This window comes from Amycolatopsis ponsaeliensis, assembly GCF_030182635.1.
GTDB classification, from domain to species: domain Bacteria; phylum Actinomycetota; class Actinomycetes; order Mycobacteriales; family Pseudonocardiaceae; genus Amycolatopsis; species Amycolatopsis ponsaeliensis.
Window position 1 is genome coordinate 1 of the sequence record NZ_JAPZLD010000060.1, and the last position, 56,098, is coordinate 56,098.

Below are 56,098 nucleotides of genomic sequence, written 5' to 3' on the forward strand. Positions count from 1 at the left end.
TCGACATCAAGCGGTTCCACATGCAGGCGCTGCGGCTGGGCGGGATGGGGCTGGACACGCTGCGGGAGCAGCTGGCCCAGCTGGACTGAGATCCGCCGTGGGGGGGGGGGGGCGCCCCCGGGCGCCGGCCCGCGGGGGGGCGGGCGGGCCCCCCCCCCCCCCGGTCCGGGTACTGCTCAGTTCTTGCTGTCGCCGTCCTCGGTGTCGTCGCCGGCGGACTCCGTGCGCTGCTCGCGCTCCGAACGTTCCGTGCGCTCCAGCTCCGCGATCGGGTCCAGGTCGTCCAGCGAACCCGTCTCGCCGACGCGGTCCGCGAAGTCGATCGGCTCGTCCAGGTCCTCCGCCGTCGGCATCAGGTCCGGGTGGGACCACAGGCCGTCGCGCTTCTCGAGGCCGTGGCGCTCGCCCACCAGGCTCCACAGGTTCGACGCGTCCCTCATGCGGCGGGGGCGCAGCTCCAGGCCGACCAGGGTGGCGAACGTCTGCTCCGCCGGGCCGCCCGTCGCGCGGCGGCGGCGCAGGGTCTCGCGCAGGGCGTCCGCTCCCGGCAGCCGGTCGCCGACCGCGTCGGCCACCACCACGTCCACCCAGCCCTCCACCAGGGCGAGCAGTGTCTCGAGACGCCTCAGCGCGCCCTTCTGCTCCTCCGTCGTCTGGGGCTCCAGCAGCCCGGACGACATCGCTTCCTCGATGCTCGCCGGGTTGGCCGGGTCGATCCGGCCGGCCAGCGACTCGAGGGCCGACGTGTCCACCGAGATGCCGTGCGCGAACTCCTCGACCGTCGCCAGCAAGCGCTGGCGCAGCCACGGCACGTGCGTGAACAGCCGCTGGTGCGCGGCCTCGCGCGCGGCCAGGAACACCAGGATCTCGCTGTTCGGCAGCTCCAGGCCCTCGGCGAACTTCTCGATGTTCGCTGGCAGCAGCGCGGACGTCCCGGCGGGCGCGAGCGGCAGGCCGATCTCGGACGCCGTCAGCATCTCCGACGCCAGCTGCGCGAGCGCCTGGCCGAGCTGGGACCCGAAGGCCATCCCGCCCATCTGCCCCATCATCTGCAGCAGCGGGCCGGCGGCTTCCTTGGCCTCCGCGGGCAGCGCCTCCATCCAGGCACCCGACACCTGGCGGGCGACCGGGTCGCACAGCCGCTGCCACGTCGGCAGCGTCTTCTCGACCCAGGTGCGCGGCGACCAGGCGACCGCCGACGTCGCGCCGGCCGGGAACTGGGTGGCCGCGTCCAGCCACAGCTCGGCGAGGTGGGCGGCGTCGCGGACCGCGGCGTTGGAGTCGTCGCCACCGGAGAAGCCGAGGCGGCTTTCACCGGTGTTGCCGGCGCTGCCCAGGGTCTGCAGGGCGATCTGCTTGGCGAGGTCGTAGTTCACCGGCCCGCTGGAAGTTCCGGCCTGGCTGAGCATCTGGCCCAGCTGGCTCAGCATCTGCCCGAGCTGGTTGAAGGCCTCGGCGCCGGACTGCTGTCCGCCTTCCGAGGGGTCGTTCTCACCTCGTTTGTCGGGATCGGAAGGTCCGAAGCCGAACGGGGGTTTGCTCATGCGTCCACCGTACGCGGGTCGGGAAGCCTCAAGCGCGCCATGTGCGTGGCCTTCACCGAGAAGCGAACACGGTCACCGTACGCTGTCGGGCGTGACCAAGTCCTCCGAGCAGACCGCGCCCGCGAAGAGCAGCCCGGACCCCGGTGCCGAGGCCGGCGGTGACGCCCGGCGGATGACCCGCCGCGGCTGGACGCTCGTGGTCAGCGGCTCGCTGTTCCTCGTCTTCGTGGTGCTCGGTCTGGTCGTGCCGGTGCCGTTCGTGGCGATCAGCCCCGGCCCGACCTACGACACGCTGGGTCGCGACGCCGCGGGCAACCCGGTCATCCAGGTCAGCGGGCACGAGACCCACCCGACGACCGGCGAGCTGCGGATGACGACCGTCTCGCTGCACGACGGCGTCACGCTCTTCCAGGGCCTCGGCTTCTGGGCCAGCGGCCGCTACGCGCTCGCGCCGCGCGAGGAGTACTTCAAGCCGGGCGAGACGAACGAACAGGTCAAGCAGGAGAACATCCAGCAGCTGCAGGACTCGCAGTCGAACGCCCAGGTGGCCGCCCTGCGCAAGCTCGGCTACCCGATCAAGGTGCTGGCGAAGCAGATCGTCTCCGGCAGCCCGGCCGACCACGTGCTCGCCCCCGGCGACAAGCTGATCACGGTGAACGGCAAGAAGATCGTCGAAGCCGCCGACGTCCGGGCCGCGCTGGCCGGCACCCTGCCCGGCCAGACCGTGCAGATCACCTTCCAGTCGGATGGGCAGCCGGAGCGCACGGTGCCGCTCACGCTCGCCTCACGCCCCGACCGCAAGGAGGGCTTCATCGGCCTCACCGCGGCCGACCGCGCCGAGGTGCCCTTCAACGTCAACATCTCGCTGCAGGACGTCGGCGGGCCGTCGGCCGGGCTGATGTTCACCCTCGCCATCATCGACCGGCTCAAGGGCGACGACATCGCGGGCGGCCGGCACATCGCCGGCACCGGCGAGATCACCGAGACCGGCGAGGTCGACCCGATCGGCGGGATCTCGTTCAAGGTCGTCGGCGCGCGCGAGGCCGGCGCCACCGACTTCCTGGTGCCCGAGCACAACTGCGCCGAGGCCAAGACCACCGCGCCCGACGGGCTCAACCTCATCAAGGTGTCCACACTGGACGACGCGCTCGCGCAGCTGGCCAACCTGAAGGCGGGGCGCCCGACGGCGTCCTGCTAGGGGAGGAGCGTCGCCTTGAGGGCCTCGAGGAGGTTCGGGGCGAGGTCGGGGCTCTCGACGATCTCGTCGACCGGCTCCTCGCCGCCGATCCCGCGCAGCCGCATGACGCACGCGCCTTCGCCTTCGCGCAGGACCGCGGCCACCAGGCGGGCCTCGGTCCGCCGCGGGTGGTCGGCGGCCGCGCGGCGCAGGCTGTCCGCGTCGGCCTCCGCGACGTCCGGCAGTTCCGACTCCGAACCCGGCGGCAGCACGATGATCTCCTGGGCGAGCGCGCACCCGATCACCAGATCGGGCCACGCGATCCGGGCCAGCGCGTCGGCGAGGTCGCCGTCGGGCAGCGCTTCCTGCGCCACCGGCGTCAGCGGGTTCGCCCGGTCGAGCTGGCCGGCCAGCTCCGGCTGCTCGTCCAGCAGCGCCGCCGTCGGCACCAGCGCGAACAGCTGCGGCGGCTGGTCCCAGCCGCCCGCGGCCATGAACTCCTCGATCTCGCGGGCGAGAGCGGCCACTCCGGCCTGCTGCGGTTCCATGCGCACATGGTTGCAGAGCCTTGTCCTGGTCAGCCCGCCACACCCCGGACGCCGGCCGCGGGTCCGCGCCGGAGCCTGGTGGCGGGCGACGGCCGGACAGGCCGGTTCGCGCGACCACGCCGCGAGTCCGGTTTGGGCGGGTCCCGGGAACTTCCCCGGGCATCCGTAGAGTTAGGGAATCAGGGGGCGCGTGCGCCCCTGCTCAAGTGCTGACGAATGACAGGAGCGTGCACCGTGGCGACTCGGCCCCCGGTGAGCCTGCCGAAGCTGTCCCGGCGGAGCCGGATCCTCCTCATCATCGCCGCGGTGATCGTGCTGGCGCTCCTGCTCGGAGCCCGCTTGCTCGACACGTACGTCGACTGGCTCTGGTTCGGAGAGGTCGGCGCGCGTTCGGTGTTCACGACCCAGGTGGTCACCCGCGTCATCCTGTTCTTCGCGGTCGGGCTGCTCGTCGGCGGCGCGCTCGCGATCAGCCTGATGATCGCCTACCGGACCCGCCCGGTGTTCGTGCCGATCTCCGGCGCCGACGACCCGCTGGCCCGCTACCGGTCCGCGATCGTCGCGCGCATCCGCCTCTTCGGCATCGGGATCCCGGTGCTCACCGGCCTCATCGCCGGGCTGTCCGCCCAGGGCGACTGGCAGGTCGTGCAGCTGTTCCTCAACGGCACTTCGTTCGGCCAGACCGATCCCGAGTTCGGCAACGACGTCGGCTTCTACGCCTTCGACCTGCCCTTCTACAACTGGCTGCTGGGCTGGCTGTTCATCACCGTCGTCATCTCCTTCTTCGGCGCGCTCATCTCGCACTACGTCTTCGGCGGCATCCGGCTGGCCGGCAAGGGCGGCCAGCTAGCCGGCCCGACCCGCGCGCAGCTCGCCATCACCGTCGGCCTCTTCGTGCTGCTGAAGGCTGCCGAGTACTTCTTCGACCGGTACAACCTGCTGTTGTCCGACCGGGGCATGCCGCTGTTCGTCGGCGCGACCTACACCGACCTGAACGCGGTGCTGCCGGCCAAGCTGATCCTGCTGTGCATCTCGGTGATCTGCGCGGTCGCGTTCTTCGCCGGTGCCTTCCTGCGCAACCTGCAGCTGCCGGCGATCGCCCTCGTGCTGCTGATCCTGTCGAGCATCCTCGTCGGCGTCGCGTGGCCGGCGATCCTCGACCAGTTCTCGGTGAAGCCCAACGCGAACGAGAAGGAAGCGACTTCGATCCAGCGGAACATGGACGCGACCCGCCGCGCCTTCGGCCTCACCGACGTCCAGTACCAGCCCTACACGGGCAACTCGTCGGCCACGCCGGACCAGCTCAAGGCCGACTCCGGGACGATGTCGAACATCCGGCTGCTGGACCCGAACATCCTCTCCGACACCTTCACCCAGCGCGTCGGGCGCGAGAACTTCTACGGGTTCCCGGCCAAGCTCGATATCGATCGCTACACGGTCAACGGCGTGACGCAGGACTACATCGTCGCGGCCAAGGAGATCAAGACCGAGGGCCTCACCGGCAACCAGACCAGCTGGATCAACAAGCACCTCGTCTACACCCACGGCAACGGCTTCGTGGCCGCGCCCGCCAACACGATCGACCGCGCGGTCAAGGACGCCAACTCCGACGGCGGCTACCCGATCGCCACCACCAGCGACACGCAGAACCCCGGCGGCGCCGGGTCGCCCGCTCCCGGCCAGCCGGGCATCGAGGTCAAGGAACCCCGGATCTACTACGGAGAACTGTCCGCCGCGGACTCCGACTACGCCATCGTCGGCGGCACGTCCGGCAACGCGCCCGGCGAGTACGACACCGCCACCGACCGCTACACCTACAAGGGCACCGGCGGCGTCTCGATCGACAACTGGTTCAACCGCCTCGCCTTCGCGGCCGAGTACGGCGAACGGAACATCCTGTTCTCCGACGCCATCGCGGACAACTCCAAGATCATGTACAACCGCGACCCGCGCGACCGCGTCAGCAAGGTCGCCCCGTGGCTGACCCTGGACGGCGACCCGTACCCCGCGGTCGTCGACGGCAAGATCCAGTGGATCATCGACGGCTACACCACGATCAACAACTTCCCGTACTCGCAGCAGACGCAGCTCGGCGCGGCCACCAACGACTCGCTCAACGGCGTCGCCCGCCAGGCCAACAGCTCGATCAACTACATCCGCAACTCGGTCAAGGCCACCGTCGACGCCTTCAACGGCACGGTCAACCTGTACTCGATCGACGACAAGGAACCGGTCCTCAACGCGTGGGAGAAGGTCTTCCCCGGGCTGGTGAAGCCGAGCTCCGAGATCTCCCCGGACCTGCGAGCCCACTTCCGCTACCCCGAGGACCTCTTCAAGATCCAGCGTGAGCTGCTGTCGCGTTACCACGTCAGCAACCCGCAGGAGTTCTACTCGCAGCAGGCGTTCTGGAGCGTCCCGCAGGACCCGACGGCCGAAGGCGGCTCCAACCCGGCCGCGGCCGGCGCCGCCAACCAGCCCGGCTACTACGTCCTCGCCGACACGCCGGGCCAGAGCAAACCGACGTTCCAGCTGACCAGTTCGCTCACCGGTCTGCAGCGGCAGTACCTCGCGTCCTGGATGTCGGTCTCCTCCGATGCCAACGACTACGGGAAGATCCGCGTCCTCCAGCTACCCAGCGCGGCCACCGGAGCCACCCAGGTCGACGGTCCGGTCCAAGTGCAGAACCGGTTCCAGAGCGATCCACGGGTGGCGCAGGACCGGACGCTCTTCAACAACCCCAACGTCATCCCGATCTACGGCAACCTGATCACGCTGCCGGTCGCACAGGGCTTCCTCTACGTGGAGCCCGTGTACATCCGGCAGCGCAACCAGAACAGCTATCCACAGCTGGCGCGGGTGCTCGTCTCGTACGGACCGAAGGTCGGCTACGGCGCGACGCTCCAGGAAGCCCTCGACCAGATCTTCGGCGCCGGCACCGGCGAGGCGACGACCACGCCACCCCAGGCGGGCCAGCCCACGACGACACCGCCGACCACGACGCCGAACCAGCCGACCACGACGCCACCCAACACCGGTGGCGGCAACGCGGCGCTGGACAAGGCGGTGACGGACATCCAGTCCGCCCTCGCCAAGCTGCGGGCCGCTCAGCAGTCGGGCAACTTCACGGACCAGGGTGCGGCTCTGGCGGCGCTGGATGCCGCGGCGAAGGAGTACGAAGCGGCCAAGACCGCGGCGCCCGGGACCAGCACTCCGCCGCCGAGTTCGCAGCCTGGAGGGTGACGTCGGTTACCTACGGGGTACCTGCTTTGCACCCCTCGGAAACGAGGGCGTAAGGTAGGTACTACGACGCGGGGTGGAGCAGCTCGGTAGCTCGCTGGGCTCATAACCCAGAGGTCGCAGGTTCAAATCCTGTCCCCGCTACGGAAGAAGAAGCGCGGTTGGCGAAGTTGGCCAGCCGCGCTTCTTCGTACGTCAAGCGAGCCAGCCGGTCACGGAACCCGTCGCCGAGGCCACGTAACCGTCCGGGCGGACCAGGACCTGCGTCAGGTCGGGCCAGGGGAGTTCCGGTACCTCGGCTACGACTACCTCCGGGTGCGGGGCCGTTGCCGGGGTTTTCGTCAGCAGGACGAACTTTCCACTGTGGAACAAGCTGCTCGCGAATCCTTCCCCCAGCCTGAAGTCCGGGAGGCGGGCGCCTGCCGCGGGGTGGGTTTCCGTTGCTCCGTAGTGGATGTCCAGACCGGAGACCATTCCCGACAGCTTGTGCTGGACCTCCGGGAGCGCCGTCAGGTCGCGGAACAGGGCTCGCAGCGCCAGCTGGTCCGGCGTCAGCGGGATCAGGGCGTTCTGGGCGGCCACGTTCTGCAGAACCCCGTTCGCCACCGCGCGACGCTCCGCTTCGTACGTGTCCAGGAGACCGGCCGGGGCGCGGCCGCGTAGTTCCGCTGCCAGCTTCCAGCCCAGGTTCATCGCGTCCTGGACACCCAGGTTCAGGCCCTGGCCGCCGGCCGGGAAGTGGATGTGGGCCGCGTCGCCTGCCAGGAGCACCCGGCCCACCCGGTACTTCGCCGCCAGGCGGCTGTCGTCGGAGAACCGGGAGATCCAGCGGATCTCTTCGATCTCCGCCTCCTCGCCGAAACGTTCGCGGACCGCCGCGCGGACTTCGTCCTCCGGTACCTCGGCGCGGAGGTCGGCCGGGCGGTTCAGGCGGTCGCCGTAGCTCAGGCGGTACAGGTTCGGCTCGCCCAGCGGGATCAGGCCGACGAACTTGCCCGGGCTGAGCGACGTCACCATGTTGCCCATCGACCGCCACTCCGTCGGCGCGCCCGGCGGCGTCGTCCGGAACAACACGTCCGCCGAGACGCCGTGGCCGCGGCCTTCGATTCCCTCGAACGGCAGGTTCAGGGCCTTGCGCACCGCGCTGCGGCCGCCGTCGCAGCCCACCAGGTACGCCGCGCGCACCCGGAGACCGCCCGCCGTGACCGTCACGCCGGCGGCGTCCTGCTCGAAGCCGGTCAGCTCGTGGCCGCGCAGCACCTTCACGCCCTGCTCGGCCAGCCGCTCCTCCAGCGCCGCTTCGACCTGCGCCTGCGGGATGCCCACCTGGTACGGGTGCCGCGTGTCCCAGCCGGTGTAGCTCACCGGGATCACCGCGAAGTGTCCGTCCGCGACAGTCGCGAACGACCGCTGCTCCGCCCGGCCCAGCAGGCCGCGCAGATCCAGCACCTCCGCCGTCCGCGGCTGCAGGTTCAGCGCCTTCGACAGTCCCGTGCGGACGGGCAGGCGCTCGAGAACCACGACGTCGACCCCGGCCAGCGCCAGCTCGTTCGCCAGCATCAGCCCGGTCGGGCCCGCCCCCGCGACGACCACCTCGGCGTTCAGCTCGTTCATCCCCAGCTCCTTAACAACGTTAAATTGACCTGACCCGAGGATGCCCTTAACATCGTTAAATTGTCAAGCCGGTACCGCGAGGAGAACCGAAAACATGGCCCTGACCAGGCAGGACATCGCGCGTTCGGGGTTGAAGCTGCTCAACGAGGCCGGCCTCAACGGGCTCACGCTGCGGCTGATCGCCGCCGACCTCGGGGTCAAGGCGCCGGCGCTCTACTGGCACATGAAGAACAAGCAGGAGCTGCTCGACGAGATGGCGACGCAGATGTACGCCGATTCGGTCGAGGACCGGCGGCCGCCGGACTCGCTCGGGGAGTGGGAGGCCGCCGCGTACGCCGCGCGGGCGCTGCGGCGGATGATGCTGTCCTATCGCGACGGCGGGAAGGTCTTCGCCGGGACCTACCTCGGCGACATGAGCCTGGTCGGCGAGCACCCGCTGCGCCGGAGCATCGAGGCCGGGCTGGACGAGGCGCGGGCCAGTCGCGGGGTCTTCACCATCTACTGCTTCGTCGTCGGCTTCGTGATCGAGGAGCAGGCCGTCCGGCCGATGCCGGGCGAGTTCGACGAGCGGTACGCCCAGTCGGCCGGTCAGGCGGTGCTGGGCGACGCCGACGCCCGGTTCGAGGACGGCCTGCAGATGGTCCTCAGTGGAGCACGCCAGTGGCTGGGCGTGGCGTAACCGCAGGTCAGCCACTTCGGGTACCCCGGTGAAAGCCTGATGGCCACCCCGTGTAATCTATTCAAGTACCACAACGGCGCGGGGTGGAGCAGCTCGGTAGCTCGCTGGGCTCATAACCCAGAGGTCGCAGGTTCAAATCCTGTCCCCGCTACCACGAAGAGGCACGTTCTCGGAAATTCGGGAACGTGCCTCTTTTGTCATGTTCGCACGAGTTTCACTGCCGACTTTTCCGCGAAACTGTCGAATCACTGCGGATCCCACGATGTGAACGCTGTTTCCCTGCGGTAGCGGTGCGTGTCCGGAGTCCGCCAAGCGAGGAGAATAGCCCGCCGGGCTCACCTGCCTGGCCGTGTCGGGGCGGCTCGCGTGCGGCTGGTTGGACCAAAGTGCCGCCCCGGTGGTTGCACAGCGTGTCCGGGGTCCACAGTGGACCTGGTCGCATTGGGCCGAACGAGGGGATCTCACTAGCCACAATGGACAGATCTGCTGACCACTGTGGACACAGCGGCCGATAAGTGGGAATCTAGGGAACGTGTCCGAATTGAATGCAACAGCCGCCGCCCTGCTCGGTCTGCTCCACGACGGTCCCGCCACCGGCGGGCAGCTCGTCGCGGGAGCGGGTGAGCGATTCGGCGCCTTCTTCAGCGTCACCCGCAGCCAGGTGTACCGGGAGCTCCCGGCGCTGTCCAAAGAAGGTCTCGTCCGGCTCGGCAAGCAGGGCCCGCGCTCCAGCCAGCAGTACCTGATCACCGCCGCCGGCAAGAAGGCCTTCAAGGCCTGGCTGACGTCCGAGGCCGGTCCCGACCACCTGCGCAGCCCGCTCATCCTGCGGCTCGTGCACGCGGCGTCGCTGACCGCGAAGCAGCGCCAGGTGCTGCTCGACTCGGCCCGGACGAGCTACGGCCAGCAGCTCGACGACGCGAAGGCGGCCACCAAGGCGGCCGACGGGCCGTACGAAAAGGCCGTCGCCGAGTTCGCCCAGGCTCAGGCCAAGGCCGCGCTGAAGCTGCTCGACGCCATCCCCGCGGCCTGAGGTTCGCGCGCCCACGACCGGTCCTCGCAACCGGTCGTGGGTTTTGCCGTAACCTTGACAAACGTGAGTGATGAGTTCGACGCGGCACTGAGGGACCTGACCGGCAAGCTGACGCAAATCGAGTCGGTGATGGACCTCGACGCGCTGCGCGCCCAGGTTGCCGACCTGGAACAGCAGGCATCGAGCCCCAACCTCTGGGACGACCCGGAGGCGGCGCAGAAGGTGACGAGCCAGCTGTCCCACCGGCAGGGCGAGCTGCGCCGGGTCAGCGAGCTGCGCCAGCGGCTCGACGACCTGGCCGTGCTGTACGAGCTCTCCGAGGCCGAGGGTGACTCCGGCAGCATGGCCGAGGCCGAGACCGAGCTCGCCGACCTCGGAAAGGCCATCGACGGCCTCGAGGTCCGCACCCTGCTCTCCGGCGAGTACGACGACCGCAACGCCGTCGTCACCATCCGCTCCGAGGCCGGCGGCGTCGACGCGGCCGACTTCGCCGAGATGCTGCTCCGCATGTACCTGCGCTGGGCCGAGCGCCACGGCTACCCGACCGACGTCTACGACATCTCCTACGCCGAAGAGGCGGGCATCAAGTCGGCGACGTTCAAGGTGAGCGCCCCCTACGTCTACGGCACCCTCTCGGTCGAGCAGGGCACCCACCGGCTCGTCCGGATCTCGCCGTTCGACAACCAGAGCCGCCGCCAGACGTCGTTCGCGCACGTCGAGGTGCTGCCCGAGGTCGAAGAGGTCGACCACGTCGACATCGCGGAGAAGGACATCCGCGTCGACGTCTACCGGTCGTCCGGCCCGGGTGGACAGAGCGTCAACACGACCGACTCCGCGGTGCGCATCACGCACCTGCCGACCGGCATCGTCGTCTCCTGCCAGAACGAGAAGTCGCAGTTGCAGAACAAGGCCGCCGCGCTGAAGGTCCTCCAGGCCCGGCTGATGCTGCGGAAGAAGGAAGAAGAGCGCGCCGAGATGGACGCGCTCAAGGACGGCGGCTCCAGCTGGGGCAACCAGATGCGCTCCTACGTGCTGCACCCGTACCAGATGGTCAAGGACCTGCGGACCGAGTTCGAGGTCGGCAACCCGACCGCGGTCCTCGACGGCGAGATCGACGGTTTCCTCGACGCCGGCATCCGCTGGCGGAAGCAGACGGGCGCCTGATCGGCGCAGCGGGTGTCCGCGCGACCGCTCACCGTGCGCAAACACCCGCTGCTCCACCCGGGTGGACCGGGCAACCGGGGCTTCACGAGACCGGTGGGTAGTATGCCGAATCGTGATCCGGCTCGAAGAGGTTTCCAAGGTCTACAAGACCTCGACGCGGCCCGCGCTCGAGCGGGTGTCCGTCAACATCGAAAAGGGTGAGTTCGTCTTCCTCATCGGTCCCTCGGGATCGGGGAAGTCGACCTTCCTCCGGCTGCTGCTGCGCGAAGAGACGCCGAGCAAGGGCCGCGTGATGGTGTCCAACTTCGACGTCGCCAAGCTGGCCCGCCGCCGCGTCCCCCGGCTGCGGCAGACCATCGGCTGCGTCTTCCAGGACTTCCGCCTGCTGGCCAACAAGACCGTCGCGGAGAACGTCGCGTTCGCCCTCGAGGTCATCGGCAAGCCCGCCCCGACCATCAAGAAGGTCGTGCCCGAGGTGCTGGAGCTCGTCGGCCTCGACGGCAAGGCGGACCGGCTGCCCAACGAGCTCTCCGGTGGTGAGCAGCAGCGCGTCGCGATCGCGCGCGCGTTCGTGAACCGGCCGCTGGTGCTGCTCGCCGACGAGCCGACCGGGAACCTGGACCCCGACACCAGCCAGGACATCATGCTGCTGCTGGAGCGGATCAACCGCACCGGCACGACCGTCCTGATGGCGACGCACGACCACGGCATCGTGGACTCCATGCGGCGCCGCGTCGTCGAGCTGCAGCTCGGCCGGGTGATCCGTGACGACGCCCGCGGTGTCTACGGCATCGGCCGCTGACTCCGGCATTCCCCGCCCCGCCAACGCCCCCGACCACAAGGACCAGACCCCGACATGCGTGCCAGTTTCGTCTTCAGTGAGGTAATCACCGGCCTGCGCCGGAACATCACGATGACCATCGCGATGATGCTGACCACGGCCGTGTCGCTCGCCATGCTCGGCGGCGGCCTCCTGGCCGTGCGCACGATCGACAAGATGAAGTCCAACTTCCTCGCCGACGTCGAGGTGTCGGTCTACCTCACCGACGACATCAGCGCGACCGACAAGAACTGCACGCAGTCGCTGTGCCAGTCGCTGCGGTCTTCCTTGCAGAGCAACGACGGTGTCGAGTCGGTCGTGTTCGAGAACCGCGACCAGGCCTTCGACCGGTTCAAGAAGATCTTCGAGAGCCAGCCGGAGCTCGTCCAGCTGACCGGACCGGAGTCGCTGCCCGCGTCGCTGCACGTGAAGCTGAAGGACCCGGACCGCAGCGAGTCGATCGTGCAGGAGTACGGCACCAAGCCGGGCGTGCGGAAGGTCGACGACCAGAAGAAGTTCCTCGACCGCGTCTTCAACGCCTTCAACGGTGTCCGCAACATGGCCTTCGGCGCCGCGCTCATCATGGCCATCGCGGCCCTGCTGCTGATCGCCAACACGATCCAGGTGTCCGCGTTCACCCGGCGCACCGAGGTCGGCATCATGCGGCTCGTCGGCGCGACGCGCTGGTACACGCAGCTGCCGTTCCTCCTGGAGGCGGTGGTCGCCGGCGTGGTCGGTGCGGTCCTCGGGATCATCATGCTGATCATCACCAAGGCCGGCTTCCTCGACTCGGTGTTCACCGGGGACGTGTTCCCGAAGATCACCACGCTGGAGCTGCTGTTCCCGGTGGCCCCGATCCTGCTGGCGGTGTCCGTGGTGATCTCCGCCATCACCGGTTACGTCACGCTGCGGTTGTACGTCCGGCACTAGTTTAACCAGCTGCTTGTCGTTTCGAGAATCACGTAGAGTGGTCGTATGCCCAAGGAACGTGGCCAGAAGGTGATCGTGTCGAACCGCAAGGCGCGGCACGATTACTCCATCCTCGACACCTACGAGTGCGGTCTCGTGCTGGTCGGCACCGAGGTGAAGAGCCTGCGCGAGGGCAAGGCGTCCCTGGCGGACGCGTTCGCGACGGTCGACGACGGCGAAGTGTGGCTGCGCAACGTGCACATCCCGGAGTACACGCAGGGCACGTGGACCAACCACATGCCCCGGCGGACCCGGAAGCTGCTGCTGCACCGGCGTGAGATCGAGAAGCTCATCGGCAAGACCAAGGAGAGCGGGCTCTCCCTGGTGCCGCTGTCGATGTACTTCAAGGACGGCAAGGTCAAGGTCGAGATCGCGCTGGCCCAGGGCAAGAAGGCCTACGACAAGCGGCAGACGCTCGCCAAGCGCGACGCGGACCGGGACATCAGGAAGGCCATGGGCCGTGCGCTGAAGGGCCGGTTCACGGAGTGACGGCCGGCCCGGCTTCCGATGCCGACGTCGCGAGCTGGGCGGCGTCGCTGGGCCTGCCGGGCCTGGTCGACCTGCACGTCCACTTTCTGCCGAAACCGGTGATGGACAAGGTCTGGGCGTACTTCGACCGGGCCTCGACGCACTACGGCACGGACTGGCCGGTGCACTACCGGACGTCCGAAGCGGACCGGCTGGACACCTTGCGCTCGCTGGGCGTCCGCCGCTTCGCGCCGCTCGTCTACCCGCACAAGCCGGGGATGGCGCAGTGGCTGACCGAGTGGGCGCTCGAGTTCGCCGCGCGGGTTCCGGACGCGGTGCCGACCGGGACGTTCTACCCCGAACCCGGCGCCGGGTCCGCTGTGGACGGTGCGCTGCGCGCCGGCGCCCGGGTGTTCAAGGCGCACGTGCAGGTGGGCGCGTACGACCCGCGTGACGACCTGCTGAAGCCGGTGTGGGGCGCGCTGGCCGACGCCGGCGTTCCCGTCGTCGTCCACTGTGGACACGGTCCGTTGCGGGGCGACTTCACCGGGTTGTCGGTCTTCGAAGAGGTCCTGGCGCGGCACCCCGACCTGACGGCGGTGCTCGCGCACGCGGCGATGCCCGAGTTCGGGACGGCGTTCGACCTGCTGGCGAAGTACCCGCGGGTGCACTTGGACACCACGATGGTCGGGGTCCCGTTCGCGGAGAAGATGTCGCCGCTGCCACCGGACTGGACCACGCGGCTGGCGGACGTCGCCGACCGCGTCGTGCTCGGCACGGACTTCCCGAACATCCCGTACTCCTATGCGACACAGCTGCAGGCGATCGCCGGCTGGGCGGCCGACGATCGCCTGGGCGAGCCGTTCCTGCGGGCCGTCCTGCACGACACCCCGCTGAAGCTGCTCACCGCCTGACGGCGGCCCGTTCCGTGACGGCCACGGCGCGGCCCAGCAGGTCGACCACCGGAACCTGCTTGCCCGCCAGGAGGAACCCGGCCGCCGCGAGGACGATCCACGGCACCGGGCCGTGCGCGATGCCATCCGAAAGCGGCGCGAACCCGTGGGCGGCCAGGCCGAGCAGGCCACCGGAGATCATCAGCCCGGCGACGACCAGCTGCGGCACCCTCGCGGTGACTTCGGCGGTGTCGCGCTGCATCTCGAAGTGCGCGAACAGCCGCAGCAGGCCCAGCAGCACCAGCCCGCACACCGCGAACCACGCGGGTGCCATGACGAGCCAGAGCAGCGTGCCCGGTGCGGGCGTCTCGTAGCCGAGGCCGTAGACCGTCACGCCCGCCACCACGATCAGTGCCGGCATGTGCCAGAGGTAGACGGTCATGAACCGCGCGCCGAGCCAGCTCAGCGCGTTCCCGATGCCGGGACGTTCCGCGAGCGCGTTGAGCTGCGGCCGGAAGGCGAGCAGCAGGCCGATCTGGCCGACGGCGAGGAAGGCGAGCAGCACGGTCGGCGGGCTCATGTTCGACACGGGCGCGCCCGGCATGCCGATCATGCTGGCCGGGTACGGGCCGAAGGTGACCATCAGCGCGGTGATCCCGAAGCCGGCGGCCGACAAGCTGAGTGCGGCGCGGCGGGTGAGCGAGCCGAGGCGGCCTTCGACGTAGTGGAAGCCGAGCTGGTGGACGGCGACCCAGACGAAGATCGCGTTGGCGTAGCCGACATAGCCGAGATCGTTGAAGCGCGCGACGTCGACAAGGACACCGGCGACCCCCATGACCAGGGGCACCTTCAGGCCCCAGCGCCGGTGCGCGGCGACCATCAGCGGCGTGAGGAGCACGACCAGGACGTAGACCGCGAGGAACCACAGCAGCTGCGCGGCGATCGCACTGGCGACCTGCAGTGGCTGCGGCGGGATGCCGAGACCGCGCAGGAAGTCGGGCATGACGAGCCAGACGGCCATCAGCGGCAGCACCGGCAGCATCAGCCGCTTGAGCCGCGCGCCGAGCCAGGTCCGCGTCGACTTCGCGCGGTTCAGCGAAATGAGGTTCGCGGCACCGCCGGCGAAGAACACCAGGGGCATGACCTGCGACAGCCAGGTGACGACCCACCAGCCGGGCGTCGCGAGCGCGTTGCCGGTGGCGAGGGTGCCGCCGGAGTAGGAGAGCACCGGCATGACCCAGTGCTGGGCGATGACGGCGAGGATGGCCCCCGCCCGGACGACGTCGAGAAACCTGTCCCGGCCGCCTCGTGCGACCCCCTGGCTTGTCTGCATGCGCTAAGACTGGCCGGTTCGACCTGCGGGAACAGCGGTGCTGACCGGCCTCTTCGGGGTCCTGTTCACCCCCGGTCGATGCGGGGGTTCTCCCTACCTCAGGCCGTCGGGCTCGGGTTCGTGCTGCGTCGCCGTGACGCGGTACTCCCAGCCGTGCTCGGTGAGGCCGAGCTCGTAGCGGGTCTCGATCTTCGGGCCGCCGTGCAGGTGGATGTGCCGGATGACGGTGCCGGGCACGGGCTCGGCGTCCCCGAGCTCCTGGACGCGGCCATCGAGCGGGCCGCCGAAGAAGCGGACGCAGCGGGACTCGTCGGACATCTGCGTGCTCCTCTCCGGTGGGTCCGCTCATGGTAGGTGAGCGAGGTGGAGGGTGCCGCCCGCGGAACGGGTGACCCTATGTCCACTTTACGGAACTTTTGGTCACCGTCCGTCCGCTCAGCGACCGAGGTAGGTCAGCACCGCTCGAACCCGGCGGTGTTCCTCCGCGCTCGCTTCCAGCCCGAGCTTCGAGAAGATGTTGCCGATGTGCTTCTCCACCGCGCCGTGCGAGACCACCAGGGAGTTCGCGATCGCTGTGTTCGACAGGCCCTGGGCCATCAGTCCCAGCACCTCGGACTCGCGGGCCGTCAGCGCGTCCAGGGGGTTGCGGCGGCCGCGGGCCATCAGCTGGGCGATCACGTCCGGGTCGATCGCCGTGCCGCCGTTGGCCACCCGGCGGACCGCGTCCAGGAACTCGTCGACGTCCGCCACCCGCTCCTTCAGCAGGTAGCCCACTCCGCCCGCGCCGCCGGAGAGCAGCTCCACCGCGTACGACTCCTCGACGTACTGCGAGAGCACCAGCACCGGCAGGCCCGGGATCTCCTTGCGCGCCGCCAGGGCCGCGCGCAGGCCCTCGTCGGTGAACGTCGGGGGCATGCGGACGTCGACGATCGCCAGGTCAGGGCGATGTTCCTTGAGCGCGCCGAGCAGGTCGTCCCCGTTGTCGACGGCCGCGACCGTCTCGATGCCCTCGTCGGCGAGCAGGCGGGTCACCCCGGCCCGCAACAGCACGGCGTCTTCGGCGATGACTACCCGCATCCGGCCCCCAAGCTCGTGGATGAACGGGGTCCAGCCTATTCACCACTGGCAAGGGAGGTCAGCCCGGATTACGGTCGGCCCGCCGACCGGGCTGACGACCGTGATCACGCCGTCGATCGTCGCGGCGCGGTCGGCCAGGCCGGCCAGCCCGCCGCCGGGACGCACCTCGGCGCCGCCGTGGCCGTTGTCGGTGATCTCGACGACGACGTGGTCGTCGGTCCGCCACACCTTCACTTCCGCTTCGGACGCTCCGGAGTGCTTCGCGATGTTCGTGAGCGTCTCGCCGACGATGAAGTAGGCCGTCGTCTCCACCGCGGCCGGCGGGCGCGGGTCCACGGTCACCGTCACGTCCACCGGGATCGGCGACTTCGCCGCCTGCGCCGACAACGCCGCGTCCAGCCCGCGGTCGCCGAGCACCGCCGGGTAGATGCCGCGCGCCAGGTCCCGCAGCTCCGAGACGGCGAGCTTCGCGTCCGAGTGCGCCTCGTCGATCAGGTCCCGCACCAGGTCCGGGTCCTGGTCGAACTTCGACTTCGCCCGCCCGAGGCTCATCGCGACCGCGACCAGCCGCTGCTGCGCACCGTCGTGCAGGTCACGCTCGATGCGGCGCCGCTCGGCTTCGGCCGCGTCGACACCTCGAGCCCGCGAAGCCTGCAGGTGCTCGGCCTTCTGCTCCAGCCGTTCCGCGCGGTTCGGGCCGAGCAGCGCCAGGCCCAGCTCACCGTGCAGCCAGCCCAGCCACGGCGTCACCCAAATCGCCATCGGCAGCAGCACGATCGACGCGATGGCGATCCCGAGCTCCGCGCACGCCAGCGGGAACGCCGCCATCAGGTACGCCAGGTCACGCCACGTCGTCGGGTCGCTCAGCCGCACCATCCAGCGCCGCAGCAGCGGCAGGCCCTCCTGCGAGCGCCGCTCCACCGGCGGCAGCGGAACCTGCAGCATCTTCCCCATCCACGCCCGCTCGCGGTCCGCCGACCAGCGGATGAAGCTCGTCGTCGCCAGCAGGATCGGGAACCCGACCCACACCACCGCCGTGCCGACCCCCACCGCGATGCCCGTCACGATCAGCACGAACTGCAGGATCCGGAAGAAGAAGCCCGTGATCATGTAGACGATCGTGCGAGCCGGGTTCGGCCGCGGGTGCTCCCGCTGCTGCGCCTCGGTCATCCCGCCACCAGGTTCTTCTCTTCCGCGTCTTCCCACCAGCGCTCCATCCGACGACGCTGGGCCACGGTCGTCCCCAGCAGCGCGTTCGCCAACCGGGCGTGCATCCCCGCCAGCGCCTTGGTCAGCGCCACCGACAACGCGATGAACAACACCCCCAGCGCTGCCCACGGTAGCGCTTCCACCGTCGAATCCACGGCCAGCCACCGCACGTCGTACGACGGGAAGTAGTACGCGCCGTCCGGCAGCCACCGGAAGTAGATCGGCAGCCCCGCCAGCGCCAGGCTCGTCGACCAGAACGTCGTCACCAGCACGAACTCGATGATGCCCAGCGGGAAGAGCACGAAGAAGTAGGTCAGGTCCCGCCACGTCGACGGGTCCTTCAGCCGCCCCTTCCACCTGTTCTTCTGCCCATCGGCCGGCAACGGCAGATAAGGAAGATCGATGTACCGGTCCAGCAGCGCGTAGACCCGCGCACGCTCCATCCGGGCGGCCCCCCGCACCCCCAGCACGAGCAGCGCGAGCAGACCCACGCCCACCCACACGACCGCGGTCCCCAGCCCGGCCGCCGCGAACGACGTCAGCACGACGAACGCCGCGACCCCCAGCGGCAGGTTCATCAGCAGGAACACCACCGACCCACCGAACGGCGGATCCCGCCTCTCGCTACCCATGACCAGGCTCCCTTCATCCCACGATGCAACCAAGCCTCGCGGTTCGAGGGCCCTTCCGACATGGTGCGCGCGGGCATCCCCTCGGTAGGGCTGGCCCTACCCACCTGGAGTAAAGAGATGGCGGGACGCGTTATGATGTACAGGTTGTGTTCCCACCAAGGGGGGTGAACGGTTTCGACTTTGGACGTTGATCCAGGAGAAGCGTGCCGGTGCAGGCGAGAGACCACCGTTAAGCGTCATCGCAACCAAATAAGCGCCGACTCCAGTCAGCGCGAGTACGCCCTCGCCGCCTGAGCGAGTGCGTCTCTGTCGGCCCGGGTTCGCCTCCGGCCCGGGTACCGGCATCAGCTAGGAGGCTCAGCGGCAGTCCCGGCCACGGGGAACTGTCGTGAAGCAAACAGTGGCTGGGCTCGTCACCTCGGCTTGTTCGCGTGACCGAGGGGGCCAAGCAGAGACGTAGCGGACTGCGCACGGAGAAGCCCTGTTGATACGCCAGAGGACCCGGGTTCAATTCCCGGCACCTCCACCTTCGAGAAGGCCGTCGCCCCTTCGGGGCTTCGGCCTTCTCTTCGGTTTCGTCCGTGTCTTCTGGGGGTCGAACCCCCAGACCCCCGCCAGGCGGGCTTCGCCCCCTGGACCCCCTCCCCGGGGGCTTCGCCCCGGGACCCTGCCTTGGTGCGGCTTCGCCTCTTCCTCCGGGGGCTTCGCCCCCTGGACCCCGCTTTCTCTGGGGCTTCGCCCCTCTCTCCGGGGCTTCGCCCCCGGACCCCCGCCTTTGGGGCTTCGCCCCTCGCCCCCTTTCCCGGCTCCGGCTGGCGCCGCCGCCTGCGCCGCTACCCTCACCGCCGCGCTTGGCGCGCCGCTCCGCAGGCGAGCCAACGCGCGTACCCGCACCGACGAGGACCCAGACCCTCCCGCACCCCGATCCGAAGCCAGAACACGGCCGGCAGTGCCGGGTCAAGGCACGCTTTCCCGCCTTGACGCGGTGCTGTCGGCCGTAGTCACAATCAGGGCTTCGGGGTGCCGGAAGGGCTAAGGAACCCACTAGGTGCGTGAGCCAACGGTCCGGATGCGTGATCCGACGGTCCGGATGCGTGAGCCGACAGTTCGGGTACGCGAGCCGACCGTCCAGATGCGTGAGCCGACGGTCCGAGTATGCGAGTCGACTGTCCGGGCACGCGAGTCGACCCGTCCACCCCGCCGCGCCCGCCGCCCCAGCCCACATCGCTGCACGCCTCCCCAGCGCCGCACCTCCCTCCCTCAACCCCCGTCCGGACAGCCGATCAACTGTGTGTCTACCTGCGACTCCTGCCGCCTAGCCCACTTGGGCGGATAGTTCGTCAAAGGCCTCCACTCCTCGTGTTCGAGGGCTTGTGATGGGGCCCACTTGTGGGTGAAATTTTTGTGAGTGTCATGCTGGGGGCCCGACCATGGCTCTGCACCCGCGGAGTCGGAAGTAGGTGGCCAGATGACCTGGGCCCGTTCCAACGGCAGCTCGACCGCCAACGATGAAGACAGCCGGATGGGCGTTATTCGGGCCGAGGAGGCCGTACGGCTCGCTGAGCAGAATGATCGGGCCGTCATCACCGTTGCCGGGCACTCCTCCGATGTGCGGGAATGTGCCGAGCTTCTGGCGATGCTGGGCCTCGATGCCGGGCGGCGGCACAAGATCGCCTGATCAGACCAGGTCCGCTACGTGGACCACCTTGTTTCGGCCGGTTGCTTTTGCGTGGTAGAGCGCTGTGTCCGCGGCGTCCAGCAGGCGCTGTAGGGACGTTCCCGCCTTCGGGTAGACCGACATGCCGATCGAGGTCGACAGGCCCGTGATCGACAGCTGGCCGGCCGGGACCTTCAGGGTCGCGATGGCTCGGCGGATGCGCTCTGCCACCGCGCCGATGTCCGGGTGGGCGATGCCCGGCAAGAGCACCACGAACTCTTCGCCGCCGAAACGCCCTACCGCGTCGCCGCGGCCGCGGACCGCCGCGATGATCGCCTCGGCCACCGCTCGCAGCACCGCGTCGCCCGCCAGGTGGCCGTACGTGTCGTTGACCTGCTTGAAGTGGTCCAGGTCCAGCATCAGCAAGCCGAACGTCGTGTGCTGGCGCGCGGATGCCGCCAGGGTTCGCTCCGCCAGCGCGTGCCAGCCGCTCGTGTTGTACAGGCCCGTCTTCTCGTCGCGGTGGGCCGCCACCTCCAGCTGCTTCACCAGCACCGTGCGGTGCAACAGCAGCAACGGTGGAAGCACCAGCACCACCAGGCCCGGCAGGATCGCCAAGGCCACCGCGTTCAGCGCGCCCAGGCAGAGCGTCGCCGCCTCCAGGCCGTTGTCCGACCACGTGCCGAACAACGCCTCCGGTGTCCGGCCGATCTCGCGGCGGGCCGGGAGCACCAGCAGCGCGTTGACCGCGAAGAACGTCGCTCCCGACGCCGCGATCGCGAACGTTCCGGCCCAGCCTCGGGAGAACGCCGAGCGGACGTCTTCCGATCCCGAGACGCGCAGGACCGCCTGGGCCGCGTAGCACGAGAGCAGGATGATGGCCGCGTTGCTGACCGTCCTCGACACCGGCACCCGCTGCAGGCGGTACCAGCTGCGGACCGCCAGGTGCGCGTACAACCCGCAGACCAGCACCGCCAGCAGCACCGGCGGCAGCAGCAGGACGCCGGCGAACGTCCACACCGACGTCATGTTGATGTGCGGCGTCCCCGACACCCGGCGGCGGATGCGCTCCACGCGGCGGCCCGTCTCCGACTGGACGACGCCGAGGATCAGCAGCGCCACCAGGATCAACAGCGTCCGGCGGTCGACGGCGACCGGGAACGGGCGCAGGGTCAGGGCGATCGCCGCCGCTTCGCTCAGCAGGCAGTAGACGACCACCCGCGGCCCCTGGCGCCACAGGGCCCAGCGGCGTGCCACGAGGACGTCACGAAAGCGGATTCCGCCGCGCGGGGCTCCGGTGCCGGTCTGCATACTCATGGTGTCCGGCCGGTGACGGAACCGGCCCGGCCCTCGTTGCCGAAGGGAGGCGCGCCATGCGCGGACGCGACAACTGAGGTCATGGTTCCGCCAGTCCCACCCGGCGCCACGCCCTCGCGATCGGCACGGCCACCGCGGCGCCCGCCGCCCCGGCCGCGGCGATGGTGTGCGCCGGGCCCAGCACGTCGGCCAGCGCGCCCGCCGCGGCCGCGCCGACGCCCTGCACGGTGATCAGCCCCGCCGAGTTCACGCCGGCGCACTGCGCGCGGTGCTCGTCCGGCACCCGGCGCATGAAGGACACCGTGCCCTGGATGTTGTAGCCCGTGGCCAGCAGCCCGGACGCGGCCAGCAGCACCACCGACGGCACCAGCCCCGGGCGGAAGACGAACAGGACCAGCGGTAGCCCCGCGGCGATCCCCAGCCAGCCCAGTACGCGGACCTGCGCGTGCTCCGGGACCCACTTGCCGAACACGACGCCGCCGAGCACGCTGCCCGCCGGGTCCGCCCCCATGAGCAGCCCCACCAGCGCCGCGCCCGCGCCGATCCCGGCCGCGTACGGCGCGGCCAGCGCCTCCGGGACGACGTAGAACCCGGCCAGCCAGTTCAGCGCCACGAGCGTCCGCAACGCCGGATCGCGCCAGATCAGCCGGATCCCCGCCGAGGTCGTCGACAGCCAGGCCGGCCGGACCGCCTGCGCGACCGCCGCGCGTCGTCGCACGCCCGCGACCAGGAACATCGCCGAGAGCGCGAACGTCACGGCGTCCAGCGCCAAGGCCGCGGACGGCGCGAGTGCGGCGATCAGCAGCCCGCCGCCGGCGAACCCGGCCAGCTGCGCACCCTGGATCGTCACGTTCCGCAGGGCCATCCCGACCAGGTAGCGCTCGCCCTCGAGCACCGAGGGCAGCAGTGCCTGCTGCGCCGCCTTGAACGGCCCGCCGAGGGCCGTCATCACCGCGACCAGCACGCAGAGCACCCACAGCGGAACGCCGGGGATCGCGATGACGCCGACCAGCGCGGCGCGGGCGAGGTCGGCCACGACCATGACGTCCCGGCGCGGCCACCGGTCGCCGGCCCCGGCGAGCAGGATCCCGCCGAGCAGCGAGGGCACGTACGTCAGGGCGTAGGTGAGGCCGGTCAGGGCGGCCGAGCTGGTGCGCTGGTAGACGAGGACGGCGAGCGCGACGCGGGCGAGCTGGTCACCGCAGACGGACAGCAGCTCGGCGGCCCACATCGCCCGGAACTCGGCGACGGCGAGGACCGCGCCGAACCCCACCTTCGTCGACCGTGCGTCATCCATCGCCGGCGCCCCTCAAGACCGCTGTTCAGCCACGGTAATAACCCAGCGGAGTGGAATCGAGCCGTTCGGTGACAGTTGCCCCGATCGCACCAGCCGCAGGGGGCCGGGTGGTGGGGGTCGCCCGGCCCCCTGCGGCATCAGGTTTGACGTGCGAGAGATGAGCGTTCAGAATGAGAGCATGTTCAGTTCAAATGAACATGCTCTCCCGTTGAACGAGGAGACCTTGGCGAACGCGGCACTCGAGCGGTTGAGCGAGCTCGGGCTGCACGGTGAGGTGCTCGCCGCGGATCAGGTCGAGCCCGCGGAGACGCATCGGCTCGACGCCGTTTTCCGTCTCACGGCGGGATCCGGAGCTGCCCGGACCTATGGCGTCGAGATCAGGGCCCGGCTGACCCCTGAGTCGGCCACCAGCATCACCCTGCCCGCGCGGCTCCCCCCGTTGCTGGTCACGACCCATGTCACCGAGCCGGTCGCCGAGCGGCTGCGGGCCCAGGGGATCGACTACGTCGATACCGCGGGCAATGCCCGCCTCGCCTGGGGAGATGTCCTCATCGACGTCCGCGGGCGGCGCAATCCGGTGGTCCCGCGTTCGAGAACCTCGCCGAGCGGCGCCGGCGCTTTCGGGCGGGCAGGTCTGCGTGTCGTGTTCGTCCTGCTCAGCTGGCCCGAAATGGCAGCCCAGCCCTATCGGGTCCTTGCCGGTGCAAGCGGAGTTTCGCTGGGGACCGTCAAGGCGGTGATCGACGAGCTCGGCAGGGCCGGCTACCTCTACTCGGGGGCGAAGGGGCGTCGGATGGCGCGCGGCGGCGAACTTCTCGACCGCTGGGCGGAGGCGTACTCCATCACCCTGCACACAACGCTCGCCCTCGGCGAATTCTCGGTGGACGACCTTTCGTGGTGGCCGGCCTCGGAAGCCGAGATGCGCTCGCAGGGAATCCAGGTGGGAGGAGAGGCCGGAGCCGGCCTCATCGACCCGCACCTGCGGCCGGCCACGCTCACGCTCTACGCCGAACAGCTTCCGGCCCGTTTCATCGCGGGGCATCGCATGGCCCGAGCCGAGGACAGGGGAAATGTCCACATCCGGAAGCGGTTCTGGCGCGTGGCCGAGCCCGATTCGTGGATCGTGCCGTCCCCGCTGATCTATGCCGACCTGCTGGCCTCGGGCGACCCCCGCCAGCGTGAACACGGAGACCGGATCCGGACCAGTGATGATCGACTTATCCGCCTCGGAAAATCCTGAAATCCTCCTCGCCACCCGGGCGCTGACCCAGGTGGAGGTCGCGGCTCGCGCGGCCGGAGTGGACTACTTGGTGGTCGGCGCGACGGCGCGGACGATCCTGTCGCTCGGACTGGTCGGACGGCCGCCCGAGCGGGCCACACGAGACGTCGACATCGCCGTCGAGGTGTGTACCTGGGACGACTTCGAACGGCTAGTCGGCAGGCTTGAAAGACGTGGCCGTAGCGTGCACTCGTTCCTCGTCGAGGGAGTCGAAGTCGACGTGCTGCCCTACGGCGGCATCGAGCGGGAAGACCGCACCATCCTTTGGCCCGACGACCATCGGATGAACGTCCGAGGCCTGAGCGAGGCGGTGGCGTCGGCCGAGACCGTTCTGCTGCCCGGTGGGCTCACCGTCCGAGTCCCCGCAGTGCCCGCGCTGGCCTTGCTCAAGCTGCTGACCTGGTGGGAACGTCACGCGTCCAACTCCCGCGACGCGATCGACCTCGCCACGATGATCTCCTGGTACTCGTCGGGGTCGTACCTCGAACTTCTGTACGAAGAGCACCCGGACCTGCTCGGCCGATTCGATTTCGATCCGGCACTCGCCGGCGCCTGGCTCCTGGGATCGGAACTGCCCGGATTGCTCGACCAGGCGGGAGTGCGGGTGCTGCTTCGGATGGCCGAGGACGACGACGTGCTGGGCCGGCTGGCCAACGACGCCCAGGCAGTGCGAGCCCCGGAACTGATGCGGGCGATGGGTGCCGGCATCCGGGACGCGGCAGGATCTTGAGGGTCAGCCCGGGTGGCCGCCGATCCGGCTGGTCAGCTCGGCCGCCGTCGCCGCCACCTCAGCCGCCAGGTCCGGCCACGTCTCCCGGCACGGTTCCGCCGTGCAGTGGTGGCGCACCGTCACGCTGATCGCCGCCAACGGGCGGGCGCCGTGGTCGAAGACCGGGGCCGCCACCGAGGCGAACCCCTCCGTCACGTGGCCGTCCTCGATCGACCAGCCGAGCCTGCGCTCCGCCGTCAACGTGCGGCGCAGCTCGGCGAGCGTGCGGGGGCCGCGGCCGGTGCGGAGGACGAACGCCGACGCCGACGGGAACAGCGCCCGGACGTGCGGGGCCGGCAGGTGCCGCAGGATCGCGCGGCCGGACGCCGTCAGCTGGGCCGGCAGCCGGACGCCGACCTCGGTCACCAGCGTCTCCGGCCGGGCCGGGCGCTCCTTGATCAGGTACAGCGACTCGTTGCCGTGCAGCACGCCCAGGTGCCCGGTGTGGCCGGCGCGGTCGACGAGCTTGCGCAGCAACGGCCCGGCCAAGCGCTCGAGGGGGTCGTGGCGGAGGTAGGCCGAGCCGAGTTCGAACGCCGCGATGCCCAGGCCGTACCGGCGTTCCGCGGGCAGGTGCACGACGAAGCCGGCCGCTTCCAGCTCGCTGAGCAGGTGGTAGGTCGTCGAGCGGGGGAGACCCGCTTCGCGCGCGATCGCCGACGCGGTCACCGGGCCGGGGCGCGTCGCCAGCAGGCGCAGCACCGCCAGGCCGCGGCGCAACGCCGGCACCTCGCTGCTGTCGCCCATACCGGAAGCCTAGTCTGGGATACCAGACAGAACCACCCGTTGAGGCATCCCACCAGCGGTAAGGACGATGTCCAATGAGCCCATGCCGGAAAAAGTGCTCCTGGGCCCGGAACCGCTGACCGCCGCCCAGGTCGTCGACGTCGTCCGCGGCCATGCGCCGGTCGGGCTCACGGATGCCGCCGAGAAGAACCTCGCCGCCACCCGCCAGCACATCGAAGACCTCGCCCACGCCGTCACGCCCACCTACGGCGTCTCGACCGGCTTCGGTGCCCTCGCCACCCGTCACATCCCCGTCGAGAGCCGGACGGCGCTGCAGCGCAGCCTGATCCGCTCGCACGCCGCCGGGGCCGGGCCCGCCGTCGAGACCGAGGTCGTCCGCGGCCTGATGCTGCTGCGCCTGCGGACCCTCGCCAGCGGCTACACCGGCGTCCGCCCGGGCACCGCGCAAACGCTTGCGGCCCTGCTCAACGCCGGCATCACCCCGATCGTCCACGAGTACGGCTCACTCGGCTGCTCCGGCGACCTAGCGCCCCTGGCCGCCGTCGCGCTCGCGCTCATGGGGGAGGGCGACGTCGAGTACCGCGGGGAAGTCACAAGCGCAGGAGAAGCGCTGAAGCACGCCGGAATCGAGCCGGTTGTCCTCGCCGAGAAGGAGGGCCTCGCCCTCACCAACGGCACCGACGGCATGCTCGGCATGCTCCTGCTCGCCGCCGCCGATCTGCACCGGCTCTTCGACATCGCGGACCTCACCGCGGCGATGAGCGTCGAGGCGCTGCTCGGTACCGACCGCGCCTTCGCCGCCGACCTGCAGGCCCTGCGCCCGCACCCCGGCCAGGCGACGTCCGCAGCGAGGATGTGGCAGGCACTGCAGGGCTCGAAGATCGTCGAAAGCCACCGCGGCCCGGATTGCAACCGCGTCCAGGACGCCTATTCGCTGCGCTGCGCCCCGCAGGTCCACGGCGCCGCGCGCGACAGCCTCGCGCACGCCGAACTCGTCGGCGACCGCGAACTCATGTCCGCTGTGGACAATCCGGTCGTCCTCGCCGACGGCCGCGTCGAGTCCAACGGCAACTTCCACGGCGCGCCCGTCGCGTACGTGCTGGACTTCCTGGCCATCCCGGTCGCCGACGTCGCCAGCATCGCCGAGCGCCGCACCGACCGGATGCTCGACAAGGCCCGCTCGCACGGCCTGCCGCCGTTCCTCGCCGACGACCCCGGCGTCGACTCCGGGCACATGATCGCCCAGTACACGCAGGCCGCGATCGTCAGCGAGCTCAAGCGGCTCGCCGTGCCCGCGTCCGTCGACTCCATCCCGAGCAGCGCCATGCAGGAGGACCACGTCTCCATGGGCTGGTCGGCCGCGCGGAAGCTGCGCAAGGCCGTCGACGGCCTGACCACCGTCCTGGCCATCGAGCTGCTGACGGCGGCCCGCGCGCTCGACTTCCGGGCGCCGCTCGAGCCGTCGCCGGTCACCGGCCGCGTCCGGGACCTGCTCCGCACGAAGGTCGCGGGCCCCGGCCCCGACCGGCACCTGGCGCCCGAGATCGCGGCCGCCGAAGAACTCGTCCGCTCCGGCGCCGTCCTCGACGCCGCCCGTCTGGAGGTCTGATGTCCCGCGTAGTCCGTGCCGCCCGCGGCACCCAGCTCACCGCCAAGTCGTGGCAGACCGAAGCCGCGCTGCGGATGTTCCACAACAACCTCGACCCCGACGTCGCCGAGCGGCCCGAGGACCTGGTCGTCTACGGCGGCACCGGCAAGGCCGCCCGCAACTGGGCCAGCTTCGACGCGATCACCCGCGAACTGACCACTTTGGACATCGACGAGACGCTGCTCGTCCAGTCCGGCAAGCCGGTCGGCGTGTTCCGCACGCACGAGTGGGCGCCGCGCGTGCTCATCGCGAACTCGAACCTGGTCGGCGACTGGGCGACCTGGCCGGAGTTCCGCCGCCTGGAACAGCAGGGCCTCACGATGTACGGCCAGATGACCGCGGGCTCGTGGATCTACATCGGCACCCAGGGCATCCTCCAGGGCACGTACGAGACGTTCGCCGCCGTCGCGAAGAAGAAGTTCGGCGGATCCCTGCGCGGGACGCTCACCGTGACCGCCGGTCTCGGCGGCATGGGCGGCGCGCAGCCGCTCGCCGTCACCATGAACGACGGCGTCGCGCTGGTCATCGAGTGCGACCCGCAGCGCGCGCACCGCCGCGTCGAGACGCGCTACCTCGACGAGGTCGCCGACAACCTGGACGACGCGATCGCCCGTGTCACCAAGGCGAAGCAGGAGAAGCGGCCGCTGTCGGTCGCCGTCGTCGGCAACGCCGCCGAGGTGCTGCCGGAGCTGCTGCGCCGCGACGTCGAGGTCGACATCGTCACCGACCAGACGTCCGCGCACGACCCGCTTTCGTACCTGCCGAAGGGCGTCAGCGTCGAGGACTGGCACGACTACGCGGCCAAGAAGCCCGACGAGTTCACCGACCGCTCGCGCGAGTCGATGGCCGATCACGTCGATGCCATGCTCGGCTTCCTCGACAAGGGCGCCGAGGTGTTCGACTACGGCAACTCCCTGCGCGGCGAGGCGAAGCTCGGCGGCTGCGAGCGCGCGTTCGACTTCCCGGGCTTCGTGCCCGCCTACATCCGCCCGCTGTTCTGCGAAGGCAACGGTCCGTTCCGCTGGGCCGCGCTTTCCGGTGATCCCGAAGACATCGCGGCGACCGACCGCGCGATGCTGGAACTGTTCCCGGAGAACGAATCCCTCGCCCGCTGGATCAAGCTGGCCGGCGAGCGCGTGGCGTTCCAGGGACTGCCGGCGCGGATCTGCTGGCTCGGCTACGGCGAGCGGCACCTGGCCGGCCTGCGGTTCAACGAGATGGTGGCCAGCGGCGAGCTGAAGGCGCCGGTTGTCATCGGCCGCGACCACCTCGACTCCGGCAGCGTCGCCTCGCCGTACCGCGAGACCGAGGGCATGGCCGACGGCTCCGACGCGATCGCCGACTGGCCGCTGCTCAACGCGCTGGTCAACACGTCGTCCGGGGCGAGCTGGGTGTCGATCCACCACGGCGGCGGCGTCGGTATGGGCCGGTCGATCCACGCCGGCCAGGTGAGTGTCGCCGACGGGACGCCGCTGGCCGCGCAGAAGCTGGAGCGCGTCCTCACCAACGACCCGGGCATGGGCGTCATCCGGCACGTCGACGCCGGCTACGACCGCGCGAACGACGTCGCCGCCGAGCGCGGCGTGCGCGTTCCCATGCGGGAGGACGGGTGACGGCCTCCGGGCTGCTCGCCGAGATCGGCGACGTCGGGCGCGACCCGAAGCGCGGCGGCTATTCGCGGCACGCCTTCGACGGGCCCGAACAGGACCTGCGCGCGTGGTTCGTCGAGCGCGCGCTGGGCCTCGAACTCGACGTCGAGACCGACCGCAACGGCAACATCTGGGCCTGGTGGGGGCCGCCGGGGCGCAACGCCGTCGTCACCGGCAGCCACCTCGATTCGGTGCCCGGTGGTGGTGCGTTCGACGGCCCGCTCGGCGTCACGAGCGCGTTGGCTGCCGTGGAGGCCTTGCGAGCCAAGGGTTTCCGGCCGCGCAAGCCGCTCGCCATCGTGGTGTTCGCCGAGGAGGAAGGCGGCCGGTTCGGCGTCCCGTGCCTCGGCTCGCGGCTGCTCACCGGCACCATCGACGCCGACAAGGCGCGCGGCCTGCGGGACGCCAACGGTGTCACGTTCGCGGAGGCGGCCGCGAAAGCCGGCTTCGACCCGGCTCGGATCGGGCCCGACGCGGAGCGGCTCGACCGGATCGGCCGGTTCGTCGAACTGCACGTCGAGCAGGGGCGCGGCCTCATCGACCTCGGTGCGCCGGTGGCCGTCGGGAACACGGTGATCGCGCACGGCCGGTGGCGGTTCTCCTTCGAGGGGCAGGGGAACCACGCCGGAGCGACGCTGCTGGCCGACCGGGCCGACCCGATGCTGCCCGCCGCCGCGACCGTCACCGCCGTCCGGCGGCTCGCTTCGGGCGTGCCGGACGCGCGGGCGACCGTCGGCCGGCTCGTGCCGACTCCCGGCGGTACCAACGTCATCGCGTCCACTGTGGACCTGTGGCTGGACGCGCGGGTGCCGGGCTCGGGCACGCCCGGGCTGGTCGGCGAGATCAGCCGGGCCGCGGCCGCCGCCGCCGCGGAGGAGGGCTGCCGGGTCAAGGTGACCCGGGAGTCCTATTCGGACGACGTCGTGTTCGACGACGCCCTGCGCCGCGACCTGGGCGGCTGGCTCGGCGGGCCACCGGAGCTGCCGACCGGTGCCGGGCACGACGCGGCGATCCTCGCCGGGTTCGTCCCGGCGGGGATGCTCTACGTGCGCAACCCGACCGGGATCAGCCACTCGCCGGAGGAGTTCGCCGAGGCGGACGACGTCGAAGCCGGCGCTCGGGCGTTGGCCACGGTGCTCGAAGAGCTGACGCGATGACTTTCTGGTGCGAACAGGCGTGGTTGCCCGGCGGGATCGCCGCCGGGGTGCGGATCGACGTCGCGGACGGCCGGATCACTTCGGTGACGGCGGGCGCGCCGCGGGCCGGCGAAGTCTTGAGTGGACTGACCCTGCCCGGGTTCGCGAACGGGCATTCGCACGCCTTCCACCGGGCCCTGCGCGGCCGGACGCACCACGAGCGCGGCACGTTCTGGACGTGGCGCGAGCGGATGTACTCGCTGGCGGCGCGGCTCGACCCCGACACGTACTACCGGCTGGCGCGCGGGGTCTACGCCGAGATGGTCCTCGGCGGGTACACGAGCGTCGGCGAGTTCCACTACCTGCACCACGCGCCCGGCGGGAAGCCGTACGCCGACCCGAACGCGATGGGGGAGGCGTTGCGCCAGGCCGCGGCGGACGCCGGGATCCGGCTGACCCTCCTCGACACGTGTTACCTCGCGGGCGGCATCGGCGTCGAGCCGGACGAGATCCAGCGGCGGTTCTCGGACGGTACGGCATCGGCTTGGGCTGAGCGCGTCGGCGACCTGAAGGAAGCCGACTTGTTCCGGGTCGGCGGCGCGATCCACTCCGTGCGCGCGGTTCCCGAAGATCAACTGTCCGAAGTGGACAACGCGGTGCCGGAGACCCGGCCGCTGCACATCCACCTGTCCGAGCAGCGAGCCGAGAACGAGCAGTGCGAAGCGGCCACCGGGTTCACCCCGACCGGCCTGTTGTGGGACCACGGCGTCCTCGGCGAACGGCTCACCGTCGTGCACGCGACCCACCTCACCGACCGGGACGTGCGGTGGCTCGGCGAGTTCCGGGTCGGGGCGTGCTTCTGCCCGACCACCGAACGCGACCTCGGCGACGGTATCGGCCCGGCCCGCACGCTGCGGGACGCCGGTGTCCGGCTGGGCATCGGCAGTGATTCCAACGCCGTCGTCGACGCCTTCGAGGAGACGCGCGCGCTGGAGCTGGACGACCGGCTGGCCAGCGAGGAACGCGGCCGGTTCACCGCCGAAGAACTCCTCGCGGCGGGCACCGACCACGCCGCCGTCGGTTGGTCCGAGGTCGGTGCGCTGGCCGTGGGGCAGGGCGCGGACTTCGTCACGGTCGGCCTGGACTCGGTCCGGACGGCCGGGATCGAGCCGTCCGGGGTCCTGTTCGCGGCGTCCGGAGCCGACGTCCGGCACGTCGTCGTCGCGGGCCGCGAGGTCGTGCGGGACGGTGCGCACCTGCTCATCGAACGACCGGAAACCCTGCTGGCGAAGGAGATCGAGGCACTGTGGCAGTCCTGATCACGGGCATCGGCGAGCTCACCACGAACGACCCCGAGCTGGGCCGGCTGACCGACGCGGCCCTGGTGTTCGACGGCGCTCAGGTCGTGTGGGCCGGGCCGGCGGCTAACGCGCCGGACGCCGACGAGCGCGTCGACGTCGGCGGCCGCGCGGTGCTGCCCGGCTGGGTCGACAGCCACACGCACCTCGTCTTCGCGGGCGACCGCACCGCCGAGTTCGAGGCGCGGATGGCCGGAAAGCCTTACACGGCAGGTGGAATCGCGATCACGGTCGGCGCGACGCGGGAGGCGTCCGACGAGCAGTTGGCCGCGAACCTGCGTCGCCATGTCGACGAAGCGGCCCAGCAGGGGACGACCTGCCTGGAGACCAAGACGGGCTACGGCCTCACGGTCGCGGATGAGGCCCGGAGCGCCCGGATCGCCGGGGAAGTGGCCGACGAGGTCACGTTCCTCGGCGCGCACCTCGTGCCGCCGGGCGCCGACGCTGAGTCCTATGTAGACCTTGTGTGCGGTGAGATGCTCGACGCCGTCGCGGAGAGCGTCCGCTGGGCGGACGTGTTCTGCGAGACCGGCGCGTTCGACGAGGCCCAGTCGTCGCGGGTGCTGAAGGCCGCCGCCGAGCGCGGGCTCGGCCTGCGCGTGCACGGCAACCAGCTCGGCGAGGGGCCGGGCGTGCGGCTGGCGGTGGAACTCGGCGCGGCGAGCGTCGACCACTGCACGTACCTTGCGGACTCCGATGTCGAAGCGTTGGCTACTTCGGGCACCGTGGCGACTTTGCTGCCCGCGTGCGACTTGTCGACCCGCCAGGCCTTGGCCCCGGCCCGGCGGCTGCTCGACGCGGGCGCGACCGTGGCGCTGGCCAGCAACGCCAACCCGGGCAGCTCGTACACGACGTCGATGGCGTTCTGCGTCGCGACGGCGGTGCTGCAGATGCGCATGACGATCGAGGAAGCGGTCTGGGCGGCGACGGCAGGCGGCGCGAAGGCGTTGCGCCGCGAGGACGTGGGCTTTCTGCGCCCGGGCGCCCGGGCTGACATTCACGTGCTCGACGCGCCTTCGGTGACGCACCTGGCTTACCGGCCGGGGGTACCGCTGACGAAAATGGTCTGGCGCGCCGGCGATCGGGTGCGCTAACGTCGAAAGCGAGGACGCGCGAAGACACAGTCCGGTATGGGTTAGTCCGGGCAGCGCTGGCAGGCTTACCTGTGCGTCCCTTCCTCGGAAGCGACGAAGGGACAGCTGTGTCTGTGGTCATCATCGGTGCCGGTCTGGGTGGCTTGAGCTTGGCGCAGGGCCTGCGCCGAGCCGGGATCCCGTGCCAGGTCTACGAACGCGACCCCTCTCCGGAGTTCCGGAAGCAGGGCTACCGGTTGCACATCGACGGCGCCGGTGACACGGCGCTGCGCGCGGTGCTGCGTCCCGAGCTGCACGAACTCTTCCGGGCCACCGCGGGCCGGGCCCTGCCGCACACCAACGTCTACGACGAGCGGCTGCGCCTGCTCACGCGCCTGGAAGACGAGGGAACCCACCTCAACGTCAACCGCTTCACCTTGCGGCAGGTCCTGCTGCACGGCCAGGAAGTCGCCTACGGCAAGCGATTCACGCACCACGCAACCGACGAAGACGGCGTGACAGCGCATTTCGCCGACGGGACCTCCGCGCGGGGCAGCCTCCTGGTGGGGGCGGACGGCATCAACTCCACGGTGCGGCAGCGACACCTGCCGCACGCCGAGGTCGTCGACGCCGGGCTCGTGCACCTCTACGGCCGGATCCCGCTCACCCCGGACACCCGGGCGCTGTTCGCGCCGGAGATGTTCGCGGTGTTCTCGATGATGGTCGGCCCGGACCGGACGATGGCCGGGTTCGCGCCGGTCGACTACCCGGAACCGGTGGCCGACGCGTGCGCCCGCCTGGTGCCGGACCTGCGGCCGCGCGATGCCGAGCCGTACATGACGTGTTCGGTCGGGGCCCGCTGGGAGGTCGTCGGCCACACCGAGGCGGACCTCGCCGCGATGACGCCGGGTGACCTGCAGAAGGTGGCCCTCGGGCTGGTCGAGAGCTGGCACCCGCTGGCCGGGGCGATGGTCGGGCATTGGGACGTCCCGGCGACGTTCCCGCAGCCGATCCGGACGAGCGTGCCGATCGGGCCGTGGGAACCGTCGCGGGTGACGCTCGTCGGCGACGCGATCCACGCGATGAGCCCGGCCGGTGGCGCGGGCGCCAACACCGCCTTGCGCGACGGTGCGGCGCTGGCGTCCGCGCTGGCCGGGGCTCCGCTGCTCGAGGCCGTGGCCGCCTACGAGTCCGCGATGGTGGGCTACGGGTTCGCCGCGGTGCGGGAGTCCGCCGAGAACGGACGCCGGTTCCTCGGGCAGAACCCGCTCACAACGGGAGCGTGAACGGCGTGCACTTCGGCGTGTAGCTCGCGTCGAGCGCGTGCAGGATCAAACCGGTCACGTTCGGGTCGACGGCCTGGCTCAAGTGGCCCGACGCGTCCGACGCGCAGAAGTCCTGCAGCACGATGTCCGTCGCGCCCGGCTCGTTCAGGATGCCGCTCGTGTACGGCGTCACGACCTCGTCGTACTTGCTCACGATGCTCGTGTACGCAGGCCCGGCCACGTGCACGCCGCCGCGGGCGAGGTCGTCCAGGAAGGCCGATGGCGCCAGGTACTCCGTGCAGGAGCCGCACGCCGTCTTCAGGATCAGGCCCAGGCCCGGAACGGTCGTCAAGAGTGCCTTCGCCAGCTTGTCGAGGCCGCCGAGCGTGGTGCCGCGGTAGTTCGCGCCGAAGCCGACGAAGTGCGCGATCTTCGCCGCGCCGCCGCCGTACTTCAGGTAGTACGCGGGCATCGTGCTGCCCTCGGAGTGGCCGACGATGTCGGCCTTCGCCGCGCCGGTCGTGGTGCGCACCCGGTCGACGAACCGGCCGAGCTGCGCGGCGCTGTCGCGCATCGACGCGAGCCCGCCGACGCCCGGGCCGAGGATGCCGGTGCCGTACGTCAGCGAGAAGACGCAGTAGCCCTGGGCGGCGATCTTCGGCGCGTGGAAGAACCAGTTGACGGTGTCGTTCGCGCCGAGGCCGTGCACGAGCACGACGGGCTCCGGGTGCGCGGCCGAGGGACGGCAGCCCCAGTCGTTCCAGCCGCTGCTCGGCGCCGCTTCCGCGACCGCCGGCGCGACCGCGCCGAAGGTGAGCGCCGCGGCGAGCACGGCCAGGGTTCGCTTGACACCGCCGTTGGTGACCCGCATTCCGTTGCCTCCAGTTACCCGTCAGTACGTGATGCAGATCATGATGGGTCACAGGCGGCTGGAGACGAGCTGGGAAAACGCTCAGAGTTGCCCGGTGTTCGTTGTGATGGGTGACAACGACGGCTTCCGAGCGCCCACGACGATCCCGGCCACCGCGACCAGGCCGCAGAGCCACGCGAACCAGTCGCCGAAGCGCGCGTAGAAGGTCTTTCCGGACCCGATCGGGACGTCGGCGACGACCATCGTGAACGGGCTGCCGCCGGTGTGGGCGTCGGCCAGGACGTGGCCCCCGGCGTCCGCGAGCATCGGCGTGCCGTGGGCCGCGCTCCAGGCCACCGAGAAGCCGTTCTCGACGCCGCGGATCAGGGCGGTGCGGCTGTGCACCCAGCCGTCGACGTTCTCGTCGGACGCGGGGATGAGCACCAGGCCCGTGCCGGCTTCGCCGTAGTCGCCGCTCGGGTCGGCGAAGTTGACGTCCATGCACACCATGAGCCCGATCCCGGCGAGGTGCGCGAGCTCGGTGCCGGACGCGATGTTCTTCGAATCCCCGTTGTGCCACTTGCGGTATTCGACCGGAGCGCCGGACGGCGGCACGGCGAGCGCGGCGTTGAACCGGCCTTCGGGGGTGGTGTCGAGGACACCGGTGACGACGTCGAGGTTGCGGACCCGGGCGACGTCCGCGAAGGCGTCGACGAGCCGGGGACGGCTGGTCTGGTCCACCGCGAAAGCGGCTTCCGGGAGCACGACGGCCTGGACGCCGTCCGGCAGCCGGCGGATCTGGTCCACATAGGACTGGATGAGCGCCTGGCCGTCCGGGGTGGCGACGTCGACCGCCCAGCGGCTCTTGTCCGGCGCGACCAGGGCGATCCGCGTCGACGGCCCGGAGGGCGCCGGCACGCTCCAGAAGACGAGCGCGCCCAGCGCGGCGGCCACGGTGACCAGGCCGGTCAGCCGGGCGGCACCGCGGACGCCGGGAGCGAGCGCCGCGGCGACGGCGGCCGACACGAACAGCACGAGGAACTCCACGCCCCAGCCACCGGTGACCGCGGCGATCCGCAGGACGTCCGGCCGGTCGGCCTGGGTCGTCATCAAGGTGCCCATGAGCCCGGTCGGGTTGAGCAGGGCGACGCCGTAGAGCGCGACGGTCCACAGCGCGGGCGCGGCGAGCGCGGCCAGAAAGCCGTGGCCGCGGCGGACCAGCAGCCGGAACAGCCCGGCCGACAACGCGAACAGCAGCGCGCTGCCGCCGATGATCGCGATCGCCGCGGGCCGCGGGACGGCCAGCGAGTGCCAGAAGTAGCTCCAGGAGCCGGCGCTGCCCGCGAGGTAGGCGACGAACGCGCAGCCGAGCGCGGCCGCGCCGGGGACGCGGGGTGCGAGCAGCAGGATCGGCAGCGGGGCCAGCCACGCGAGTTCGGGCACCGGATCCAATCCCGTGCCGAAGAAGAACAACACGGCCGACGCCACCGTCGCGACGACCGCCCACCCCAGCTTGTTCATCACTGCCCCTTTCGTCCGGCATCGACGTTCGCAGGCGAACCGGGCGAGGGCACTGGGCCAGACCACCGGGTCCGAGGTGGGGTTGTCCCCACCCCGGTTCATCGGAAGTTCAGGGAGCCGACACACGACAGGGATCGGAGGGCGTCCTGTTGATCAGTAGCGTTGCTAAGGAACCGCCTCCGGCATCGGAAGAGGGCCGCCATGGACTTCTCACTCATCGTGCTGGTGGTGATCGTCGCGGCGCTGGCCTTCGACTTCACCAACGGCTTCCACGACACGGCCAACGCCATGGCCACGTCCATCGCCACCGGCGCCCTGAAACCGCGGGTCGCGGTCGCCGTGTCCGCCGTGCTGAACCTCGTCGGCGCGTTCCTCTCGGTGGAGGTCGCGAAGACGATCTCGGGCGGCATCGTCGACGACACCAAGGTGACGCCGGTGATCATCTTCGCCGGGTTGGTCGGGGCGATCGTGTGGAACCTGGTGACCTGGCTGATCGGGCTGCCGTCGAGCTCGTCGCACGCCCTGTTCGGCGGGCTGATCGGCGCCACCTGGATCGCCTCGGGCTCGGACGCCGTGCACTTCGGCAAGGTCGTCGAGAAGGTCCTGATCCCCGCGCTCGCCTCGCCGATCGTCGCCGGGATCGTCGCGACGCTGGGCACCTTCCTCGTCTACCGGATCACCGCCCGGGCGAAGGAGAAGACCGTGGGCCGGACCTTCAAGGCCGGCCAGATCGCGTCGGCGTCCCTGGTTTCGCTCGCGCACGGGACGAACGACGCGCAGAAGACCATGGGCGTCATCACGCTGACGCTGATCGCGTCGGGCTCGCTCGCGCCGGGCTCGAACCCGCCGATCTGGGTCATCCTCACCGCGGGTGCCGCGATCGCGCTGGGCACCTACCTCGGTGGCTGGCGGATCATCCAGACGATGGGCCGGAAGCTCACGGAAATCCAGACGCCGCAGGGCTTCGCGGCCGAGACCAGCGCCGCGGCCGTCATCCTCACCTCGGCCCACCTCGGGTTCGCGCTCTCGACGACGCACGTCTGCTCGGGCGGCATCATCGGCTCCGGCCTGGGCCGCAGGCTCGCCGAGGTCCGCTGGGGCGTCGCCGGGAAGATGGTCGTGGCCTGGGCGCTGACGCTGCCCGCCGCCGCGATCGTCGGCGCGATCGCCGCCGAGGTCTCGACGCTCGGCACCTGGGGCACCGTCCTGATCGGCCTCGCCGGGGTCGTCGTCGCCGTGGGCATTTACCTCGCGTCGAAGCGGAACCCCGTCAACGCCAACTCCGTCACCGAGTCCGAGCCGGTCGCGCAGCCGGCCAACGTCTGAGGAGCGCCGTGCACATCGATTGGGGTTCCCTCGGTCTCGTCTTCGTCGTCGCGCTCGCTTCGGTGGTCGTGCTGACGAGCTTGTTCTCTTTCGGGGTGGTCGGGCTCTCGCAGCGCGACTCGGCCCGCGAAGCGGGTGCCTCGGGCACCGGCCCGCTGGCCGGGGCGGTGATCTGCTTCGCCCTGTGCGCGGCGATCGTCGGCTACGGGATCTACTTGATCGTCGCCTGAGCGCGTTCCCGGAGGCCGTCCGGGAGCCCGCCGAGCATCGGCTTGAGCGTCTCGCGGCGGGCGTCGCCCAGGTGGTTGAGCAGGTCGAGCGCCGGGGTCCACAGGTCTTCGTCGCCCCCGGCGGTGGTGATCAGCCTGCCGAGCCGGTGGGCTGGGAGCAGGCCGACGACGTGGTCGATGCGGTCCTTGTCGTCGAGCACGAACGCGATCCGCAGCAGGCCCGGGTCGTCGATCTCCTCCAGGGCTCGCCGCACGGTCGGGTCCGGCAGGTGCCCGACGAACCGGCCGAGGGTGATCCAGTCCTCCTTGCGCGCCAGTTCGGCCGCCACCGCGAGGACGGTTTCGAGGGGGATGCGCGAGATGATCGCGCTCGCGCGCCGCGGGTCGAGCTCGGCCGCGACCTCGGCGAGGAACCGCGGGTGCAGCCGCTTGGCGACGTCGACGCCGCGCGCGACGTCGACCACCCCGGCGATCCGGGCGCACAGCAGCGGGCCGAACACCTTCTCGGCGATCTTGGCGAGCACCCCGCCGGGCAGCAGCCGCGCGGCCAGGGCCATCCGCTGCAGCACGGCGATGTTCGCGTCGAACAGCGTGTCGGTGACCTGCTCGCGGAACGCCTGCAGGTCGTCGGGGTCGACGTCGGCGAGGTACTCGAGCCGTGCGGGCTCGACGCCGAGGACGCGTGCGAGCTTGAGGATCTCGGCTTCGGCCTCGTAATTCGTCACAGCTTTATTCGTCACAGCCCGACCGCCTTGCGGACCGCTCCGCGCAGCAACGCGGGTACGTACCGGAGGCCCTCTTCGCCCGCTTCGGCCAGTGCTTTCGCCTGCCGCCTGCGCGCGTCGCGCAGCGCGTCGGCGAGGTCCTGCCGTTCGTGCTCTTCGAGGGCCTCGATGCCTTCGGGGAGGGTGCCGCCCAACTGTTCGGCGAGTGTGCGCTCGGCCATGGTGGATCATCATGCATCATGCGGACATGACCATCGAGACGTCCACAGTCCGTGTCGGCGACCTCTCCGCGTACCTGGCCCGCCCGGCCGGCGGCTCGGAGCGCGGCATGCTGCTCCTGCCGATGATCACCGGCATCGGCGAGCAGGTGCGCGCTTGGGCCGACGAGCTGGCCGGCCGCGGGACCACGGCGTTGACCTGGGACGTCTTCCACGGCGCGAGCACCGACAACACCTCCCGCGAGGACCTCGGCGCGAAGCTGGGCGAGCTGCGCGACGAGACCGCGCTGGCGGAGCAGACGGCGTTGCTCGACTACCTGCTCGGCGAACTCGGCTGCACGTCGGCCGGGGTCATGGGCTGGTGCCTCGGCGGCCGGTTCGCACTCCTGCTCGCGGCTCGTGACCAGCGGCTTTCCGGCGTCGTCGCGTACCATCCGACGGTCCGCGAGCCGGCGCCGCCGAACCACGACCTCGACACGGTCGCTTTGTCGACACAGATCACCGCGCCGGTGCTGGTCGCCTACCCGGAGGCCGACACCGTCGTCTCGCACGAGACGTTCGCCCGCCTGCAGGCGGCGTTGCAGTCCCGGCCGCGCGGCGCGACGTTCACCCAGCACTTCCCGGGCGCCGAACACGGCTTCAGCGACTCTTCGCGGCACGGCACCGCCGTCAACGCCGACGCGTACGCGCTGTCGTGGCCGCAGACGCTGGCGTTCCTGGACACCTTGACTTTCGGCAGTGGTCCGGCCCGCTGACGCCCTTGTAGCTTCAAACTCGTGCGAGAGGTGACGAAGCGCAGGTGGCGCGTGGCGCTGGACGTGCTCCTCGGGCTGTTCCTGGCTTTCACCGTGGTCGCCGGCACGGTCGAGACGCGGTCCTGGTGGGAGCTGGCCGCCGGCCTCGCCGTCGTCGCGGGATCGGTCGCGACGGCCCGGCGGTACCCGGTCGTCTCGCTCGGCATCGCCCTCGTCGGGACGCTCGCCGTCCCTTTTCCCTACGGCGACCGCGTCCCGGTGTGGACGGTGTTCGTGCTGGTGGCGATGAGCTACCAGGCCGCGCTGCGGATGGAACGGGCCCGTCCCGCCGTGGTGATCGGCGGGACCGTCGCGCTGCTGGGCGTCCCGGTGTCGCTGCTCGTCGCGCCCGACGGCCTCGGCGACTGGGGCTCGATGATGGCGATCCTCGTGTTCGCGGGGCTGTCGCCGTGGCTGCTCGGCCGGTACGTCCGGGTGCGCGGCGAGCTGGCCCGCACCGGCTGGCGCCGGGCCGAGGAGATGGAAAGCAGGCAGCGCCTGGTCGCCGACCAGGCCCGCCTGCGCGAACGCGCGCGGATCGCCAGCGACATGCACGACTCGCTGGGCCACGAGCTGAGCCTGATCGCGGTCCGCGCGGCGGCGCTGGAGGTCGCGGGCGGGCTCGACGACGGCCAGCGTGACGCGGCCACGCAGCTGCGGACCAGCGCCGCGGCCGCGACCGAACGGCTGCACGAGATCATCGGCGTCCTGCGCGAAGACGCCGCGCCGGTCGAGCCGGTGCAGGGCGACCTCGGCGAGCTGATCGCGCGGGCCCGCGCGTCGGGATTGCTCATTGATTCCACTGTGGACAGCGAGCTGGCGCCGCCGATGGTCGCTCGCGCCGCCTACCGCGTGGTGCAGGAAGCCCTGACCAACGTGGCCAAGCACGCGCCCGGTGCCGCGGTGACCGTGCGGGTGGCGAGCACCGGTTCGCAGACGTCGGTGAGTGTCGTGAACGCGCCGCGGCCCGCCGGCCCGCTGCCCGGGGCCGCGTCCGGGCACCTCGGGCTGATCGGGCTGCGCGAACGCGTCCGGCTCGTCGGCGGGACGCTGAGCGCGGGGCCGCGCGATGGCGGGTTCGCCGTGACCGCGGAGCTGCCGCACGGCGCCGCGCCGGTCGAGGAGACCCCGGAACGGCGGGAGGCGGCCGACGACGCCGTCGGGCAGTCGACGTCGGCCCGGGCGCTGGAGCTGGCCCGGCGCGACGTGCGGCGCAGCCTGATCCAGGCGGTCACCATCCCGGTCGCGTTGTTCGGCGTGCTCCTCGCGGTCAGCGGGATCGCGTTCCTCTACCAGTGGAACTCCTCGGAGCTGCCCGCCGCGGCCTACGAGCGGATGCGGGTCGGGCAGTCGCGCGCCGAGCTGAGCCTGCCGGAACGTCAGCGGTCCTCGCGTCCCGTGCGCGGCGAGCCGCCGTCGGTTCCCGGTGCCGTGTGCGAGTACTACGGCACCGGAAGATCGTGGCTCGACAACGACTACGCCGCCTACCGGCTGTGCTTCTCCGACGGGAAGCTCGTTTCGAAGAACTGGTTCAGCGAGGGGGATTCGTGATCAGGGTCGTGCTGGCCGACGACGAGGCGCTGATGCGGGCGGGGGTGGCGGCGATCCTCGGCGCGGACCCGGGGATCGAGGTCGTCGCCGAGGCCGGCGACGGGCGGTCGGCCGTGGCCCAGGCGCTCGCCACGCACCCGGACGTCGTGCTGCTCGACATCCGGATGCCCGGCCTGGACGGGCTGGGCGCGGCCGCGGAGATCCGGAGGCTGCTGCCCTCGACCGGCGTCATCATGCTGACCACGTTCGGCGAGGACGAGTACATCGAGCGTGCGCTCGGCCTCGGCGCGGGCGGGTTCCTGCTGAAGTCGGGTGATCCGCGCGAGCTGCTGGCGGGCATCCACGCCGTCGCCGACGGGGCCGCGTTCCTCTCGCCGAAGGTGGCGCAGCGGGTGATCGCGCGCCTGTCGGGCGGGCGGCTCTCCCGGGCCGCGGCGGCGCGTTCCAAGGTCGCGGCGTTGACCCCGCGCGAGCGGGAAGTGCTGGCACTGGTGGGTTCCGGACTGTCCAATGCGGACATCGCGGCGAAGATGTTCGTCGTCGAGGGCACGGTGAAGGCGCACGTGAGCACGATCCTGACCCGGCTCGGGGTGAAGAACCGGGTGCAGGCGGCGATCACGGCGTACGAGGCGGGACTGGCCGGGGGAGACGAGGCGGCCGCCAGCCGCTGATCGAGGCGCCGGCGCGAGCCGTCAGTTTCGTGGGGACGAGCCGCAGCAGGTTCATGCGCAGGGCGGAGAGCACCGGGCTGGTCACCTGCGGCCCGGCCTTGCCCGCGCGGACCGACGCGCGCGCGACCCGCTGGCTGCGGGGCCGCCGCTGCGCGTCGTAGGCGGCGAGCGCGGCGTCGACGTCGTCCACTGTGGACACGCTGTGCGCGAGCACGACGGCGTCTTCGAGGGCCTGGCAGCCGCCCTGGCCGAGGAACGGCGGCATGGCGTGCGCGGCGTCGCCGAGGAAGACGACCCGGCCGCGGACGTAGGTCTCCAGGGGTGCGGCCAGGTGGTGGAGGTCGTGGTAGAGCAGGGCTTCGGGCGGCGTCGCGTCGATGAGCGCCGGGATCGGGTCGTGCCAGTCGCCGAAGTGCTCCTTCAGGTACGCCTTGAGGTCGGCCGGGCGGGCGCCGGGTTCGGTGACGGAGGAGGCGAACCAGTAGACGTCGCCGCCGGTCAGCGGGAGCACGCCGACCTCGGTGCCGGGGGCGAAGGTGGTGCTCAGCCCGGGGATCGTCGCCGGCCGGGCGATGCCGCGGAACGCCGAGCTGCCGCTGTAGACGGGCCCGGGGTGGTGCGGGAAGAGGGCGCGGCGGATCGCGCTGTGGATGCCGTCGGCGGCGACGACGAGGTCGGCCCGGATCTCGCCGCCGTCGAAGCGGACGACGCCGTCTTCGGTCACTTCGGTGACCTCGGTGCCGGTGCGCAGGAGGTCGGCGGGGAGGGCGTCGCACAGGCCGGCGATGAGATCGGCCCGGTGGATGCCGGCGAGCGGGAGCCCGTGGAGGCGCCGGAAGCCGGCGGCGTCCCACCGGGCGACCCACCGGCCGCGGCGGTCGCGAAGGCCGCCTTGGTCTTGGGCGGCGAGGTGTTCGCCGAGGTCGACGCCGAGTTCGTCCAGGCAGCGCAGGGCGTTCGGCCAGAGCGAGATGCCGGCGCCGACGTCCCCGAACTCTTCGGCTTGTTCGAGCACGGTGACGGTCCAGCCCGCCCGGTGGAGCCCGATTGCGGCCCCCAGGCCACCGATTCCCCCGCCGACGACCACTGCTCGCATGGCTCCTCCTCTACATCTGTAGAGGACTCTACACCTGTAGAGTGCGTCTTCGTGGACCGGCTTTCCGTGATTGGTGACGCGGCGATCGAAGTGATCGCGGCGGAGGGTATGCGCGGGCTGACGCACCGGGCGGTGGACCGTGCGGCCGGGTTGCCGTTGGGCTCGACGTCCTACTACGCGCGCACGCGGGCGGCGCTGCTCTCGCTGACGATGGCGCGGATGGTGGCGTTGGACCAGGTCTCGCCGCGGCCGGGTGGGTTGGCGGAGTCGATCGCGGGGTTCGCTTTCGAGGCGATCACTTCCGGCCGGACGCGGATGCTGGCCCGATACGAGTTCGCGTTGGAAGCGACGCGGCGTCCGGAGCTGCGCGCGGTGTACGACGAGGGTGGGTTGCTGATCCGCCGCTTGGCGGTGGAGGCGTTGACGGCGGCGGGTTCTTCCGACCCGGCTCGGCATGCGGCGTTGGTGGTGAACTGGCTGGAGGGGACGATCTTCGACTCTTTGGCTGGGACGGGTTCTCTTGCGCCGCCTGGTTTCGAGGCGTTGGTTGAGAGTGCTCGGGAGGTTTTGGCGGGGATTGGGGTGGGGTGAGTCCGGTTGTCCACAGGCCTGGTGGGATGTGGACAACCGGAGTCGGGTGGTGGTTCTCGGCGGGTTTCTGTCGGGGGCCTGGATACGCTGGAAGCGGGGGCAACCCCCAGGGAGGGCGGGCTCCGGCAAAGTCGCCCGACTTGGCTGTCCCGGCGTCGGCCGACGGGGTGTAGTACCCCGGCCAAACGTCTTGAATGAGTCATTCAGGACCTCCCACGCCCTGAATGACTCATTCAAGACAACCGCCGGCGAGACCACCGACCTGCGCCCGCCGCGCTGTCCGCCGGGAATCCGACTTTGCCGGGGCCTGCCCAGGGAGAGCGGGCCGTCGGGTGGCGCGTTGTGGTCGCCGCGATCGCTCTCGGAAGCGAAGCTTCAGGCGTCCCGGCGGCGCAACACCGCGCCGCCCATCAAAAGCGCCGCCGCGGCCCATCCCGCGCAGATCAGCAGCCCCACCCATGGCGCGTACGGTGCCGGGGCCATTGTGATCGGGTTCGGGTGCCCCGCCTCGACCATCGCGTTCACCCCCGCGATGCCCGGGAAGTACGGCACCAGCTCCGGCAGCCCCAGCGACGCCACGATCAGCGGCAGCGGCACCAGCAGCACGATCACCGTCACCAGCGTCCCCGCCGCGCTGCGCAGCGCCCAGCCGACGCCCGTGCACAGCAACCCCAGCAACGCGAAGTACCCGCCCATCCCGGACGCCGTCGTGAAACCTCCTTCGAGCGTCGTCGGCAGGCCGTGGCCGTCCTTCACCGCCGTTGCCAGTGCCATGCCCGCGCAGGAAAGCGTTACGCCGTAAGCGAAGAGCACCGGTAGCAGCACCGCCGCCTTCGCCAGGGCCACGTGAGAGCGGACCGGGGTCCACAGCAGCGTCGACCGGATGCCGCCGCCCGCGTACTCGCTCGTCACGAACAGCGTCGCCAGCGCGATCACCGCGAACTGCGTCAGGTAGAAACCGGCGCCGAGGGCGATGGTGTTCGCCGACTGGGGGTCGTCGTCGAAGTGCTGGGCTATCCCGGACAGGGTGCTGTAGCCCAGCATCAGCGCCGCCCCCGCGATCAGGCACCACCACGTCGCCCGGACCGACCAGAACTTCGTCCACTCCGCCGCCACCGCGCCGGACAGGCCGCCCGTGCGAACCTCGGTCATGCCGACACCCCGTATTCCACCGAAGAAGCGGTCAGTTCCATGTACGCCTGCTCGAGCGACGCCGTCCGCTCGGCGAGCCCGTGCACGCGGATCCCCAGTTCGTGCACCAGATCGCCGACGCGGGTGACGTCGAGGCCGTCCACCACCAGCTCGTCCGGGTCGCCCGCGTGCGTTGACGCGCCCTCGGCGCGCAGCCGCTCGTCGAGCTTCGAACGTTCGCCGTCGGCCGGGACGCGGACCGAGACCGTCGTGCGGGAGTTGCCCGCGATGAACTCCGCGACCGGCGCGTCGGCCAGCAGTTTGCCCTTGCCGATGACGATCAGGTGGTCGGCGGTCAGCTGCATTTCGCTCATCAGGTGGCTGGAAACGAACACCGTCCGCCCCTCGGCGGCCAGCGAGCGCATCAGCTGCCGCACCCAGCGGACGCCGTCCGGGTCGAGGCCGTTGACCGGCTCGTCGAACACCAGGACGCCGGGGTCGCCGAGCAGCGCCCCCGCGATGCCGAGCCGCTGGCCCATGCCGAGCGAGAACTGCCCGGCCCGCTTGCCGGCGACGTCCGAAAGCCCGACGGTCGCGAGGACCTCTTCGACGCGGCTCGTCGCGATCCCGTTGCTGCGCGCCATGGCGGTGAGGTGCTTCCCGGCGCTGCGGCCGGGGTGCAGGGCCTTGGCGTCGAGCAGCGCGCCGACCTCGCGCAGCGGGTGCCGCAGCTCGGCGTAGTACTTGCCGCCGACCAGCACCTCGCCTGCTTGAGGGTGGTCGAGGCCGACGGTCATCCGCATGGTCGTCGACTTCCCGGCGCCGTTCGGGCCGAGGAAGCCGGTCACCTGGCCCGGTGCGACGTCGCAGGTGAGCGCGTCGACGACGGTCTTCTCCCCGTAGCGTTTCGTGAGTCCCCTGAGTGTGATCATGGCCCCAGTCTGGGATTCCCGGGACGCTCGGGACATCGGCCGACGGTCGCGGCCGGCCCCCGACTTTCGTCAGGTTCGGCGGCGGGCGTGCCGGGTCGGGACGGCGGTGGCCGGGTCCTCGGGCCAGGGGTGCTTGGGGTAGCGGCCGCGCAGGTCGGCGCGCACCGCCGGGTAGCCGGTGGTCCAGAACGACCCGAGGTCCGCGGTGATCGCGGCCGGCCGGCCGGCGGGGGAGAGCAGGTGGAGGACGACCGGCACGCCGGCGACGGTGGGGGTTTCGGTCCAGCCGAAGGTCTCCTGCAGCTTGACGGCGAGGACCGGCTGGTCGCCGGTGTAGTCGACGCGGATGTGCGACCCGGACGGGACTTCCAGCCGATCCGGGGCGAGTTCGTCCAGTTTGGACGCTGTTGGCCACGGCAGGAGGGCTTTGAGGGCGGTGCCCGCGTTGATGGTCGCGAGGTCGGATTTGCGACGCGCCGCGGAAAGGTCGAGCCACCTGTCCACATCGGACAGCAGGGTGGCGTCGTCGACCGCGGGCCACAGCTCGCCGATGACGCGGTGGAGGAACGCCATGCGCTCACGGAGCCTGGTCGCGTCCTGGCTCCACTTCAGGAGGCCCAGGCCGTTCTCGCGAAGACCGGTGACGAGGGCGTCGTGCACATCGGCGTCGCGCAGGGGTCGTTCGGACAGGGTGATGGCGCCGAGCTTGCGGACCTGGCGGGCGACGACATCGCCGTCCCAGGTGACTTCGTCCACTTCGGACACGGGAGTGACGCGAGTGGCGAGCTTTTCGTCGGCGGCCGCGGCGAGCCGGATGGTGCCGTGGACGCGCCCGGGATCGCGGGTGGCTTCGGCGATGGCCAGCCATTCGGAGTCGAGACCGCTGCCGGGCGGGAGTTCGGCCGCGGTACCGCCGGCCATGAGGTAGACGGGCGCGCCACCCGGCCGCCGCCGCGCGAGCCGCTCGGGATGCGCGAGCGCGACGACCAGCGCGGGATCGGGGCGCCCTGCTCGGGTGACTGTGCGCGATTCACTCGCTGTACGAACTACATCGACTGTACTGACTTCAGTCGCTGAACTTAGTTTAGTCGATGAAGACTTTGCCGCCAGTCCCTCGAGCCGTCGAGCATCGCGCTTCCAGCGCCGCGCGGGCTCGTCGTTCGAACTGCGGAGGCGTCGAAGCTCCGCGTTCACGTCCGTCAGCGTTGCGCCCGCATCCAGCAGTGCCACCACCTCGGCCGCGTTCCGGGCTCCCACCGCCTCCGCGCCGTCCAGCAACGCCCGCGCCAGCCGCGGGTGCAGGCCCAGCTCCGCCATCCGGCGACCGCGTGCGGTCACTGATCCGGAAGCGTCCGTCGCACCCAACGTCGCCAGCAACGCACGCCCCGCCGCCAGCGCTCCCTCGCCCGGCGGGTCCCACCAGGCCAGCCCGCTCCCATCCGGCGTCGACCAGCACGCCAGCTCCAGCGCCAGCCGGGCCAGCTCGGCCGTGCGGATCTCCGGCTCCGGGTAAGCCGGCAGCAAAGCCTGCTCGTTCGAAGCCCAGCAGCGGTACGCCCGCCCCGGCCCCTCCCGGCCCGCGCGCCCGGAGCGCTGCGTGGCCACCGCCGCCGAGACCCGCACCGTCGCCAAACCGGGCAGGCCACGCCGGTGGTCGACCCGCGGCACCCGCGCCAAACCCGAATCCACCACCGCGCGCACACCCGGCACCGTCAGGCTCGACTCCGCCACCGCCGTCGCCAGCACCACCCGGCGACGCGAGCGCGGCCGCAGCGCATCGTCCTGGTGTGCCGCCGACAGCCGCCCGTGCAGCGGCAAGACGTCCACATCGGACGAAGACAACATCCCCGAAGTCCGCGCGATCTCGCCAGCGCCCGGAAGAAAAGCGAGCACGTCACCGTCCCCTGAGGACAGTGCCGTCCGCACCGCCCGCGCGACGCACGCCTCGATGCGTTCACCGCGCGCCGGTGGGACGTACGAGAAAGCCACGGGATAGGTCGCAACAGAGGCCGTGATGACCGGGGCGTCGCCCAGGAGCGTGGCGAGCCGGCCCGCGGCCACCGTCGCCGACGTCGCCAGCAGGCGCAGGTCGTCGCGCAGCCCCGCGCGGACGTCGAGCAGCAATGCCAGCAGCAGGTCCGCGTCCAGGTGCCGCTCGTGGCACTCGTCGAGCAGTACCGTCGACACCCCGGGCAGCTCGGGATCGCCCTGCACGCGCCGCACCAGCAGCCCCGACGTCACGACCTCGATCCGGGTCCGCGCCGACACCTTCCGGTCGCCGCGCACCGCGTACCCCACCGTCTCGCCGACCGGCTCGCCCAGCAGCGCGGCCATCCGGGAAGCCGCCGCGCGCGCGGCCAGCCGTCGCGGCTCGGCGACGACCACGCGGCCGCCCGACGATGCCAGCGCCAGCGGCACCAGCGTCGTCTTCCCCGTCCCGGGCGGCGCGACGAGCACCGCGGTGCCGTGGGCGTCCAACGCGGAAAGAACCTCGGGCAGGACAGCGCGGACCGGTAAATCGGGCAGCTTCACTTCTCGGTGACCTCGGGTGGGGCGGGCAGCTGGTAACCGGACGGCCCGATGTTCGCGTTGAGCGAGCGCAGCCATTCGCCGGAGGAGATCATCTTGCGGATCGCGTCGTCGACCGCGTTCACGCCCTGGCTGTCGCCCTTGCGCAGGCCGACGCCGTAGCTCTCCTTCGAGAACGCCTTCCCGACGACCTTCAGCAGCTCCGGGTCACGCGTGACGTAGCCCGCGAGGATCACCCCGTCGGTGGTCATCGCGTCGATCTGGCCGGCGAGCAGCGCGGTCACGCAGTCGGGGTACCGCGGGTACTCGACCAGCTGCACGGCCTGCGCGAACTTGTCCTTCACCTGCTGTGCCGGCGTCGACCCGGTGACCGAGCACAGCCGCCGGCCGTTGAGCGTCTCCGGGCCGGTGATGTCCGGTGACGTGCGCCGCACCAGCAGGTCCTGCCCGGTCGTGAAGTACGGCCCGGCGAACGCCACCTGCTGCTTGCGCTTGTCGGTGATCGAGTAGGTCGCGACGACCAGGTCGACCGCGCCGGACGTGAGGTCCGTCTCGCGCGTCGCGGACGTCGTCTCGCGCCACGTGATGTCCTTCGCGGCGACCCCCAGTTCCGACGCGACGAAAGTCGCGACGTCGACGTCGAACCCGACGAATCTCCCATCCACGGTGCGCTCGGAAAGCCCCGGAGCGTCGAACCGGATGCCGATGGTCAGGTGATCCGTCGCACTGGCGCGGGTCACCAGCGAGTCGGTCGGCGAGACCTTCGAGGGGCCGCACGCCGCCGCCGTGACCAGCAGCAACGCCGAGCCGAGGAGCGTCCGCCACCGCATCGCGCCCCTCCCTCCGCTGCCGCCGTGCCCTCACGTGGTTCTCAGGTCCTCCCGTTAGCCTAAGTGCGTGGTGCGACCGTCCCAACCCGTACTGGACGCCGTCGGCACGCTCGCCCGGGTCGGGCTGGCGGCCGTCTGGCTCGTTTCGGGTGCGCTCAAGCTGGCGGATCCGGGGCAGACGTTGATCGCCGTGAAGGCGTACGACGTGCTGCCGGACGCACTCGCCAACCTGGTGGCCATCGCGCTGCCGCTCGTCGAGCTCGTGCTCGGGTTGTTCCTGCTTGCGGGCCTGGCGACCCGGTGGGTCGCGGGCGCCGCGCTGGTGCTGCTCGTCGTGCTCATCGCCGGCATCGCCCAGTCGTGGGCGCGCGGGCTGAGCATCGACTGCGGGTGCTTCGGCGGCGGCGGCCAGGTGGCGGCGGGGCAGACCGAATACCCGCAGGAGATCCTCCGCGACTCCGGTTTCGCGCTGCTGGCGGTGTGGTTGCTGGCGCGGCCGCGCACGTGGCTGTCGCTCGACGGCTGGCTCGCGCGAGGTCGCGGGAACTCTGACGAACCCGAGCCCGACTACTCGGGTATCGCGGAAGGGAACTGATACACAGTGGGTGGAGCTGAGCGGACCGCTCGGAAGCGTCGTCAGGCCGCACAGGCCGGGGGAGCCAGGGCGGTGGCCCAGGCCAGGGGCGCGTCGACCGACAAGCGGAAGTGGATCATCGGGATCGCCGCCGTGGTCGTCGTGGCCGCGCTCGTGATCGGCGGCGTGATCTGGACGATCTCGGACAAGAACAAGACCGAGGGTCAGGTCATCAACCCCGGCACGACCGCGAGCTCGCTGGCCGGCGACGTCACGCAGAAGCGCGACGGCGTCGTCGTCACCGTCGGCAAGGCGGGCGCGAAGGCCACGATCGACGTCTACGCCGACTTCCTCTGCCCGATCTGCGGCCAGTTCGAGAAGACCTACAAGACCGACGTCGAGCAGGCGATCAACGACGGCAAGCTGCAGGTGCGCTACCACATGGTGCCGCTGCTCAACGACCGTTCCGACCCGCCCGGCTACTCGCTCGACTCGGCGAACGCGGCGCTGGCCGCGGCCGACGCCGGCAAGTTCCTCCAGTTCCACGACGCGCTGTTCGCGAACCAGCCCGAAGAGGGCAAGCGCGGCTACGACAAGGCGCAGCTGATCAAGCTCGGCAACGACGTCGGCATCACCGACCCGGCGTTCGCGCAGACGATCAACGCGGGCACGTACGACCAGCAGGTCAACGCGGCTTTCCAGCAGATCGAAAACGACCCGAAGCTGGCGCAGGACTTCGGCAACGGGACGAGCGGTTTCGGCACGCCGACGGTCACCGCGAACGGCGCGATCGTCAACTGGCAGGACCAGGGCTGGCTCGCGAAGGTCACCGGCTGAGTCCGGGCAATTCGCCCACTCGGGTACGGACCGTGGACTAGGCTGAATCCCGCAGCAGGGGAACCGGGGGTCGCACGCGCACGTCGCACTCCCGGTGACAGGGAGGGCCAAGTGGACGGTTCGCATCAGGGGTTTCACGTCGACGACGGCGCGTACGCGCGGTACGCCCGCGAGGTCGACCCGCTCGGTGACGACGTCAAGGGGGCGGCCGACAACCACGTCGGCCCGCACGTGACGCTCGGCGGCCACGGCTTCTCCGAGATGGGCGGCGAGTCCGGCTTCTCCGGCGCCTACAGCGGCCGGATGCGCGCGCTGCAGGAGCGGATGCACCGCGTCGGCGGTGGCTGGCGGCAGGTCGGCGACGCGGCCCGGCAGACCGACCGCAACTACGCGGCGGTCGAGGCCGAGCACGGCGACGTCGTCCGGCGCCTCGGGACGGATCTCACGTGACCGAGCACCACACCGACCAGCTCGTCCGGCACAGCCTGGACACGACGAACCAGTTCGCGGACAAGCTGCGCCACGACCCGGCCGCCATCGGCGGCGCGCGCGACGCGCACGTCGCGCTGCAGACGTCGGTGGGACGCACTCGCGACACCGCGGCCGACCAGCGCGTCAACCTGGCTTCCGCCAGTTCCGGCTCGACGACCGACCGCGCCACCACGACGTCGCAGAGCCTGGAGAAGGAGGTCCAGGACCTCCTCGACGAAAGCGCCGAGATCGAGAAGGCCGTCGCCGAGGCGGCCGAGACGCTGAACCTCGGCGAAATCAAGAACGACCAGGTCCGCGACCAGATCATCAAGGAGATCTCGGCGGCGATGAAGGCGCTGGCGGCGGTCAAGTCGATCCAGCCGCCGGAAAGCCGTGCTGCCGCGTCGCGCGACATCCTGATGAAGCTGCAGACCAAGATCAGCCAGCTGACCGGCCAGGCCGCGACCTTCAGCGAGCAGACGATCAACCAGCTCACCGACATCGGCACCAAGCTGGGCGGCGGCGAGCAGACGACGTCGGCGAGCAGCGCGTCCTCGACGAAGGTGGGCTCGTCCTTCAACAGCAACAGCGGCTACTCCGGCGGTGGGGACTCCGGAGGCGGCGGCGGTGGGGGCGGCGGCGGTGGCGGGGGCGGCGGTGCCGTGCACAAGCCGCGGCTGCCGGTCGCGATCCCGCCGCAGCCCGGCTCCGGCGTCGCGATCAACCTGCCCGGCGGCAAGCAGGTCATGGCGCCCAACGAAACCGCGGCGAAGGCCGTGCGCAACGCGCTTTCGCAGCTCGGCGTGCCGTACGTGTGGGGTGGGACCGCGCGCGGCCAGGGGCTGGACTGCAGCGGCCTGACCATGACGTCGTACCAGGACGCGGGGCTGCAGCTGCCGCGGACGGCGAAGATGCAGACGGTCGGGGCCGAGGTGCCCTCGATCGACCAGCTGCTGCCGGGCGACCTCGTCGTCTGGTCCGGGCACGTGGCGATGGTGATCGGCGACGGTCAGATGATCGAGGCCGGCGACCCGGTGCAGATCAGCAAGATCCGCACCACGAACGCGGGACAGTCGTTCATCGGCTTCTACCGGCCGACGGGGTAACTTCGCACCGTGGCCGAATTCGACATGGACCTCGCTTCCTCGCGGATCGCCGAGCAAGCGGACCGGGCGGGCGCGGAGGCTTCCGCGCGCTTCGAGCGATCCGGCCCGGTGGTGGGCAAGGCGTCGTCCCCGGACAGCACCATCGAGGTCGAGGTGGCGCCCGGCGGGCTGCTGACCGGGCTCACCATCCACCGGTCGGCGCTGCGGCACGGGTCGTCGGTGATCGCCGACCAAATCCTCGAGCTGGCCCAGCGCGCGACCCGCCGCGCGGGCGACAAGATGTACCACGCGCTGGCGCCGGTGGTGGACGCGTCGCAGCTGGAAGTCCTGGGTTATGAGCCGATCCCGGACGACGACCCGGACGCCGACACCTACTCGTACGGAAGGTGAGCGCGATGCCCACGACGCGTGAGCTGATTTCGCAGGCCCGGGCGCGCGAAGAGGCGATGGCCCGCGTGGACGAGCTCCTGGCGTCGGCGTCCGGCACGGCTCACGACCTCGACGGCCAGGTGGAGGCGACGGTCGACGGCCGCGGCAAGCTGCTGCGGCTGTGGCTGGCGCCGTCGGCGGTGAACCTGGGTGAGAGCCTGGGGCCGCTGGTGGTGGAGATCGCCCAGGCGGCCATGCGCGAAGCGACCCAGGACGGCTACAACAAGGTCGCTTTGCTGCTGGGCGAAGAGATGACGTACCTGATCGAGCAGATGACGGGCCTGCCGGCGCCCGCGCGAGCCGAGGACGACGACCCGGGGATGACAGTCGAGGAGTTCCAGCGGCTGCGCGCGGAGCGGCTCGGTTCGGCGCCGCCGAATTCACCCGAACCGGTGACGAGCGCGGAGGACGAGGACGCGTATTGGGACTCCTTCGACCCGGCTTCGTTGCGCTCGGATCGCTGAGCCGCCCCCGTTTCTCCACGCTACCGGGAGGCACCGACAGTTCCGGTCAGCCCAGCTGTGCCACGAGGTCCACGACCTCGTCGAGGTGGGGCGCCGTGGTCAGGTGGCCCATGCCGGGGAACACCCGGACGTCGGCGCCGAGCGTGCGGCGCGCCGCCGGGACCAGGCGGCGCGGTGACAGGAACCGGTCGTACTCCCCGACTCCGATGACGCACGGCTGCCCGGCACGGCGAGCCAGGAGCTCTTCCGGCAGGGGCGGCGGAGCGAGCGTCGTGCGGCAGCAGCGAGCCACCAGCGTCATCCACTCCACCTCCGTCGCGGGTGGGTCTTCGCCGGGGCCGACGAACAGCCGCAGCATCCGGCGGGTGTTCTCGGCGGTGGGCCGCAGCAGCCACAGCGTCGACGCCAGGGCCAAGTGCGGATCCACGCTCAGCCGCACGATCCCGGCGGGGGAGACCAGTGCCCGGGCCGCGACGCGGGGCGAGCCGGCGGCCAGGACGACGGCGGCGCCGAGCGAGTTGCCGACCAGCACGACGTCTTCGGCGTCCATCGCCGTCAGGACCTCGTCCACAACAGCGCCGTACCAGGCCGATCGGGAGCGCCGGGGGCGACGCGGGTCGCTGAGGCCCGGCTGGCCGGGCAGGTCCACCACCGTCGTCGGCCGGCGGGCCGACAGCGCCCGCAACCACGGCAGTGCCATGGCCGCGGAGAACCCGGTGCCGGGCACCAGGACGACCCGCGTCCGCCCGGCGCCGGCGGAGGTCAGCTCCACTCGCCCGGCGCTGGTGGTCACCGTCGTGCTGGTGATCGAGAAGTCGTTGCGGGCCAACGCGTCCGTGCACCATTGGCGTACTTCGCGTTGGCCGCGCGCGTTCTTGTAGACGGCCGGCATCGGGTCAGTGTGGCTCAGTTCAGCTGGGCGGTCGAGTTCGCGCCGTCCAGGGACTCGCGGATGATGTCCGCGTGGCCCGCGTGCTGGGCCGTCTCGTGGATCAGGTGCAGCACGATCCGGCGGGCCGACCAGAACTGGGGTTCGGGCGGTGACCACGGTGTCATCGGCAGCTGCACCTCGACGTCCAGCGAAGGCAGCGAACGCCCATACGCGTCCGTCTCGGCGGCCGCGGCCGAGTAGGCCGAAAGCCAGTGCGAGAGCGTCTCGCTCATCGAGTACTGCGCCGTGTCCAGCATGCCGTCCGGCAGCGAACCGTCCGCGGACTTCAGGACCTGCAGCCACAGGCGCTCGCCCGTCGCCAAGTGGCGGATCAGGCCGCCCAGGGTCAGTTCGCTGACCGTCGTGCGCTTCGCCGCGTCGGCGTCCGAAATGTCGCGGACCGGGATCAGCAAGCGCTTCCGCACTTCCGCCAGCAGGCCCAGGAGGTCTTCGTGTTCGCGAGTCATGGGACGACCGTAGAAGCGAATTAGGTCAGTCCATGACCGCAATCCGCAATCCCGCTGAGCGGAAACCGAGTTCGGTCAGAGGTCTGGACCAACCCCAAAAGCCTGTGTCTTAATTCAAGGCGTGAATTTCGGTCTCTCGACGAGGAGGACCCGGATGGGTCTCGGACGCAGACTGGCCATCGGCGCGCTGGCACTGGGGTTGCTGGTGGCGTCGGAGACCCCCGCCCTCGCCGGGAACGGCCCGGCCTACAAGGATTCCCGGCGTCCGGTGAAGGTCCGGGTCGCCGACCTGATGTCCCGGATGACCCTCGACGACAAGCTCGGCCAGATGATGCAGGCCGAGCGGCTCGGGGTCAAAAGCCCGGCCGACGTCACCACCGGCCGGCTGGGCTCGCTGCTCTCCGGCGGCAGCTCGCAGCCGACCCCCAACACGCCTGTCACCTGGGCCGACATGTACGACGGTTTCCAGAAGGCCGCCCTCGCCACGCCACTGGGCATCCCGCTGATCTACGGCGTCGACGCCGTCCACGGCCACAACGGCCTCTACGGCGCCACCGTCTACCCGCACAACATCGGCCTCGGCGCGACGCGCGACCCGCGGCTGGTCGAGAAGATCGGCCGCGCCACCGCGGAAGAGGTCTCCGGCACCGGCATCGACTGGGACTTCGCGCCCTGCCTGTGCGTCGCCCGCAACGACCGCTGGGGCCGCACCTACGAGTCCTTCGGCGAGGTCCCGCAGCTGGCCACCGAGATGACGTCGATCATCACCGGCCTGCAGGGGCGTTCGCTGAACCAGCCCGGTTCGGTCATGGCCACCGCCAAGCACTACGTCGGCGACGGCGGCACCACCGGCGGCGTCAACGAGGGCAACACCGAGATCAGCGAGCAGGAGCTGCGCCAGATCCACCTGCCGCCGTTCAAGGCCGCGATCCAGCGCGGGGTCGGCTCGGTGATGATCTCCTACAGCAGCTGGAACAGCGTCAAGATGCACGCCGGCTCCTACCTGATCAACGACGTCCTCAAGAAGGAACTGGGCTTCCAGGGCATCGTCGTCTCGGACTACAACGGCGTCGACAAGATCGACGGCAAGACCGGCTTCACCCCCGAAGAGGTCGAGGCGTCGATCAACGCGGGCATCGACATGGTGATGGTGCCCTACGACTGGCAGAAGTTCATCGACACGCTGCGCACGCTGGTGCAAGAAGGCCGCGTGCCGATGTCGCGGATCGACGACGCCACCAAGCGCATCCTGACGAAGAAGTTCGAGCTCGGCCTCTTCGAGCACCCGCTCACCGACCGCCGGTTCCTGAACACCATCGGCAGCAAGCAGCACCGTGACCTGGCGCGTCAGGCCGTCCGCGAGTCCCAGGTGTTGCTGAAGAACGACAACTACGTGCTGCCGCTGTCCAAGCGCGAAAAGATCTTCGTGGCCGGCAAGAGCGCCGACGACATCGGCAACCGGTCCGGCGGCTGGACGGTCGGCTGGCAGGGCACCAGCGGCCCGGTCATCCCCGGCACCACGATCCTGCAAGGCATCAAGAGCACGTCGTCGAAGGTGACCTACGCCAAGGACGGCGCCGGGATCGACCAGAGCTACGACGTCGCCGTCGCCGTCGTGGGGGAGACGCCGTACGCGGAAGGCAAGGGTGACCGTCCACAAGGGATGGGTCTGGACGCCAGCGACCTCGCCACGCTGCAGAAGCTGAAGGACTCCGGCGTGCCGACGGTGGTCGTGCTGGTGTCCGGGCGCCCGCTCGACATCGCGGCGCAGCTGCCGGACTGGGCCGGGCTGGTCGAGTCGTGGCTGCCGGGCAGCGAAGGCCAGGGTGTCGCCGACGTCCTCTTCGGCGACTACAACCCGACCGGCAAGCTGCCGGTGACCTGGATGCGCAGCGCCGACCAGCAGCCGATCAACGCCGGCGACGGCAAGCCCGCGCTGTTCCCCTTCGGCTACGGCCTGCACTACTCGCGCCACTGGTGATCGTTTCCCCGCCCCCACCGGAAGGAACACGCATGTCGTCAAGATCCCGCCGCCCCCTGATCCGGGTATTGGCCTTCTTCGCTGCCTGTCTAGGGCTCACCCTGGGCGCTCCGGCCGTGCAGGCCGCGACGCCGTTCAAGGTGCTCGCGTTCTACAGCGGCACCTACGACGCCGCGCACATCAGCTTCGAGAAGGAGGCCAACGTCTGGTTCCCGCAGCAGGCGGGCGCCAACGGCTTCACCTACACCTCG

The 56,098-nt window shown here is 70.8% G+C and carries 54 protein-coding genes, 2 tRNA genes and 1 other RNA gene (1 of these 57 cut by a window edge); 35 read left to right on the forward strand and 22 right to left on the reverse strand.

The features are described from left to right. Positions 1–176 precede the first annotated feature (176 nt). Positions 177–1,544: a zinc-dependent metalloprotease gene (locus QQ657_RS49530; protein WP_284749418.1), complete on the reverse strand. Its 1,368-nt coding sequence runs from the start codon at positions 1,542–1,544 to the stop codon at positions 177–179. A 91-nt stretch (positions 1,545–1,635) separates the two neighbouring features. On the opposite strand from QQ657_RS49530, the gene QQ657_RS49535 reads away from it, so the two are divergent. Further along, positions 1,636–2,742, forward strand: a complete 1,107-nt coding sequence (locus QQ657_RS49535; RefSeq protein ID WP_350310765.1) for a YlbL family protein — start codon at positions 1,636–1,638, stop codon at positions 2,740–2,742. On the opposite strand, the gene QQ657_RS49540 is transcribed toward QQ657_RS49535, so the two are convergent. Then, the gene (locus QQ657_RS49540) at positions 2,739–3,269 is read right to left on the reverse strand and encodes a PPA1309 family protein (RefSeq protein ID WP_284749419.1); all 531 of its coding nucleotides are present in this window, start codon (positions 3,267–3,269) and stop codon (positions 2,739–2,741) included. The two genes, QQ657_RS49535 and QQ657_RS49540, sit on opposite strands and share 4 nt — an antisense overlap. A 216-nt stretch (positions 3,270–3,485) precedes the next feature. Between QQ657_RS49540 and QQ657_RS49545 the strand changes: the two genes are divergently transcribed. Together QQ657_RS49545 and QQ657_RS49550 are read left to right on the forward strand one after the other, a co-directional pair. Further along, positions 3,486–6,509 carry a UPF0182 family protein gene (locus tag QQ657_RS49545; RefSeq protein WP_284749420.1) on the forward strand — a complete coding sequence of 1,008 codons (3,024 nt, stop codon included), beginning with the start codon at positions 3,486–3,488 and terminating at the stop codon, positions 6,507–6,509. A 67-nt stretch (positions 6,510–6,576) separates the two neighbouring features. Beyond that, positions 6,577–6,650: transfer RNA gene (locus tag QQ657_RS49550), tRNA-Met, on the forward strand. Positions 6,651–6,701: 51 nt separating this feature from the next. Here the strand turns inward: QQ657_RS49550 and QQ657_RS49555 are convergent. After that, positions 6,702–8,120 carry an FAD-dependent monooxygenase gene (locus tag QQ657_RS49555; protein ID WP_284749421.1) on the reverse strand — a complete coding sequence of 473 codons (1,419 nt, stop codon included), beginning with the start codon at positions 8,118–8,120 and terminating at the stop codon, positions 6,702–6,704. A gap of 94 nt (positions 8,121–8,214) precedes the next feature. On the opposite strand from QQ657_RS49555, the gene QQ657_RS49560 reads away from it, so the two are divergent. From QQ657_RS49560 to QQ657_RS49595, 8 genes are all read left to right on the forward strand, one after another. Then, positions 8,215–8,799 carry a TetR/AcrR family transcriptional regulator C-terminal domain-containing protein gene (locus QQ657_RS49560; RefSeq protein ID WP_284749422.1) on the forward strand — a complete coding sequence of 195 codons (585 nt, stop codon included), beginning with the start codon at positions 8,215–8,217 and terminating at the stop codon, positions 8,797–8,799. A gap of 77 nt (positions 8,800–8,876) precedes the next feature. Next, positions 8,877–8,953 (forward strand) — tRNA-Met (locus tag QQ657_RS49565). 378 nt (positions 8,954–9,331) lie between these two features. Beyond that, complete coding sequence (locus tag QQ657_RS49570; protein ID WP_284749423.1) at positions 9,332–9,832, forward strand: PadR family transcriptional regulator; 501 nt, start codon at positions 9,332–9,334, stop codon at positions 9,830–9,832. A 63-nt stretch (positions 9,833–9,895) separates the two neighbouring features. Continuing rightward, positions 9,896–10,996, forward strand: coding sequence for a peptide chain release factor 2 (gene prfB / locus QQ657_RS49575; protein WP_284749424.1), 1,101 nt, complete (start codon positions 9,896–9,898; stop codon positions 10,994–10,996). A 112-nt stretch (positions 10,997–11,108) separates the two neighbouring features. Continuing rightward, positions 11,109–11,798: a cell division ATP-binding protein FtsE gene (ftsE, locus tag QQ657_RS49580; RefSeq protein ID WP_284749425.1), complete on the forward strand. Its 690-nt coding sequence runs from the start codon at positions 11,109–11,111 to the stop codon at positions 11,796–11,798. Positions 11,799–11,852: 54 nt separating this feature from the next. Continuing rightward, positions 11,853–12,746: a permease-like cell division protein FtsX gene (ftsX, locus tag QQ657_RS49585; RefSeq protein WP_284749426.1), complete on the forward strand. Its 894-nt coding sequence runs from the start codon at positions 11,853–11,855 to the stop codon at positions 12,744–12,746. 45 nt (positions 12,747–12,791) lie between these two features. Beyond that, positions 12,792–13,274 carry an SsrA-binding protein SmpB gene (gene smpB / locus QQ657_RS49590; protein WP_013223156.1) on the forward strand — a complete coding sequence of 161 codons (483 nt, stop codon included), beginning with the start codon at positions 12,792–12,794 and terminating at the stop codon, positions 13,272–13,274. Continuing rightward, a complete protein-coding gene (locus tag QQ657_RS49595) occupies positions 13,271–14,167 on the forward strand; it encodes an amidohydrolase family protein (protein ID WP_284749427.1) in 897 nt (298 codons plus the stop codon). Before smpB ends, QQ657_RS49595 begins: the two co-directional genes overlap by 4 nt. On the opposite strand, the gene QQ657_RS49600 is transcribed toward QQ657_RS49595, so the two are convergent. The 5 genes from QQ657_RS49600 to QQ657_RS49620 all read right to left on the reverse strand — a co-directional run bounded on the left by QQ657_RS49600 (position 14,157) and on the right by QQ657_RS49620 (position 18,397). After that, positions 14,157–15,479, reverse strand: coding sequence for an acyltransferase family protein (locus QQ657_RS49600; RefSeq protein ID WP_284749428.1), 1,323 nt, complete (start codon positions 15,477–15,479; stop codon positions 14,157–14,159). The genes QQ657_RS49595 and QQ657_RS49600 overlap by 11 nt on opposite strands. A 93-nt stretch (positions 15,480–15,572) precedes the next feature. Then, complete coding sequence (locus QQ657_RS49605) at positions 15,573–15,797, reverse strand: DUF8847 domain-containing protein (protein WP_284749429.1); 225 nt, start codon at positions 15,795–15,797, stop codon at positions 15,573–15,575. A gap of 117 nt (positions 15,798–15,914) precedes the next feature. After that, a complete protein-coding gene (locus QQ657_RS49610; RefSeq protein ID WP_284749430.1) occupies positions 15,915–16,556 on the reverse strand; it encodes a response regulator transcription factor in 642 nt (213 codons plus the stop codon). Between the two features lie 39 nt (positions 16,557–16,595). Then, positions 16,596–17,726: a sensor histidine kinase gene (locus QQ657_RS49615; RefSeq protein WP_284749431.1), complete on the reverse strand. Its 1,131-nt coding sequence runs from the start codon at positions 17,724–17,726 to the stop codon at positions 16,596–16,598. Continuing rightward, complete coding sequence (locus QQ657_RS49620) at positions 17,723–18,397, reverse strand: sensor domain-containing protein (RefSeq protein ID WP_284749432.1); 675 nt, start codon at positions 18,395–18,397, stop codon at positions 17,723–17,725. Before QQ657_RS49620 ends, QQ657_RS49615 begins: the two co-directional genes overlap by 4 nt. A 160-nt stretch (positions 18,398–18,557) precedes the next feature. Between QQ657_RS49620 and ssrA the strand changes: the two genes are divergently transcribed. Further along, positions 18,558–18,926, forward strand: a transfer-messenger RNA (tmRNA) gene (ssrA, locus tag QQ657_RS49625). Between the two features lie 939 nt (positions 18,927–19,865). Continuing rightward, positions 19,866–20,075 (forward strand): hypothetical protein, encoded by a 210-nt coding sequence (locus QQ657_RS49630; RefSeq protein WP_284749433.1) that lies wholly within the window; start codon positions 19,866–19,868, stop codon positions 20,073–20,075. On the opposite strand, the gene QQ657_RS49635 is transcribed toward QQ657_RS49630, so the two are convergent. Beyond that, the gene (locus tag QQ657_RS49635) at positions 20,076–21,365 is read right to left on the reverse strand and encodes a GGDEF domain-containing protein (protein WP_434056861.1); all 1,290 of its coding nucleotides are present in this window, start codon (positions 21,363–21,365) and stop codon (positions 20,076–20,078) included. A gap of 85 nt (positions 21,366–21,450) precedes the next feature. Further along, positions 21,451–22,668: an MFS transporter gene (locus QQ657_RS49640; RefSeq protein ID WP_284749435.1), complete on the reverse strand. Its 1,218-nt coding sequence runs from the start codon at positions 22,666–22,668 to the stop codon at positions 21,451–21,453. 208 nt (positions 22,669–22,876) lie between these two features. On the opposite strand from QQ657_RS49640, the gene QQ657_RS49645 reads away from it, so the two are divergent. After that, a complete protein-coding gene (locus QQ657_RS49645; protein WP_284749436.1) occupies positions 22,877–23,908 on the forward strand; it encodes a type IV toxin-antitoxin system AbiEi family antitoxin in 1,032 nt (343 codons plus the stop codon). Continuing rightward, on the forward strand, positions 23,877–24,677 hold the full coding sequence (locus tag QQ657_RS49650) for a nucleotidyl transferase AbiEii/AbiGii toxin family protein (protein WP_284749437.1): 801 nt from the start codon (positions 23,877–23,879) through the stop codon (positions 24,675–24,677). Before QQ657_RS49645 ends, QQ657_RS49650 begins: the two co-directional genes overlap by 32 nt. A gap of 3 nt (positions 24,678–24,680) precedes the next feature. Here QQ657_RS49650 and QQ657_RS49655 read toward each other — a convergent pair whose 3' ends face one another. Further along, the gene (locus QQ657_RS49655) at positions 24,681–25,463 is read right to left on the reverse strand and encodes an IclR family transcriptional regulator (RefSeq protein ID WP_284749438.1); all 783 of its coding nucleotides are present in this window, start codon (positions 25,461–25,463) and stop codon (positions 24,681–24,683) included. A gap of 82 nt (positions 25,464–25,545) precedes the next feature. Here QQ657_RS49655 and hutH point away from each other — a divergent pair, with 82 nt between their 5' ends. The 6 genes from hutH (at position 25,546) to QQ657_RS49685 (ending at position 33,613) form a co-directional block, all read left to right on the forward strand. Continuing rightward, complete coding sequence (gene hutH, locus QQ657_RS49660; protein WP_284749439.1) at positions 25,546–27,072, forward strand: histidine ammonia-lyase; 1,527 nt, start codon at positions 25,546–25,548, stop codon at positions 27,070–27,072. After that, entirely contained in the window at positions 27,072–28,724 is a 1,653-nt protein-coding gene (gene hutU / locus QQ657_RS49665) for a urocanate hydratase (RefSeq protein WP_284749440.1), read from the forward strand. The genes hutH and hutU overlap by 1 nt, the downstream gene beginning before the upstream one ends. Next, positions 28,721–29,917 (forward strand): allantoate amidohydrolase, encoded by a 1,197-nt coding sequence (locus QQ657_RS49670; RefSeq protein WP_284749441.1) that lies wholly within the window; start codon positions 28,721–28,723, stop codon positions 29,915–29,917. The genes hutU and QQ657_RS49670 overlap by 4 nt, the downstream gene beginning before the upstream one ends. Next, entirely contained in the window at positions 29,914–31,215 is a 1,302-nt protein-coding gene (locus QQ657_RS49675; RefSeq protein ID WP_284749442.1) for a formimidoylglutamate deiminase, read from the forward strand. The genes QQ657_RS49670 and QQ657_RS49675 overlap by 4 nt, the downstream gene beginning before the upstream one ends. Then, entirely contained in the window at positions 31,203–32,348 is a 1,146-nt protein-coding gene (hutI, locus tag QQ657_RS49680; protein ID WP_284749443.1) for an imidazolonepropionase, read from the forward strand. The genes QQ657_RS49675 and hutI overlap by 13 nt, the downstream gene beginning before the upstream one ends. A gap of 107 nt (positions 32,349–32,455) precedes the next feature. Then, complete coding sequence (locus tag QQ657_RS49685; protein ID WP_284749444.1) at positions 32,456–33,613, forward strand: FAD-dependent oxidoreductase; 1,158 nt, start codon at positions 32,456–32,458, stop codon at positions 33,611–33,613. Here the strand turns inward: QQ657_RS49685 and QQ657_RS49690 are convergent. Both QQ657_RS49690 and QQ657_RS49695 read right to left on the reverse strand, forming a co-directional pair. Continuing rightward, positions 33,597–34,463 carry an esterase/lipase family protein gene (locus tag QQ657_RS49690; RefSeq protein ID WP_284749445.1) on the reverse strand — a complete coding sequence of 289 codons (867 nt, stop codon included), beginning with the start codon at positions 34,461–34,463 and terminating at the stop codon, positions 33,597–33,599. The two genes, QQ657_RS49685 and QQ657_RS49690, sit on opposite strands and share 17 nt — an antisense overlap. 81 nt (positions 34,464–34,544) lie before the next feature. After that, a complete protein-coding gene (locus tag QQ657_RS49695) occupies positions 34,545–35,963 on the reverse strand; it encodes an acyltransferase (RefSeq protein WP_284749446.1) in 1,419 nt (472 codons plus the stop codon). Between the two features lie 201 nt (positions 35,964–36,164). On the opposite strand from QQ657_RS49695, the gene QQ657_RS49700 reads away from it, so the two are divergent. After that, entirely contained in the window at positions 36,165–37,289 is a 1,125-nt protein-coding gene (locus tag QQ657_RS49700) for an inorganic phosphate transporter (RefSeq protein WP_284749447.1), read from the forward strand. Positions 37,290–37,297: 8 nt separating this feature from the next. Beyond that, complete coding sequence (locus QQ657_RS49705; protein WP_284749448.1) at positions 37,298–37,519, forward strand: hypothetical protein; 222 nt, start codon at positions 37,298–37,300, stop codon at positions 37,517–37,519. On the opposite strand, the gene QQ657_RS49710 is transcribed toward QQ657_RS49705, so the two are convergent. Then, positions 37,501–38,244 (reverse strand): hypothetical protein, encoded by a 744-nt coding sequence (locus QQ657_RS49710; protein ID WP_284749449.1) that lies wholly within the window; start codon positions 38,242–38,244, stop codon positions 37,501–37,503. The genes QQ657_RS49705 and QQ657_RS49710 overlap by 19 nt on opposite strands. 11 nt (positions 38,245–38,255) lie before the next feature. Beyond that, entirely contained in the window at positions 38,256–38,465 is a 210-nt protein-coding gene (locus QQ657_RS49715; protein ID WP_072481533.1) for a hypothetical protein, read from the reverse strand. A gap of 26 nt (positions 38,466–38,491) precedes the next feature. Between QQ657_RS49715 and QQ657_RS49720 the strand changes: the two genes are divergently transcribed. From QQ657_RS49720 to QQ657_RS49730, 3 genes are read left to right on the forward strand one after another with little or no spacing between them, the layout of a single operon-like run. Then, the gene (locus QQ657_RS49720) at positions 38,492–39,217 is read left to right on the forward strand and encodes a dienelactone hydrolase family protein (RefSeq protein WP_284749450.1); all 726 of its coding nucleotides are present in this window, start codon (positions 38,492–38,494) and stop codon (positions 39,215–39,217) included. 21 nt (positions 39,218–39,238) lie between these two features. After that, positions 39,239–40,807 (forward strand): sensor histidine kinase, encoded by a 1,569-nt coding sequence (locus QQ657_RS49725; RefSeq protein WP_284749451.1) that lies wholly within the window; start codon positions 39,239–39,241, stop codon positions 40,805–40,807. After that, a complete protein-coding gene (locus tag QQ657_RS49730; protein WP_284749452.1) occupies positions 40,804–41,478 on the forward strand; it encodes a response regulator transcription factor in 675 nt (224 codons plus the stop codon). Before QQ657_RS49725 ends, QQ657_RS49730 begins: the two co-directional genes overlap by 4 nt. Here the strand turns inward: QQ657_RS49730 and QQ657_RS49735 are convergent. Then, a complete protein-coding gene (locus tag QQ657_RS49735) occupies positions 41,423–42,574 on the reverse strand; it encodes an FAD-dependent monooxygenase (RefSeq protein ID WP_284749453.1) in 1,152 nt (383 codons plus the stop codon). The genes QQ657_RS49730 and QQ657_RS49735 overlap by 56 nt on opposite strands. 108 nt (positions 42,575–42,682) lie before the next feature. Between QQ657_RS49735 and QQ657_RS49740 the strand changes: the two genes are divergently transcribed. Continuing rightward, a complete protein-coding gene (locus QQ657_RS49740) occupies positions 42,683–43,165 on the forward strand; it encodes a TetR/AcrR family transcriptional regulator (RefSeq protein WP_350310767.1) in 483 nt (160 codons plus the stop codon). A gap of 375 nt (positions 43,166–43,540) precedes the next feature. Here the strand turns inward: QQ657_RS49740 and QQ657_RS49745 are convergent, their stop codons facing one another. The 4 genes from QQ657_RS49745 to QQ657_RS49760 form a co-directional block, all read right to left on the reverse strand. Beyond that, positions 43,541–44,317, reverse strand: coding sequence for an ABC transporter permease (locus QQ657_RS49745; RefSeq protein ID WP_284749455.1), 777 nt, complete (start codon positions 44,315–44,317; stop codon positions 43,541–43,543). Then, complete coding sequence (locus QQ657_RS49750; protein ID WP_284749456.1) at positions 44,314–45,228, reverse strand: ATP-binding cassette domain-containing protein; 915 nt, start codon at positions 45,226–45,228, stop codon at positions 44,314–44,316. The genes QQ657_RS49745 and QQ657_RS49750 overlap by 4 nt, the downstream gene beginning before the upstream one ends. Positions 45,229–45,297: 69 nt before the next feature. Next, positions 45,298–47,760: an ATP-dependent helicase HrpB gene (gene hrpB / locus QQ657_RS49755; RefSeq protein WP_284749457.1), complete on the reverse strand. Its 2,463-nt coding sequence runs from the start codon at positions 47,758–47,760 to the stop codon at positions 45,298–45,300. Further along, positions 47,757–48,587, reverse strand: coding sequence for a glutamate ABC transporter substrate-binding protein (locus tag QQ657_RS49760; RefSeq protein ID WP_284749458.1), 831 nt, complete (start codon positions 48,585–48,587; stop codon positions 47,757–47,759). Before QQ657_RS49760 ends, hrpB begins: the two co-directional genes overlap by 4 nt. Before the next feature lie 67 nt (positions 48,588–48,654). On the opposite strand from QQ657_RS49760, the gene QQ657_RS49765 reads away from it, so the two are divergent. From QQ657_RS49765 to QQ657_RS49790, 6 genes are all read left to right on the forward strand, one after another. Then, positions 48,655–49,182 carry a MauE/DoxX family redox-associated membrane protein gene (locus QQ657_RS49765; protein WP_284749459.1) on the forward strand — a complete coding sequence of 176 codons (528 nt, stop codon included), beginning with the start codon at positions 48,655–48,657 and terminating at the stop codon, positions 49,180–49,182. Positions 49,183–49,254: 72 nt separating this feature from the next. Continuing rightward, a complete protein-coding gene (locus QQ657_RS49770; RefSeq protein WP_284749460.1) occupies positions 49,255–49,998 on the forward strand; it encodes a DsbA family protein in 744 nt (247 codons plus the stop codon). Between the two features lie 111 nt (positions 49,999–50,109). Then, entirely contained in the window at positions 50,110–50,448 is a 339-nt protein-coding gene (locus QQ657_RS49775; protein ID WP_284749461.1) for a hypothetical protein, read from the forward strand. Further along, the gene (locus QQ657_RS49780) at positions 50,445–51,575 is read left to right on the forward strand and encodes a C40 family peptidase (protein WP_284749462.1); all 1,131 of its coding nucleotides are present in this window, start codon (positions 50,445–50,447) and stop codon (positions 51,573–51,575) included. The genes QQ657_RS49775 and QQ657_RS49780 overlap by 4 nt, the downstream gene beginning before the upstream one ends. A gap of 9 nt (positions 51,576–51,584) precedes the next feature. Continuing rightward, positions 51,585–51,965: a YbaB/EbfC family nucleoid-associated protein gene (locus QQ657_RS49785; protein WP_284749463.1), complete on the forward strand. Its 381-nt coding sequence runs from the start codon at positions 51,585–51,587 to the stop codon at positions 51,963–51,965. 5 nt (positions 51,966–51,970) lie between these two features. Next, positions 51,971–52,468, forward strand: a complete 498-nt coding sequence (locus QQ657_RS49790; protein WP_284749464.1) for a YbaB/EbfC family nucleoid-associated protein — start codon at positions 51,971–51,973, stop codon at positions 52,466–52,468. A 46-nt stretch (positions 52,469–52,514) separates the two neighbouring features. Here QQ657_RS49790 and QQ657_RS49795 read toward each other — a convergent pair whose 3' ends face one another. Further along, positions 52,515–53,360: an alpha/beta fold hydrolase gene (locus QQ657_RS49795; protein WP_284749465.1), complete on the reverse strand. Its 846-nt coding sequence runs from the start codon at positions 53,358–53,360 to the stop codon at positions 52,515–52,517. A gap of 14 nt (positions 53,361–53,374) precedes the next feature. Beyond that, complete coding sequence (locus tag QQ657_RS49800) at positions 53,375–53,866, reverse strand: mycothiol transferase (protein WP_284749466.1); 492 nt, start codon at positions 53,864–53,866, stop codon at positions 53,375–53,377. A 154-nt stretch (positions 53,867–54,020) separates the two neighbouring features. On the opposite strand from QQ657_RS49800, the gene QQ657_RS49805 reads away from it, so the two are divergent. Both QQ657_RS49805 and QQ657_RS49810 read left to right on the forward strand, forming a co-directional pair. After that, entirely contained in the window at positions 54,021–55,847 is a 1,827-nt protein-coding gene (locus tag QQ657_RS49805; RefSeq protein WP_284749467.1) for a glycoside hydrolase family 3 protein, read from the forward strand. Positions 55,848–55,879: 32 nt separating this feature from the next. Beyond that, positions 55,880–56,098 carry the beginning of a ThuA domain-containing protein gene (locus QQ657_RS49810; RefSeq protein ID WP_284749468.1) on the forward strand. Its footprint extends 1,062 nt past the window's final position, so only the first 219 of its 1,281 coding nucleotides appear in the window; the start codon lies at positions 55,880–55,882; its stop codon lies beyond the right edge, outside the window.

Bases quoted from the DNA above. Each gene is read 5' to 3' on its own strand.
- QQ657_RS49695 (WP_284749446.1), bottom strand. From the start codon at position 35,963: ATGAACAAGCTGGGGTGGGCGGTCGTCGCGACGGTGGCGTCGGCCGTG.
- ftsX (WP_284749426.1), top strand. From the start codon at position 11,853: ATGCGTGCCAGTTTCGTCTTCAGTGAGGTAATCACCGGCCTGCGCCGG.
- QQ657_RS49640 (WP_284749435.1), bottom strand. From the start codon at position 22,668: ATGGATGACGCACGGTCGACGAAGGTGGGGTTCGGCGCGGTCCTCGCC.
- QQ657_RS49745 (WP_284749455.1), bottom strand. From the start codon at position 44,317: ATGACCGAGGTTCGCACGGGCGGCCTGTCCGGCGCGGTGGCGGCGGAG.
- QQ657_RS49760 (WP_284749458.1), bottom strand. From the start codon at position 48,587: ATGCGGTGGCGGACGCTCCTCGGCTCGGCGTTGCTGCTGGTCACGGCG.
- QQ657_RS49715 (WP_072481533.1), bottom strand. From the start codon at position 38,465: ATGGCCGAGCGCACACTCGCCGAACAGTTGGGCGGCACCCTCCCCGAA.
- QQ657_RS49615 (WP_284749431.1), bottom strand. From the start codon at position 17,726: ATGACCGAGGCGCAGCAGCGGGAGCACCCGCGGCCGAACCCGGCTCGC.
- QQ657_RS49795 (WP_284749465.1), bottom strand. From the start codon at position 53,360: ATGCCGGCCGTCTACAAGAACGCGCGCGGCCAACGCGAAGTACGCCAA.
- QQ657_RS49540 (WP_284749419.1), bottom strand. From the start codon at position 3,269: ATGGAACCGCAGCAGGCCGGAGTGGCCGCTCTCGCCCGCGAGATCGAG.
- QQ657_RS49675 (WP_284749442.1), top strand. From the start codon at position 29,914: ATGACTTTCTGGTGCGAACAGGCGTGGTTGCCCGGCGGGATCGCCGCC.
- QQ657_RS49635 (WP_434056861.1), bottom strand. From the start codon at position 21,365: ATGCAGACCGGCACCGGAGCCCCGCGCGGCGGAATCCGCTTTCGTGAC.
- hutU (WP_284749440.1), top strand. From the start codon at position 27,072: ATGTCCCGCGTAGTCCGTGCCGCCCGCGGCACCCAGCTCACCGCCAAG.
- QQ657_RS49805 (WP_284749467.1), top strand. From the start codon at position 54,021: ATGGGTCTCGGACGCAGACTGGCCATCGGCGCGCTGGCACTGGGGTTG.
- QQ657_RS49605 (WP_284749429.1), bottom strand. From the start codon at position 15,797: ATGTCCGACGAGTCCCGCTGCGTCCGCTTCTTCGGCGGCCCGCTCGAT.
- QQ657_RS49700 (WP_284749447.1), top strand. From the start codon at position 36,165: ATGGACTTCTCACTCATCGTGCTGGTGGTGATCGTCGCGGCGCTGGCC.
- smpB (WP_013223156.1), top strand. From the start codon at position 12,792: ATGCCCAAGGAACGTGGCCAGAAGGTGATCGTGTCGAACCGCAAGGCG.
- QQ657_RS49560 (WP_284749422.1), top strand. From the start codon at position 8,215: ATGGCCCTGACCAGGCAGGACATCGCGCGTTCGGGGTTGAAGCTGCTC.
- QQ657_RS49690 (WP_284749445.1), bottom strand. From the start codon at position 34,463: ATGCGGGTCACCAACGGCGGTGTCAAGCGAACCCTGGCCGTGCTCGCC.
- QQ657_RS49555 (WP_284749421.1), bottom strand. From the start codon at position 8,120: ATGAACGAGCTGAACGCCGAGGTGGTCGTCGCGGGGGCGGGCCCGACC.
- QQ657_RS49740 (WP_350310767.1), top strand. From the start codon at position 42,683: ATGCGCGGGCTGACGCACCGGGCGGTGGACCGTGCGGCCGGGTTGCCG.
- QQ657_RS49650 (WP_284749437.1), top strand. From the start codon at position 23,877: ATGATCGACTTATCCGCCTCGGAAAATCCTGAAATCCTCCTCGCCACC.
- QQ657_RS49600 (WP_284749428.1), bottom strand. From the start codon at position 15,479: ATGCAGACAAGCCAGGGGGTCGCACGAGGCGGCCGGGACAGGTTTCTC.
- QQ657_RS49750 (WP_284749456.1), bottom strand. From the start codon at position 45,228: ATGATCACACTCAGGGGACTCACGAAACGCTACGGGGAGAAGACCGTC.
- QQ657_RS49620 (WP_284749432.1), bottom strand. From the start codon at position 18,397: ATGGGTAGCGAGAGGCGGGATCCGCCGTTCGGTGGGTCGGTGGTGTTC.
- QQ657_RS49790 (WP_284749464.1), top strand. From the start codon at position 51,971: ATGCCCACGACGCGTGAGCTGATTTCGCAGGCCCGGGCGCGCGAAGAG.
- QQ657_RS49655 (WP_284749438.1), bottom strand. From the start codon at position 25,463: ATGGGCGACAGCAGCGAGGTGCCGGCGTTGCGCCGCGGCCTGGCGGTG.
- QQ657_RS49610 (WP_284749430.1), bottom strand. From the start codon at position 16,556: ATGCGGGTAGTCATCGCCGAAGACGCCGTGCTGTTGCGGGCCGGGGTG.
- QQ657_RS49530 (WP_284749418.1), bottom strand. From the start codon at position 1,544: ATGAGCAAACCCCCGTTCGGCTTCGGACCTTCCGATCCCGACAAACGA.
- QQ657_RS49720 (WP_284749450.1), top strand. From the start codon at position 38,492: ATGACCATCGAGACGTCCACAGTCCGTGTCGGCGACCTCTCCGCGTAC.
- QQ657_RS49735 (WP_284749453.1), bottom strand. From the start codon at position 42,574: ATGCGAGCAGTGGTCGTCGGCGGGGGAATCGGTGGCCTGGGGGCCGCA.
- QQ657_RS49630 (WP_284749433.1), top strand. From the start codon at position 19,866: ATGACCTGGGCCCGTTCCAACGGCAGCTCGACCGCCAACGATGAAGAC.
- QQ657_RS49800 (WP_284749466.1), bottom strand. From the start codon at position 53,866: ATGACTCGCGAACACGAAGACCTCCTGGGCCTGCTGGCGGAAGTGCGG.
- hutH (WP_284749439.1), top strand. From the start codon at position 25,546: ATGCCGGAAAAAGTGCTCCTGGGCCCGGAACCGCTGACCGCCGCCCAG.
- QQ657_RS49545 (WP_284749420.1), top strand. From the start codon at position 3,486: ATGACAGGAGCGTGCACCGTGGCGACTCGGCCCCCGGTGAGCCTGCCG.